Annotated in this window: 63 protein-coding genes, 2 pseudogenes and 1 CRISPR repeat array (1 of these 66 running past the window's edge); of the genes and pseudogenes, 30 read left to right on the top strand and 35 right to left on the bottom strand. The window is 39.9% G+C overall.

All coding sequences use genetic code 11. The features are described 5' to 3' along the window. The 3 genes from ACM2FC_RS19420 to ACM2FC_RS19410 form a co-directional block, all read right to left on the bottom strand. Positions 1-264: the 5' portion of a hypothetical protein gene (locus ACM2FC_RS19420; protein WP_498482680.1), read on the bottom strand. Its footprint begins 87 nt before the window's first position; 264 of the gene's 351 nt are visible here — the first part of the coding sequence; the start codon lies at positions 262-264; its stop codon lies off the left edge, out of view. A gap of 189 nt (positions 265-453) precedes the next feature. Beyond that, the gene (locus ACM2FC_RS19415; RefSeq protein WP_498482679.1) at positions 454-831 is read right to left on the bottom strand and encodes a hypothetical protein; all 378 of its coding nucleotides are present in this window, start codon (positions 829-831) and stop codon (positions 454-456) included. A 99-nt stretch (positions 832-930) separates the two neighbouring features. After that, positions 931-1059 (bottom strand): hypothetical protein, encoded by a 129-nt coding sequence (locus ACM2FC_RS19410; RefSeq protein WP_498482678.1) that lies wholly within the window; start codon positions 1057-1059, stop codon positions 931-933. Between the two features lie 263 nt (positions 1060-1322). Between ACM2FC_RS19410 and ACM2FC_RS19405 the strand changes: the two genes are divergently transcribed. Next, the gene (locus ACM2FC_RS19405) at positions 1323-2342 is read left to right on the top strand and encodes a prefoldin domain-containing protein (protein WP_498482677.1); all 1020 of its coding nucleotides are present in this window, start codon (positions 1323-1325) and stop codon (positions 2340-2342) included. A 739-nt stretch (positions 2343-3081) separates the two neighbouring features. Further along, complete coding sequence (locus ACM2FC_RS19400; protein ID WP_498482676.1) at positions 3082-3600, top strand: hypothetical protein; 519 nt, start codon at positions 3082-3084, stop codon at positions 3598-3600. A gap of 62 nt (positions 3601-3662) precedes the next feature. On the opposite strand, the gene ACM2FC_RS19395 is transcribed toward ACM2FC_RS19400, so the two are convergent. Beyond that, entirely contained in the window at positions 3663-4916 is a 1254-nt protein-coding gene (locus tag ACM2FC_RS19395; protein ID WP_498482675.1) for a Y-family DNA polymerase, read from the bottom strand. A gap of 4 nt (positions 4917-4920) precedes the next feature. After that, complete coding sequence (locus ACM2FC_RS19390) at positions 4921-5322, bottom strand: LexA family protein (protein ID WP_498482674.1); 402 nt, start codon at positions 5320-5322, stop codon at positions 4921-4923. Between the two features lie 173 nt (positions 5323-5495). On the opposite strand from ACM2FC_RS19390, the pseudogene hbs reads away from it, so the two are divergent. Continuing rightward, a pseudogene (hbs, locus tag ACM2FC_RS19385) lies at positions 5496-5771 on the top strand (non-specific DNA-binding protein Hbs); the annotation flags it as partial. A 1000-nt stretch (positions 5772-6771) separates the two neighbouring features. Here the strand turns inward: hbs and ACM2FC_RS19380 are convergent. The 4 genes from ACM2FC_RS19380 to ACM2FC_RS19365 all read right to left on the bottom strand — a co-directional run bounded on the left by ACM2FC_RS19380 (position 6772) and on the right by ACM2FC_RS19365 (position 8573). After that, on the bottom strand, positions 6772-7059 hold the full coding sequence (locus ACM2FC_RS19380) for a hypothetical protein (RefSeq protein ID WP_498482673.1): 288 nt from the start codon (positions 7057-7059) through the stop codon (positions 6772-6774). A 144-nt stretch (positions 7060-7203) separates the two neighbouring features. Continuing rightward, positions 7204-7335, bottom strand: coding sequence for a hypothetical protein (locus tag ACM2FC_RS19375; RefSeq protein WP_498482672.1), 132 nt, complete (start codon positions 7333-7335; stop codon positions 7204-7206). Between the two features lie 58 nt (positions 7336-7393). After that, entirely contained in the window at positions 7394-8233 is an 840-nt protein-coding gene (locus ACM2FC_RS19370) for a DsbA family protein (protein WP_498482671.1), read from the bottom strand. 19 nt (positions 8234-8252) lie between these two features. Further along, the gene (locus ACM2FC_RS19365; protein WP_498482670.1) at positions 8253-8573 is read right to left on the bottom strand and encodes a hypothetical protein; all 321 of its coding nucleotides are present in this window, start codon (positions 8571-8573) and stop codon (positions 8253-8255) included. A gap of 359 nt (positions 8574-8932) precedes the next feature. Here ACM2FC_RS19365 and ACM2FC_RS19360 point away from each other — a divergent pair, with 359 nt between their 5' ends. Next, on the top strand, positions 8933-10594 hold the full coding sequence (locus ACM2FC_RS19360) for a S8 family serine peptidase (protein WP_498482669.1): 1662 nt from the start codon (positions 8933-8935) through the stop codon (positions 10592-10594). Positions 10595-10730: 136 nt separating this feature from the next. Continuing rightward, entirely contained in the window at positions 10731-11069 is a 339-nt protein-coding gene (locus ACM2FC_RS19355; protein WP_498482668.1) for an ATPase, read from the top strand. Between the two features lie 327 nt (positions 11070-11396). Here ACM2FC_RS19355 and ACM2FC_RS19350 read toward each other — a convergent pair whose 3' ends face one another. From ACM2FC_RS19350 to ACM2FC_RS19335, 4 genes are all read right to left on the bottom strand, one after another. Beyond that, positions 11397-12215: a hypothetical protein gene (locus ACM2FC_RS19350; RefSeq protein ID WP_498482667.1), complete on the bottom strand. Its 819-nt coding sequence runs from the start codon at positions 12213-12215 to the stop codon at positions 11397-11399. Positions 12216-13090: 875 nt separating this feature from the next. Then, complete coding sequence (locus tag ACM2FC_RS19345; protein ID WP_498482666.1) at positions 13091-13645, bottom strand: hypothetical protein; 555 nt, start codon at positions 13643-13645, stop codon at positions 13091-13093. Positions 13646-14110: 465 nt separating this feature from the next. Further along, positions 14111-14839, bottom strand: a complete 729-nt coding sequence (locus tag ACM2FC_RS19340) for a tyrosine-type recombinase/integrase (protein WP_498482665.1) — start codon at positions 14837-14839, stop codon at positions 14111-14113. A gap of 38 nt (positions 14840-14877) precedes the next feature. Beyond that, the gene (locus tag ACM2FC_RS19335; RefSeq protein ID WP_498482664.1) at positions 14878-15081 is read right to left on the bottom strand and encodes a hypothetical protein; all 204 of its coding nucleotides are present in this window, start codon (positions 15079-15081) and stop codon (positions 14878-14880) included. Between the two features lie 805 nt (positions 15082-15886). On the opposite strand from ACM2FC_RS19335, the gene ACM2FC_RS19330 reads away from it, so the two are divergent. Beyond that, the gene (locus tag ACM2FC_RS19330) at positions 15887-16060 is read left to right on the top strand and encodes a hypothetical protein (protein ID WP_498482663.1); all 174 of its coding nucleotides are present in this window, start codon (positions 15887-15889) and stop codon (positions 16058-16060) included. A gap of 512 nt (positions 16061-16572) precedes the next feature. Here the strand turns inward: ACM2FC_RS19330 and ACM2FC_RS19325 are convergent. The 6 genes from ACM2FC_RS19325 to ACM2FC_RS19300 form a co-directional block, all read right to left on the bottom strand. Further along, complete coding sequence (locus ACM2FC_RS19325; protein ID WP_498482662.1) at positions 16573-17130, bottom strand: DUF2726 domain-containing protein; 558 nt, start codon at positions 17128-17130, stop codon at positions 16573-16575. 40 nt (positions 17131-17170) lie between these two features. Next, on the bottom strand, positions 17171-17353 hold the full coding sequence (locus ACM2FC_RS19320) for a hypothetical protein (RefSeq protein WP_498482661.1): 183 nt from the start codon (positions 17351-17353) through the stop codon (positions 17171-17173). A 367-nt stretch (positions 17354-17720) separates the two neighbouring features. Continuing rightward, positions 17721-18326, bottom strand: a complete 606-nt coding sequence (locus tag ACM2FC_RS19315; protein WP_498482660.1) for an LPP20 family lipoprotein — start codon at positions 18324-18326, stop codon at positions 17721-17723. 13 nt (positions 18327-18339) lie between these two features. Further along, a complete protein-coding gene (locus ACM2FC_RS19310; protein WP_498482659.1) occupies positions 18340-18702 on the bottom strand; it encodes a hypothetical protein in 363 nt (120 codons plus the stop codon). A 232-nt stretch (positions 18703-18934) separates the two neighbouring features. Next, positions 18935-19909, bottom strand: a complete 975-nt coding sequence (locus ACM2FC_RS19305) for an AAA family ATPase (RefSeq protein WP_498482657.1) — start codon at positions 19907-19909, stop codon at positions 18935-18937. Next, the gene (locus tag ACM2FC_RS19300) at positions 19906-20967 is read right to left on the bottom strand and encodes a DNA mismatch repair protein (RefSeq protein ID WP_498482656.1); all 1062 of its coding nucleotides are present in this window, start codon (positions 20965-20967) and stop codon (positions 19906-19908) included. The genes ACM2FC_RS19305 and ACM2FC_RS19300 overlap by 4 nt, the downstream gene beginning before the upstream one ends. A gap of 1476 nt (positions 20968-22443) precedes the next feature. Here ACM2FC_RS19300 and ACM2FC_RS19295 point away from each other — a divergent pair. Together ACM2FC_RS19295 and ACM2FC_RS19290 are read left to right on the top strand one after the other, a co-directional pair. After that, positions 22444-23367: a helix-turn-helix domain-containing protein gene (locus tag ACM2FC_RS19295; protein WP_498482654.1), complete on the top strand. Its 924-nt coding sequence runs from the start codon at positions 22444-22446 to the stop codon at positions 23365-23367. Positions 23368-23802: 435 nt separating this feature from the next. Further along, positions 23803-24204, top strand: a pseudogene (locus tag ACM2FC_RS19290) (RNA-guided endonuclease InsQ/TnpB family protein); the annotation flags it as partial. Between the two features lie 1751 nt (positions 24205-25955). On the opposite strand, the gene ACM2FC_RS19285 reads toward ACM2FC_RS19290, so the two are convergent. Further along, on the bottom strand, positions 25956-27107 hold the full coding sequence (locus ACM2FC_RS19285; protein WP_498482652.1) for an AraC family transcriptional regulator: 1152 nt from the start codon (positions 27105-27107) through the stop codon (positions 25956-25958). A 748-nt stretch (positions 27108-27855) separates the two neighbouring features. Between ACM2FC_RS19285 and ACM2FC_RS19280 the strand changes: the two genes are divergently transcribed. From ACM2FC_RS19280 to ACM2FC_RS19235, 10 genes are all read left to right on the top strand, one after another. Further along, positions 27856-28056 (top strand): RebB family R body protein, encoded by a 201-nt coding sequence (locus ACM2FC_RS19280; RefSeq protein ID WP_498482651.1) that lies wholly within the window; start codon positions 27856-27858, stop codon positions 28054-28056. A gap of 38 nt (positions 28057-28094) precedes the next feature. Beyond that, the gene (locus ACM2FC_RS19275; protein WP_498482650.1) at positions 28095-28370 is read left to right on the top strand and encodes a RebB family R body protein; all 276 of its coding nucleotides are present in this window, start codon (positions 28095-28097) and stop codon (positions 28368-28370) included. A gap of 20 nt (positions 28371-28390) precedes the next feature. Then, on the top strand, positions 28391-28651 hold the full coding sequence (locus ACM2FC_RS19270) for a RebB family R body protein (protein WP_498482649.1): 261 nt from the start codon (positions 28391-28393) through the stop codon (positions 28649-28651). A 27-nt stretch (positions 28652-28678) separates the two neighbouring features. Beyond that, positions 28679-28939 (top strand): RebB family R body protein, encoded by a 261-nt coding sequence (locus tag ACM2FC_RS19265; protein ID WP_498482647.1) that lies wholly within the window; start codon positions 28679-28681, stop codon positions 28937-28939. A gap of 62 nt (positions 28940-29001) precedes the next feature. Then, complete coding sequence (locus tag ACM2FC_RS19260; RefSeq protein ID WP_498482646.1) at positions 29002-29298, top strand: hypothetical protein; 297 nt, start codon at positions 29002-29004, stop codon at positions 29296-29298. Between the two features lie 56 nt (positions 29299-29354). Then, the gene (locus tag ACM2FC_RS19255; RefSeq protein ID WP_498482644.1) at positions 29355-29780 is read left to right on the top strand and encodes a RebB family R body protein; all 426 of its coding nucleotides are present in this window, start codon (positions 29355-29357) and stop codon (positions 29778-29780) included. Beyond that, entirely contained in the window at positions 29758-30024 is a 267-nt protein-coding gene (locus ACM2FC_RS19250; protein WP_498482642.1) for a hypothetical protein, read from the top strand. Before ACM2FC_RS19255 ends, ACM2FC_RS19250 begins: the two co-directional genes overlap by 23 nt. Before the next feature lie 11 nt (positions 30025-30035). Continuing rightward, the gene (locus ACM2FC_RS19245) at positions 30036-30284 is read left to right on the top strand and encodes a RebB family R body protein (RefSeq protein WP_498482640.1); all 249 of its coding nucleotides are present in this window, start codon (positions 30036-30038) and stop codon (positions 30282-30284) included. Positions 30285-30304: 20 nt separating this feature from the next. Further along, a complete protein-coding gene (locus ACM2FC_RS19240; RefSeq protein ID WP_498482638.1) occupies positions 30305-30496 on the top strand; it encodes a RebB family R body protein in 192 nt (63 codons plus the stop codon). Between the two features lie 13 nt (positions 30497-30509). Then, positions 30510-30776 carry a hypothetical protein gene (locus ACM2FC_RS19235; protein WP_498482637.1) on the top strand — a complete coding sequence of 89 codons (267 nt, stop codon included), beginning with the start codon at positions 30510-30512 and terminating at the stop codon, positions 30774-30776. Positions 30777-31278: 502 nt separating this feature from the next. On the opposite strand, the gene ACM2FC_RS19230 is transcribed toward ACM2FC_RS19235, so the two are convergent. Next, a complete protein-coding gene (locus tag ACM2FC_RS19230) occupies positions 31279-31872 on the bottom strand; it encodes a hypothetical protein (protein WP_498482635.1) in 594 nt (197 codons plus the stop codon). Between the two features lie 221 nt (positions 31873-32093). Here ACM2FC_RS19230 and ACM2FC_RS19225 point away from each other — a divergent pair, with 221 nt between their 5' ends. The 8 genes from ACM2FC_RS19225 (at position 32094) to ACM2FC_RS19190 (ending at position 38100) form a co-directional block, all read left to right on the top strand. Then, positions 32094-32543, top strand: a complete 450-nt coding sequence (locus tag ACM2FC_RS19225; RefSeq protein WP_498482634.1) for a lamin tail domain-containing protein — start codon at positions 32094-32096, stop codon at positions 32541-32543. Positions 32544-32559: 16 nt separating this feature from the next. Continuing rightward, the gene (locus tag ACM2FC_RS19220; protein ID WP_498482632.1) at positions 32560-33507 is read left to right on the top strand and encodes a hypothetical protein; all 948 of its coding nucleotides are present in this window, start codon (positions 32560-32562) and stop codon (positions 33505-33507) included. A gap of 42 nt (positions 33508-33549) precedes the next feature. Then, a complete protein-coding gene (locus ACM2FC_RS19215; protein WP_498482630.1) occupies positions 33550-33972 on the top strand; it encodes a hypothetical protein in 423 nt (140 codons plus the stop codon). 8 nt (positions 33973-33980) lie between these two features. Further along, positions 33981-34280: a hypothetical protein gene (locus ACM2FC_RS19210; RefSeq protein ID WP_498482629.1), complete on the top strand. Its 300-nt coding sequence runs from the start codon at positions 33981-33983 to the stop codon at positions 34278-34280. Between the two features lie 18 nt (positions 34281-34298). Further along, complete coding sequence (locus ACM2FC_RS19205) at positions 34299-34712, top strand: hypothetical protein (protein WP_498482627.1); 414 nt, start codon at positions 34299-34301, stop codon at positions 34710-34712. Between the two features lie 41 nt (positions 34713-34753). After that, on the top strand, positions 34754-35455 hold the full coding sequence (locus ACM2FC_RS19200; RefSeq protein WP_498482626.1) for a hypothetical protein: 702 nt from the start codon (positions 34754-34756) through the stop codon (positions 35453-35455). A 100-nt stretch (positions 35456-35555) separates the two neighbouring features. Continuing rightward, on the top strand, positions 35556-36437 hold the full coding sequence (locus ACM2FC_RS19195; RefSeq protein ID WP_498482624.1) for an N-acetylmuramidase family protein: 882 nt from the start codon (positions 35556-35558) through the stop codon (positions 36435-36437). A 412-nt stretch (positions 36438-36849) separates the two neighbouring features. After that, on the top strand, positions 36850-38100 hold the full coding sequence (locus ACM2FC_RS19190; RefSeq protein WP_498482622.1) for a hypothetical protein: 1251 nt from the start codon (positions 36850-36852) through the stop codon (positions 38098-38100). A gap of 229 nt (positions 38101-38329) precedes the next feature. Here ACM2FC_RS19190 and ACM2FC_RS19185 read toward each other — a convergent pair whose 3' ends face one another. From ACM2FC_RS19185 to ACM2FC_RS19170, 4 genes are all read right to left on the bottom strand, one after another. Then, a complete protein-coding gene (locus ACM2FC_RS19185) occupies positions 38330-39259 on the bottom strand; it encodes a hypothetical protein (RefSeq protein WP_498482621.1) in 930 nt (309 codons plus the stop codon). A gap of 1011 nt (positions 39260-40270) precedes the next feature. Further along, positions 40271-40513 carry a hypothetical protein gene (locus ACM2FC_RS19180; protein ID WP_498482620.1) on the bottom strand — a complete coding sequence of 81 codons (243 nt, stop codon included), beginning with the start codon at positions 40511-40513 and terminating at the stop codon, positions 40271-40273. Positions 40514-40741: 228 nt separating this feature from the next. Then, positions 40742-40915 carry a hypothetical protein gene (locus ACM2FC_RS19175; RefSeq protein WP_498482619.1) on the bottom strand — a complete coding sequence of 58 codons (174 nt, stop codon included), beginning with the start codon at positions 40913-40915 and terminating at the stop codon, positions 40742-40744. Between the two features lie 48 nt (positions 40916-40963). Further along, positions 40964-41167 carry a HipA domain-containing protein gene (locus tag ACM2FC_RS19170; RefSeq protein ID WP_498482617.1) on the bottom strand — a complete coding sequence of 68 codons (204 nt, stop codon included), beginning with the start codon at positions 41165-41167 and terminating at the stop codon, positions 40964-40966. 742 nt (positions 41168-41909) lie between these two features. Between ACM2FC_RS19170 and ACM2FC_RS19165 the strand changes: the two genes are divergently transcribed. The 3 genes from ACM2FC_RS19165 to ACM2FC_RS19155 all read left to right on the top strand — a co-directional run bounded on the left by ACM2FC_RS19165 (position 41910) and on the right by ACM2FC_RS19155 (position 43983). After that, on the top strand, positions 41910-42185 hold the full coding sequence (locus ACM2FC_RS19165) for a helix-turn-helix domain-containing protein (protein WP_498482615.1): 276 nt from the start codon (positions 41910-41912) through the stop codon (positions 42183-42185). Then, positions 42178-43413 (top strand): type II toxin-antitoxin system HipA family toxin, encoded by a 1236-nt coding sequence (locus ACM2FC_RS19160; RefSeq protein WP_498482614.1) that lies wholly within the window; start codon positions 42178-42180, stop codon positions 43411-43413. The genes ACM2FC_RS19165 and ACM2FC_RS19160 overlap by 8 nt, the downstream gene beginning before the upstream one ends. A 123-nt stretch (positions 43414-43536) precedes the next feature. Continuing rightward, a complete protein-coding gene (locus tag ACM2FC_RS19155; RefSeq protein WP_498482612.1) occupies positions 43537-43983 on the top strand; it encodes a hypothetical protein in 447 nt (148 codons plus the stop codon). A gap of 217 nt (positions 43984-44200) precedes the next feature. Here the strand turns inward: ACM2FC_RS19155 and ACM2FC_RS19150 are convergent, their stop codons facing one another. From ACM2FC_RS19150 to ACM2FC_RS19135, 4 genes are all read right to left on the bottom strand, one after another. Further along, complete coding sequence (locus tag ACM2FC_RS19150) at positions 44201-44704, bottom strand: GNAT family N-acetyltransferase (protein ID WP_498482611.1); 504 nt, start codon at positions 44702-44704, stop codon at positions 44201-44203. Then, entirely contained in the window at positions 44701-44973 is a 273-nt protein-coding gene (locus ACM2FC_RS19145; RefSeq protein ID WP_498482610.1) for a type II toxin-antitoxin system TacA family antitoxin, read from the bottom strand. Before ACM2FC_RS19145 ends, ACM2FC_RS19150 begins: the two co-directional genes overlap by 4 nt. Before the next feature lie 312 nt (positions 44974-45285). After that, on the bottom strand, positions 45286-45453 hold the full coding sequence (locus ACM2FC_RS19140; RefSeq protein ID WP_498482609.1) for a hypothetical protein: 168 nt from the start codon (positions 45451-45453) through the stop codon (positions 45286-45288). 12 nt (positions 45454-45465) lie between these two features. After that, positions 45466-45780 carry a helix-turn-helix domain-containing protein gene (locus ACM2FC_RS19135; RefSeq protein ID WP_498482690.1) on the bottom strand — a complete coding sequence of 105 codons (315 nt, stop codon included), beginning with the start codon at positions 45778-45780 and terminating at the stop codon, positions 45466-45468. Positions 45781-46022: 242 nt separating this feature from the next. Here ACM2FC_RS19135 and ACM2FC_RS19130 point away from each other — a divergent pair, with 242 nt between their 5' ends. After that, the gene (locus ACM2FC_RS19130) at positions 46023-46202 is read left to right on the top strand and encodes a hypothetical protein (protein ID WP_498482608.1); all 180 of its coding nucleotides are present in this window, start codon (positions 46023-46025) and stop codon (positions 46200-46202) included. Between the two features lie 130 nt (positions 46203-46332). Here ACM2FC_RS19130 and cas6f read toward each other — a convergent pair whose 3' ends face one another. The 6 genes from cas6f to cas1f are packed head-to-tail and all read right to left on the bottom strand — an operon-like array spanning position 46333 to position 54398. After that, positions 46333-46887, bottom strand: a complete 555-nt coding sequence (cas6f, locus tag ACM2FC_RS19125; protein ID WP_498482607.1) for a type I-F CRISPR-associated endoribonuclease Cas6/Csy4 — start codon at positions 46885-46887, stop codon at positions 46333-46335. Positions 46888-46889: 2 nt separating this feature from the next. Beyond that, complete coding sequence (csy3, locus tag ACM2FC_RS19120) at positions 46890-47876, bottom strand: type I-F CRISPR-associated protein Csy3 (RefSeq protein ID WP_498482606.1); 987 nt, start codon at positions 47874-47876, stop codon at positions 46890-46892. Positions 47877-47895: 19 nt separating this feature from the next. After that, positions 47896-48828 carry a type I-F CRISPR-associated protein Csy2 gene (csy2, locus tag ACM2FC_RS19115; RefSeq protein ID WP_498482605.1) on the bottom strand — a complete coding sequence of 311 codons (933 nt, stop codon included), beginning with the start codon at positions 48826-48828 and terminating at the stop codon, positions 47896-47898. Further along, entirely contained in the window at positions 48828-50111 is a 1284-nt protein-coding gene (gene csy1 / locus ACM2FC_RS19110; RefSeq protein ID WP_498482604.1) for a type I-F CRISPR-associated protein Csy1, read from the bottom strand. The genes csy2 and csy1 overlap by 1 nt, the downstream gene beginning before the upstream one ends. A gap of 34 nt (positions 50112-50145) precedes the next feature. Then, entirely contained in the window at positions 50146-53454 is a 3309-nt protein-coding gene (gene cas3f, locus ACM2FC_RS19105; RefSeq protein ID WP_498482603.1) for a type I-F CRISPR-associated helicase Cas3f, read from the bottom strand. Then, positions 53451-54398 (bottom strand): type I-F CRISPR-associated endonuclease Cas1f, encoded by a 948-nt coding sequence (cas1f, locus tag ACM2FC_RS19100; RefSeq protein ID WP_498482689.1) that lies wholly within the window; start codon positions 54396-54398, stop codon positions 53451-53453. The genes cas3f and cas1f overlap by 4 nt, the downstream gene beginning before the upstream one ends. 306 nt (positions 54399-54704) lie before the next feature. Further along, positions 54705-55634: direct repeats of the CRISPR family, unit length 28 nt; unit sequence TTTCTTAGCTGCCTGTGCGGCAGTTAAC. Positions 55635-55913 lie beyond the last annotated feature (279 nt).

Raw genomic sequence — 55913 nt, 5'->3', positions numbered from 1 at the left:
ATGTTGGGCCATTTTCATTAGCATCGTTGACCATAAAGTTTGACCAGCAGGTGTACTTGTATCGAGATAAAATGCATAGCAACATCCCGTCACAGCTGCATTGAAATCGTTAAGGTTACGCAACCAAACTTTTCCTACACTATCTGCTTGATACTGAAGTTTGCTCATGTCATTTACATATACGTAAGTGGATGTGTCTGCGGCAAATACACTAGTGCTAAAAGTAGTTATAGCAATCAGCGCCAAGAATAAAATACGTTTCATAGAAGGTCTCATTAGCAAATTTATCAAACGCGCACACTCTAAATGCGCTCACTATATTGTTCAAGGTATGAATGAGATGAAATTTTAATGATGGGGCTAACAAGGTGCTGCCCCGAAGCCATTTACAGTAGTAGCTCGACGTTTTGCTGAGCTACTACTTAGCCTTAAATAAACTTATTCGAGATAGAACTAGCTACTCACTAAGCGGATCAAGTCAGTTACATCGAATCCAGCGCACGTACCGTTAGTTTCCACGACAACCTTGCTCTTCTGCGCAAACGCTGCTAACGCAGCACTGTACATCCCCTGACCTCCAGGAGTAGCTGTGTCCCAAATTAACCAGCCACTTTGGGGACATCCGCTTTTAGAGCTCCAACCACCGCAGGGTTGAATGATGGCTGAAGAACTCGATGAATACATTTCTATACTACATATAGTAATAGTGGCTTGAGTTTGAGAAGAATTTACATTGGGAGTCTCAAGGTTTTTTGTTTGAGCTAAAGAACCAGTGCTAAAACATAGTGCAGCTAAGCTAGCTATGAATGTTAATACTGAATGAACTTTCATTTGTGATCCAAGGTAGTTTGTTGATAGTCAGAGCGCGGACTTTAATCGTGTACACCCTATTGTTCAAGCGGTGAATGATGTGAATTTCTGATGTAGGGGCTAACTCAATGTTGCCCCATTCCAAGCTTGCGCAACAGAACACTGATAATCCCCGCCCCAAAATAGCCCGACTTTTACTAATGGCAGACTGTGCTGCACCGATGCGCGGAATCTCCCATTTTCGTTCATGGGAGCTGTATCAAACAGATTTTAGCGTCAGAATGGTTATGCAATACGATGAAAAAGCCCCAACTAGATCGAACCGAATAGGGGGGCTTCGGGCACTATCTTTCCTTCGGATAACTTTTGGTGTCGCATAACAACGAGCTTGATAGGGTGCCATTCATGAACGGGAATGGCTACTATGTGAATTGTGACATTCAGACACGTAGAGTGCCTTTTTTCAATAAGTTATGATTATGCGCTTAGTTTTATACCGTGGGAGCTGTAATTTGGAAAAGTTTACTTCTAAGTTAGTTATTTTCTTCGTACTAGCGATTGTGTTCATTATGGGGGTGATCTTCCCGTATCGAAGTGTTTTTGACGGAAGCCTTTCCACTGTTCCATCTGACTGGGGAGCGTTTGGTAGTTACCTGTCAGGGACATTGGGACCTATTTTTAGCTTTCTCAGTATCTTGGCAGTGGTTTTCGTAGCAGATCATCAAATTAAAAGCTCAAAGAGTGATCTCGAAAATGAGCTAGAAGAATCTAGAAATCAGCTAGAAACTCAGATCCAGGAGCAAAGGAGGCAAGATCACATTAGAAGCCTTGAGTTAAGAGTTCAGTCGATTCTTGATTTGTTAGTAAAAATTCAATTGGAAACAAGAGCACCTTATCATCTACTACCCGATTACATTGAGCTACTTGGCGGAAAGGACAAAATCATAGTTGAAGAGAGAAACAAACATTTTGTTTTTATTGATAAACTTACTAACGTCCGTACATATCTTCCACATGGAACTATTTTCAGTATCTATAATGGTTTTGAAACAGAATTTGGTGTAGATGCAGCACAAAGAATACTGATTGATGAAGATAGGTGCAGCTTCTTATCTAAGTATCGCTCATATGCTGAAACAGGAAATCACCTACTTATAATGATGCAGCAACTGTTGGATGAGGATTATGACTTGAGGTTAGTTCGGCATATGTTATCCCAGCCATTTAACGCATTTGAGTTCTTGTATCAAAAAGGCCTTTTTTCTCAAGTTAATATGAATATGATAAGAACAATCATGTCTTGGCCTGTAGAGCAGCTTGCTACCTTCAAGTTAGGCCCATACCAGGAAACGATTGTATCTATCTTCAACAAAACTTATGGGAAAGAATTGACAGTAGATGACTTTGACTTTGCTGTTATGGCGGAGATTGATGAGCTCAACAAAATTAATGTTTATAAGTTTAAAGATAAAGCGAATAATAACGAGTATAGGTACTCTACAGTACATGGTATAAGTAAAGTCGAGATATAGAATTAGGAGCTTTACTCTAAAACAGAGTCGCTACCAGACCAGTAATGGTATCTCAGCTAGATTTTATATCTTCTTACTTAGAATAGTTATGTGGATGCACCATTAGGTTTGAAATTTAAAATGTGAACGATTCTGTCCATTCTCTTCCATCTCATGCTCTGCGAACTGCGGAGCATGATCGTGTTTTGGGATACCAGAAGTTGTCCGAAGGGTAGATTTCGTCCGAAGCGGCTAAGAAGGTTCTGTCCAAAACCGTGCTAGAAAAGCTGCATTTTGCTTTGTGATCACCAAGCAATTCTGTCGTATTTTTCGACGCTAAAAAGCTCCAATGTAGTTCTTAAATAAAGTGGGTCCAAGCTTCTTGTTCTTGGGTCCATTCTTACAAAGCGTGGGTCCAAATGCGCTGTTCGTGGGTCGAACCCTAGATTAATTCTTATTTATTGTGGGCCCAAAACTCGGATGTAATCGGGTCCGAGTAGTTTTGTTTGTGGGCGGCTACAGCTATCTTGGTGACCCAGAATTCGGGCTTCTAACAACTTATGCACTGAACCTGTGGATTAAAGAGAGAAGAGCACTTAGCAAGGCTGCTTGGCGGTTCTCCTCGCCCTTTTTTGCACTCTAATGTTCTGAACTTTCGCGATCTTTTGTTGAGCAGTAAATTTTACTCACTAAGGTGTACAATATGCACTTAGTTGATATATTGAGGGTAAAATAATATCTATTTGCAGGGTAAATTGACGTGTCTAGTACAATTTGCGAACAGTTAATTGCTGCTGGCATCATTGTCCCAGCAAAACATCGAAAACAAAACTTCGAAGTAAGCAAAAAAAACAAAAAGCCAAAACAATCGAAATCCTCGAACACTAATCACTTAAAAACCGATGGGAAGCAAGCCAACAGGCCACCCAAGAAGCCGCGTTCAAAAGGAAAATTGAGTAAAGTTGATAGAGCAATATTGCAAGCTTCAAGTCTCGGTAGACGAAATCATGATAAGCTATTGAAACCTGAACGAATTCAGCTATTTGTTAGGAGAGGAACAACAGTTAAAGGAAAAGCTTTATGTGATACGTGTGGGTGTCAGCATGGGATTCTTACAAGGTATAGTAATACCAGTGTAGGACCAGTTGTTTTGTGTACTGTATGTAAAGTTAAAGCGTTTGAGGCCAATTACGGGCATGCAGATGCAATGCCTTTAAAAGTAGATCATGCCCAACGCTCAGAGGAACAAGTAAAAAACTCTTCAACAATCCTCTATTGAATAAACAGTTGTTGGAACCCGTCGCTCAAACGAGCTACAAGCATGGCTTCAACGCAAAGCATTTAGCAATGTATTTTCGGTAACTGCTTCCAACAAGTTGTGTAAGCTGGACTGAGAAAACTTCTCTTCATATACCACTCTTGTTTAATGCCCTGATTGGCCAAAAAAAGCGTATTTTTTCCGTAAAAGTTGTTCAGTTTGTCCATGGTATTCATTAGCGTCTGGTTACTTTGGTCCTCGTGAAAAAGTGACATCTGGTACTGTTCTGATGACACTAGCTCTATCAATCCTACGCCCACCTTTTTGTATGAAATGTCTTCTCTATACAGATAGCTGACCACTTCTCGTATCGCTTTGCAGATTACGATTGTATCGTTAGTTGGCTCTACAAAAGTATGAGTGCCTTTAATACCCTGAGCAGTACGCTTAAAATCATTATTGTTTGCGAAGATATAAACCGTCTTAACAAGACTGCTTTGACTGCGTAATTTTTTGGCGGCGATGCTGGCATGCATACTGAGCGATTCGATTAGCTCATCCAATGACACAATTGGTTTTCCCATAGTTCTCGTCGAAAAGATTTGTTTCTTATCTGCTCTTACCTCGTCCCAATGCTGGCAAGGTACACCATTGAGCTCTCTGACGGTTCGTTCAAGTTCAACACTCCATGTGGTCCTTGCTTGGGTAGGCTGAAGTTTAGACAGCTCAAGAGCGGTAGTGATATCAATAAATGAAAGCCTTTTTTCTAGCCTTCGACCGATCCCCCAAACCTCGCCAACGGGTTGATTTAGGCAATGATGCCGAGCTTGCTCACTGTCAATGACGAACACGCCTGAGTCATCAATGGTTTTGTTCTTCGCAGTTCGGTTGGCCAGTTTCGCGAGGGTGAGAGTTGGCCCTACACCAATACACACCGGCAGACGCGTTTCTCGCCAAACGGCCTGTCGTATTTGTTTGCAATACTCTTTCATGTTGGCAATCAAACGAGATTGCCGCCGTAAGTCTAAAAAGGCTTCATCTATCGAATAGATATGACCGTCTCCAAAACGGAAAATAGTGGTCATCATTCTTTCACTTAAATCAGCGTACAGGGTGTAGTTCGAACTGAACACAGACATGCCCTGCTCTTCGATTAACGACTTTTGTTGAAAATAAGGCTTAAACTTCTTAATCCCTGCAGCAATAGCTGGCTTAGAAGCTGCAGCAACGCAGCCATCATTGTTGGTCAATACGACTACTTTCTGGCCTCTTAATTCAGGGCGGAAGACTGTTTCTGCGCTGGCATAAAAAGAGTTGGCATCAATCAGTGCGAACATAGAATTAAGTCAAAATAGAAGCAGGTTTATGCAGTCGAATACTGCGAATAACAATGCCTTCAATCCAAAAAGCATCATCAGGCGAGACATAAATGGGTTCGATTCCCTCTTGTGACGACAGCAATAAACGCTGTTTCAAGTCGATCATTTTGCACATCATCGTGCCATTGAAACTCACCACCACAACATCCATGTGTTCTGGGATTGGGTGACGGTCAATCACCAACAAATCTTGGTCAAAAATCCCGACTCCTTCCATTGAGTCACCTTGAGCTCTGGCAAGAAATGTACTGCTTGGTCTCTCAATCAACGCGTCATCTAGGCTCAATTTTAAATCTGTGTAATCCGTTGCAGGACTTTCCCAAGAAGACAAACCGCACGAAGCTTGAGTTGGAATAACGATCATTTAACACCAAAAAAGCTGTATATATATACAGTATATGATAATCGGTATTTTGAGATTTGAGTAGGAGTTTTGCGATTTTTTGGCGACCTGTTCATGGCTAAGTAACCGGTTCGGCACTACGCTAGCTTTGAAGTGGCCAATAAAAGGCCACAAAACAAAAGCATAAGGAAGAACGAATGAATAAAGCAGATTTGGTCAAAGCGATAGCAAAAAACGCTGAATTGAGTCAAAAAAAAGCCGATGAGGCGCTGTCTTCTATACTTGAAGGCATTTCTCAGACCCTAGCAAGCGGTGACGAGGTGTCTTTTGTTGGATTTGGCACGTTCAAAGTCTCTGAGCGTGCGGCTAGGAAAGGACGCAACCCAAAAACGGGTGAAGAAATTCAAATAGCCGCGAGTAAAGTTCCTGCATTCAAAGCAGGTAAGGCGCTCAAAGAGGCGGTGAATTAAACTGAAGAGACAAAAAGAAACCCCTATAATTTTCGCTATAGGGGTAATTTCTTACTCGCAGCAATCCCGCTACTCATCGATGCTCCCTGCATCGAATCCTTGATAGTTCGGGTTTGAAGTCCAACGGAACAGAAAAGAACGATAATGAGTTTAAGTAACTGAATTGATTAGAATTAAATGGACTTTTACCCATTTAGGGAAAAAGTTCCATAGAATTGCGTAATATTCGGTTATATATGAACTTTTTCTGATATTTCTAGGTTCTGACATTCCTATCAGTATTAAAATTGTTGGCTACTCGAATAATCGTTCTTTTTGAGACATTAGGTAGCAGTACATCTTGTTGACTGTGCTACGCGTTTTCAAGTTTCGTACTCTGAGGTCTTTGTTGGCTTTTGTTTCGATTCCGTGCTCTTATTACTAGCAATGCTGATGATACTTACATTATTGTATCCATTATGTTTTTTATTTTCTTAAATCGAATATCTACTTCTTTTATAGAGTGATAAACATCCATAGCTTTCTTGGTATATATCAGTTCATTGTTGGAATGTTGGTACAAATTGAACTTTAGTTTTCTTTGTAAAGAATTTATCTCTGTTAGATCAGAATCTGGTATCTCATGAATACTGTCCTTACATTCAAAATGTCTTATAAAAGCATCAATCTCTTTAAATGTAATAGTGTTGAAGTTATCCATAGTGGTCCTTTAGTAGTATCAATCAAAATCTAAGCAGGATGCTATTTTTAGTAATATTGCTGATAATAGAAACTGGTTTATTAAAAACTAGTAGCATATCATTATGTATTGATTTATTGCAATTGATTCGCTTTTGTTATTTGTGTGTCTCACACAAAGACTGAAAGGATCCTGTAGCCCTCCCTGTTTTAGTGGTCCCCTTTTTGTCCCTAAGATTGTTTGATGGTGGTCTAACAATCACGAAAAATTCGCAAACTTAATTGTACTCAGACAGCCGTTCAGAAAATTAGACGTAAGCGATCACCAATATGCGCCGATAGAGGGGCAATGCGTTTTTGTTGGTAAACTCTCGTTGCTTTTAGAAGCTGGGAGCAGCTCATACGTATAGTGTTCCCCGCTACTATCGATGACTTTGAGATGTATGGATTCTAGGTAGCCCAGTTCTACGAGGCAGTATACGACTCGATGGAATTGAGCTTCATCCAATCCAGACAATTCCTTTACGTTGTTGAAATATGCGGTATGCTGATAGCGACATATCTCATTGACTGTGCTCAATACTTTTGATGCTGCTCTATTCAGTTTCATTGATAACCTTCCTAGAATTATTCGGAGTAATCGTCATACGAAAATGTCAGAATTAGCTGATATTAAGCACCAATCGTTAGTTTCTATCTATGTCCAATAGATGAACTTTTAGTGAGAATCCATCAATAAATAGTCATGCCCTCATCAAAGGAATTTTCCGCCCCACTCTTTTTCGAATCGCATTTTTTCCTTTAGTTCTTCGATGCGTTTTCGAGTTTCGTGTTCTGAAGTCTTCTCTGGTTTTTGCTTGGGCTCTTTACTCTTTTTGATATCCATACTTATGTTCCTTTTTCTGCTGAAGCTAAAACTTAGCCTATCTTTAAATTTCAACTTGTTAGCCTTGATGGAAGGAGTCGATAAGCTGCTGGGCTGTCCAGCCACCATGCGTTCTTTCGCTAGACCCTAGCTGGAAAATTGTTGGAGTACCCGTAATTTCTAATTGCGCCCCAAGGCTACGAACTTTCTCAATGTGGCTACCCGCTTTATCAATAAATGGTTTTAAATCAGATTGCGACACACCTAAACTATCCACGGCTGAATCGATTCCGACTTTCGTGAGCTTTTTCTCTGAGATGATGGCACTATGATATTTCGAATACAGCTTAGGGTTGTGGTAGAACAGTGCTGTTCCAACAAGTGCCGAATATGCAGAGGTCGGTTGGTTGGTAAATATGGGGTATTCTTTAATGATGACTTTAGCTTCTGGATCTAGCCGAATGAACTCTTCTAGTACTGGTCCCATTCGCTTGCAATAGCCGCAGTTGTAATCCATGAACTCCACAACAACATGTTTCCCATTAGGGTTACCAATAAATGGATCGTCCTTATCTTGGTAAAGTTCTTCTGTGAGAGTCTGTAGCTTTTTAGTTTTCTGCTTTTTGGCCCGCTGCTCTTGCTCAAAGCGGTATTTGGCTAGCGACTTTACGATACTTTCCGGGTTGTCCATTAGGAAACTATTGAACTGCTTGTTTTGAACAACCTGACTCCTTTCTGGTAAGGCTTTTTGTTCGAGTGCAATCATGTTGTCTTTAAGGGCGGTAATATCAGCTTGGGTAACAGTACTACTTTCTAACTCATTAATTTTATGAAACATAACACCATTTGAAATAGCTAAGGCTAGTGCGGCAATGCATAATCCACCAATGGTCATTTTTCTTTTTTTCTCTGCATTCATTACAAATTTCTCCTTGAGGCTAATGTTTGGTATTCGTAACTTGCGGGTTAGATAGAGCAAAAGATTGTGCTTCCTTCAACTCGGCCCTAACATCGATAGCATTGAATTGATTATCAAATGCACTGATCCCCATTATGAATGGAGTCAGTTCGCCTTTAACGGCAACCAGTGCTCTGATGTTATTCATTGGCTTCATTGGTGATAAAATTTTATTGTCAAACCCGACCATTTTTCCTTGTGGTAATGCGATTGCTCCTGTGACAGCGACACCAAATTTGCTCGCCTGATTAAGGAGCTGCTTGCATAGATCTTCGATGATTGCTACTGAGTTTGATTCCATGACGTCCCCTTGTTCTAGCTATCCTGATTCCATGTATTTCTCGCCGCTAAAATCATTACATCATGGGGAGGGGATATTCCTAAATTCTGGCATGTAACGAAACCCTCCAAAGAGTATTCACCCTTGGTTAGACCACACACTTCTAATGATTGATCAAAAATGTTTTGTTTATGTAAATGACATTCATATAGATTGTGTATTTTGATGATTTAATTCAAATAATGGATTTTAATGTGGTCAGACCTGTTGACATGGTAAGGTGTACTGTTTAGCTTTGTTCGTTCGTTTTTCATCTAGAGTAATTGATTTAACTTCATCGCTGGAATGCGAAATTAAAAAGCTCATTAAGGAAAGAGTGAATGAACAAGACAAAAAATAAAATAAAAGGATTGTTGATGCTTTCAACAATCGCAGTGGCTATGACAGGAATGTCAGTTGCGAATGCAGCTCCGACCCTCGGCTCGAATGAAGCACAGATACCGACAAAGTACATCGTCAAATTTAAAGAAAATCTTCCTACTCCGCTAATGCGAACAGTAAATGGTGTATTTGCGACCCAGAGTGAATTGCGTGACTCCTTACTTCAGAAAGTCAAAGCACGGCGCATTGAAAAAGTGGGTAAAGAGGAAATTTACAGTGTTGAGATTGACGAGAGTGAGCTAACCGACTTGGAAAATAGCGGCCAAGTCGATTATGTAGAAGTCGATCCTCCTCGTTATTTGCTTAGTGAAACAACGCCATGGGGGCTATCCAATGTCAGTGCGGTGTTAGTGAGTGATTCTAACGCTGGAAACCGGACGGTATGCATTATTGATTCGGGCTACGACCTTGGCCACACTGACCTACCTTCTAATACCGTTAGCGGAACAAACGATGATGGTACGGGTGATTGGTATAAGCCAGGTAGCGACAATACGCATGGTACACATGTGGCAGGCACCATTGCGGCTTTGGAAAATGGGGCTGGCGTGAAAGGAGTCATGCCAAATGGACAAGCCAACTTGCATATCGTTAAAGTGTTTAACTCTTCAGGTTGGGGATATTCTTCGACATTAGTCAATGCTATTCAAACTTGCGCAGATAATGGTGCGAATGTTGTGAATATGAGTTTGGGGGGCTCTCAAGCTAGCTTTACAGAGCGGTTCGCGATGAATGCGTTGTATAACCAAGGTATATTGCTCGTGGCGGCCGCTGGTAATGACGGTACCACAGGATATAGTTATCCAGCATCGTATAGTTCAGTTATGTCGGTTGCTGCTACAGATAGTAACAATCAGCATGCTAACTTTTCACAGCAAAATAGTGAAGTTGAAGTTTCCGCTCCGGGAGAAGCAATCCTATCTACTGTCACGAGAGGAGAAGGTGTCATATCGGATATTAGTCTAGGTGGAAAGAGCTATTTTGACCGAGGCGTTGTTCCACACAACCGTCTAGTTGTTATTGATAATCAATATGTGGGTGCGCCTATCGATGGTTCAGTTACAGGGCAGCTCGATACTTGTACAGTCACCGATGGTCTCTACAGCTGCCCAGATATGACAGATAAAATTTGCGTGACTGAGCGAGCTGAGAACCAGAGCAGTGGCATTTATCCAGAGAGTGATGCTGTTCAAGCATGCTATAACGCAGGGGCAAAAGCTGCGATAGTGTATAGTAATAGTTCACGCCCAGGTCTACAAAACCCGTTCTTACTCGACGAGTCCGATAGCTATGGCATTGTATCTGTCTCTGTTGACAGAGAGCTAGGACTTGAATTGAAAGGCCTTACAGGGAGCAATGCCACAGTCTCTACCGAAAAAGAGCAAGATTACGCGTATATGAATGGTACTTCTATGGCTTCACCGCATGTAGCTGGCGTGGCGGCGTTGGTTTGGAGCTACAACCCTACGTGTACAGCCGAACAAGTGCGTTCAATTCTGCAGTCTACAGCTTCTAACTATCCGACTCGCAGTACAAGCTTGGGCTACGGTGTTGTAGATGCTTTGGCGGCGAAGGATAGATTGACTTCCGGATGTAACTGAGCAGATACAAAAGCTCACCTTTGATAACTTAATTCGCAGTATAGGGCAAAGCAATGCCGAACCCAGTAGGGATGAAGCCGTGTTTTGCCTAAATAAGCGAGTACTGAGTAATGTGATTTTGTCGTTAGGTGCAAATATGAAGAAACGGTTTTGTTATGGGTTAAGCGTTGCTAGTTTGTTTGCTTACTCTGCTTCGGCTTCCGGTTACGGACAAACTCCGCAACTTCCCCCGTTTAACACTCCTCCTACTCAAGAGCAGGCAGAATCATCTCGTTTTTACGTCAAGTACCACGATGGAAACATGCAGCAAACACGAGTACTGGTTCAGTCTAGAGAACTAACCATCGTCGATAGCATTGAAAATTTACAAGTGTTGGTGGTTTCTGGTCCGAAAGCCGATATAGAAAAGCTTCAGGAGAGCGAGTTAGTCGACTATGTTGAGCCTGAGCCAATAAGGAAGCTATATTCCAAATAGCGAAATTTGATATGGGCGGGAAATCGCAAGTCGAACCCTCAAACTCTTATTGAGCTAATACCGCGAAGATAGCAATACGGACCATAATATTTCACGCTTGACGGGAGTATTATTTCGATAAAAAAAATGGGTATGGGGTTCTTTAGCCGTACCTCATTTGCCACTTGTTAGCTGCGAATGTATCAAATAAAGGATGTAAATTAATTTTCTTAACCAAAGCGTTATCTGTAGAAAGCAATTTCTTGGGCTCAATGTGATCAAGTCAAAATGGCAAAGATTATATCGAAGCTAAAACTGCCCTCTTGCAATTACTCCGGTGCTTACGCTCTACATGGGTGCATACTCCCTAAAACTCTCAAAGTCATCTCGATATTCAACTTTTTCTACACCGCAAATATCTAATTTACTATCGGTCGTCTGAACATAAAAGTCGAAATCTTGACCAGTAAAAACTCCTAACACTTGTAGTCTGTAACCTTTGTTAACCTTTATACTTGAACAAATCGGATAGTACTTATACTGAAGGTTATTTTTTTGAGCATAGTAGTTAAGCTTCTTCAATACAGCGTCTAACTGATACTTCTCTTTATAGTGCCCTACCACATCAACTCCGAGCTTATCACACAAATATTTTAACTTAGGGCTAATTTTAAGCTCTTTAGCTAGTGGTGGTTTGACATGGACTAACGATAATTTATTGTTGCTCCACCATACAATTACTACCAAACAGCCTGTTTGCTTCTCAGTAAGCCAAAACTTAGCCCCAAGTTTTTTTGGATCAAAACATTCGATATGTAACTTTCCAAGTTCTTCAAATTGTGTTGTTGGCGTATACATCATAAAGGTAGGTTGTAATACTTTTTGATTGGAAGAGCCAATACTTCTCATCTTTTCAGACTTATGACAGCGAGAAAGTATCAAACTGTTGTCGTCCGTCATGGTTAAAGAGCCAACATCTTCGTAGTAAGACTTACAACAATAGACTTTTTTAAATTTTTTAGATAAAGAATATAAAAGATGAATCTGCATCTTCTTTGTTTTCATGATAGGCGTTTTTCTGCCAACTATTACCGATAATGAACAGCTCCCTAGAGTACTTAGCGTTATATTTGTTAGGTTTTCTATTATATTATTACCTGATTTCATTTTATCAATCATCCTTAATGTTTAAATTTTCAAGAGGGTTAAAGGGTTTTATTTCCTAAGTTATTCCATAGGTTAAACAGAGTATCAATCTATAATTTCTCGATTTAGTTTGTGAGGTGTAGACTCTTTTAACTATTCTGAATCTTGTCCTAGCGTTACTTCACGTTTTTGGTGTAGAGTTTTCAATTAAAAGTCTGAAAGAAGGCGCTCAAATTCGTGTGCTATTTTTATTCAAGATCTTTTGATTCTCGAGTAGGTTAGATATAGCGCCTCCCATTTTCTTAGGAAAAATTATTTCTTTATAGATTTATTAATCAAGAAAATTTCACTCTTGTTAAATAAAACCATTAACTATCAAACCGTAAAAATCAAGCTATATGTATATAGTAATGATTTATAAGTTGAGTACGCTGAATAATTATTTATGTTGAATATTTAATATAATAAAACTAGCTAAGTATGGATATAGTATTCATTTCATTGATAAGTATTTCAATCATCACAATTGTAGTTAAATGACGATTTTTAGGAAGGGGAATAACGTTTCGTACTAAATCGTAAGCGCGCTTGAGCATATCTGGCTGCAAGTATGATAGGTTTATATTGAGCCAGCATCTTTTGACCTAGCCCTTTCATAGTCTCCAATTCTTACCCAAATAACTGAATCGTTTTATTGAGGGCAAGTCAAAAAAAGAAGGCGTCTAGCTTAGTATGTTATTGATTTATATTTAATAATTAAAGTTGTCGTAATTTTAGTCGATGATTCAGGCAACAGCCGAAAAATTACTGCTCTGACTGTTACACTTCTTCAACAAAACCCTTTGGCATCGTTTCACATGCCTCTACTTTGTGAGATTTATGTCATTGTCAGTTGTTCATACATATTCTATCTTTTTTGAGGATGATTTAACTACTGTCCAATCCTTTATGTTATTTCCAGAATCATAGTTTTTGTAGTCAAGTTTGTTATTGTTTCTAAAAACTGAAAACCATCCAGTGTCATGTATTACTCTAACCTCACTGGTTATTTCGAAGATATTCTTGAGCATTTTTATCGAACCATAGACATTTGGCACCTCCTTAGACATATAGGGGTGCATACTATTCTTTGCCTTTGTGTTCCCTATCACTAGGACATCAATGATTGTTTTATTTGTAGTTGGTGCTAATTTTTTTAACTCAGACAAAGCTTCGCTAAAAGAACTGTCTACATTGCTTGGGTATAAATGCAAGCCAATCAATTTACTATTATAAAGGATAGTTATTGTACTACAGACATCTACATCGGGATATTTAATCTCCCTAATATGGGATCCTATTGATTTTTTTAGCGTTCCATTATGAGAACCATTACTTATTAAAAGAGGGGCATCCATTTTATTTGTTATGTTTTGGCTTTTGCTAAAACTTGAATCTAAAGTTGATGTCATAATATGTCTTCTATAATTTATTAAAAAATATATCAAAGATAAAATCGCACTAACCAATACGAATAGTTAGCTTATGTTTTAAATATTGTTATATGGGTTCCAATTAATTATTCATCGATCGTTGAATAATTATAGTTACTCTGTAATTCAGGTTTAAATGAATTTAGCTAAGTGATTCAGACGAGATTTTTTAAACTATGAAATAAGCCACTGTGTTAAGTGTCACAATGGAGGTAACGCTGGTTAAAGTAGGCAAAGTTGTACTCCCCTTATACTTTGGGCTTGAATAACCTATAAAAGGTTGCCGAAATGGCTGAGAACGAAGAGAGTGATTTATCTATTTTCCAAAAATTAAAACCTAGCGAAAGTGATTAGTTATCTTTTAGAGCTCATAACTAAAACCGAATCAATGACCATCGCAGGGCAGGTGTATCTTTGAAGATACTCTGCGTAGAAGGGTTTGAATTAAATGCCAAGCGACAATTCATTGATATGCTGCTGTAGATCTCCTGCAAACGAATGTAGGTACGCATTAGTACTAATCAAGCTAGATTGCCCTAGCAAATCACGAATTTTTTCTACCGTAGCTCCGTCCTGAACCAATAGCAACGCAAAGAACTTACGCCAAGAATGTGTTCCCAATGTATAGCTAAGCCGCATTTCATTTTTGACTTGTTGGTGATGCCAATCAGCGGACACAACAGACATCGGCCTTTCAATATAAGTCCCATCTTCCAGTTTTTTCCGGCTTCTTGGATTAGAGAACAGAAACCCTCCTCCAGTCGAAAAAAGGCGTGTTTCTTCAACGATATTTTGGATTTCTTTGTTGGTATAAATGGTTACAGAGCTCTTGCGATAGGCTTCAGAATCACTCATGGGATTCTCTTTTCTACCCACTCGCATGCGAAATGTTTTTTGCTGGCAAAGATTAAAAAATGGCTTGAAATTGTCATGTTCGTCGTAGAAATCATCGTAAGTTAGCCACGAGGCATCACTATAGCGCAGACCTGTTAAAGCTGACATTTGGCAACAAAGGGATAATGTTGGACTTCGTTCATAAAGCCTATCTAAGATAAGGTTCGCTTCCTTCTTATCCTTTGGTGGCATCGATGGCTCTTTCCGTTTTTTAATTTTTCCCGTTGCTTTATTGGACTTATAAAACGAGGCATCAATACGTTGATTTATGCGTGACATCATCACTCCTTAGCGTGGCGTTAAAAGTATGAATTGCCTTATTCTTCAAGCTTAACAATACAACGTCCAAATCCTTCAATATTCAGTTCAAACCCATCGACATTCAGATCATTCGTAGCACCTAGTAAGACTCTCGATAAGCCATCTAAAATTTGTTCGGGTTCTAGCTGCAACTCCAAACACTTTTCTGCAATGAAGCTCGAAAGGACTTGGGCATCTTCTTCAGAAATTCTGTTATTCATTATTGCTATCTTCCTATGTCATTAATTTACTACGAATGCGTCTCATTTTATTTACTCCACACTCAGACTAGTTAATTAGAGCGTTACGAGACAAATCAACCGTCTAGTTAGCGATGCTCAGATAACTAGAAAAATAAATTTATAAAATTACGTTAAAACAGTTAGTTACATGATTGTAGCCTATAAAATGTGGTTTGTCTAAATCTTAAAAACTGATAAGTTTTTAAGACAAATAGGTGATATTTTCGTTTTATTGATGTGTTATGTACATAATCTATTCTTTTTATAATGTTACGCCGTAACAAATGAGTTGTATTTGAATCTGAGCCAATGTGCTCTTTTACCAGTGCAAGTTTTCACTTCTTCCTAACGACCCAAAAATGGTCCTGCCTCAAAGTTTCATTAAAAAAAGAGTTTCTTGCAATAAAGTCTATGTTCATTAGAGATGGTTATGCTGTATCGAAAGATATAAATATTCACTTAAAAATTGAATCGAATAAAGATTTCAAGCGAATTTATAATGCTTATTTAATTGAATTAGAATACGTTATAATCGACCAATAAATGAAATTACTGTTATATTATGCTTTTATTAATTCTCACAGATGAGAATGCACTTAAATGATTAATTATTTTCTCTGTAAAATGACAGCATAAGATTTATTCGAATGGTTAATAATATACTTATTTACAAAAATAATTCGCATATAAGTGACTATTCTTCATATTATCAACCTGATGACATTGATAAATAAACTTTTTGGTATAGAGTAATTACTCCAATCCCCAAGGTAGAAGTTCTAGTATGAAAGGAATAATCATTGCTTTAAATATATCACTTATAGCGTTAATCCCACAAATATCTTTTGCACTGGATTCTGATGCTGATGAACCCAACAATATTGGCTATTGCTATTACAAAAATGAAAAATATAGTGTAGGCAGTACGGTTGATGCTTCTGGTGAAATATTAAAATGAGTGGAACAAATAAAGACGAACGATATAGCTCATCCAAATAGCACTTACCCTGTGATATCTAATTACCGTAATGTAGGTAGTACGAGTAAGAAATATGAGTGGATTAAATCATAGCGTTTTTATCTAGAAATTCCCTGGGAAATATCGTCTTATAAGGCTAGGGTTTTGCATGTTTACTAAATTAGACTAGCAACTACTTAGTTGAGCGCAGACCCATGTTAGGAACGACGGAAATACACAGGCATACTACGCCGAAATAAACCTCGGCGTTTTCTTGTTACAAGCCTATACAGTGAACTCTCACATGATATGACATGACTGTTTCGAATTAGCAAAAATTACGTCAATGCTGTTATTTATAATAGTCTGCTTCATTCGCATTACAGCAATCCGTAACAAGGCTTTATTCGCTTCTTCAACCCAACCCAGCGTTTCAAATGCAAAAAATAAAAAAATCAAATTCGTCATATTAGACTTGTTAACTCATTTCTCATAGCGCTGAGTGATAGTGTTTACTCGCGAATTTTTTTTAATAAGCTACTAAACGTTCCTTGGAATTTATTCTTTTGGTAAGGATTAAACTGTATGACAGTGAGTAATTCACTAATGACCTTGCTATAGCTCTTCGCAGTTTGGATTCTAAAGAGTTTAATACCAGCACTAGACAGCGCATAATTTTTTTCTTTGTCACGTTTTATGTTACTGCGCTTTTGATGGCTCTGATCGTCTAGCTCTATGGCCGCGATGATTTTGCTTGATGATTGCTCGATTAAAACAAAGTCTATGTGCTTTCTCGCTATCTTATTAAAGGCAACAATATTTTGGGGATTATCAGGTTTGCAAAGATCGGCTAAGCGAACCTTTGGAGCAATATATATATGCTCTGGCAAATTGTTTTTGAGTTGGGTAAAAAAGTTTTGTTCTGATTTAGTATTAAGAAACCGTATTGGCACAAACTTCCCACTAATTTTTCTCGTTCTCTTGCCAAAAATGAATTTAATGACAACAGAAAATACCAACAAGGCTAATAGAATGATAGTGTAGCTATTTATGTGTTCAAGAAGATTCATCGCGCTTTCCAAATGTTGACTTTATGAACTCTAGAGCAATTCATTTGTTGCTAAATGGTCCGTAGTATTTATTATTAGATTTCCCATTCGCGAATGTCGCTTGTATAAACCAATCGCCAACCCTAGGTTTATTAGGGATGTCTTTGATAATTTGATTAAGGTTTTGGTGAGTAACTTCCATCACTGAGAAATAGATAGCAGTTTGAATCTTTGGTGCTTCCATGCAAACAATCCAATGAAGTTGTGGCCTATCTCGATTGAATCACAACGTGATAAATTTCCAAAACGCTGAATTATTGAAGAAAAATAAAAAAGAAAAGACGCAAAGTTTGCGCCTTTAGGTGAAAAGGTACATACACTAACTACCTGTTATTAACAGGCTATCTATTCATGAATATGACAAAAGTTGATTATGAGACTTTCATCACGTATTTATACTTTTTGGTAATCACTTGCGGGATAATTTTAAAAAAAAGCAGCTAAGCTAGAGCCTAGCTGCGAATGGTGCATTCACACAATACTGGATACAGGAGCCCATGCCGGACAGTATACGTATAAAACCAAAATTTTTAACAACTTACGAAGAATAACTATTTGTTTACGTCGTTTGCATTCATATTTGCCAACCTCTTCTCTAATTGCGCAAATGCTTGTTGTATTTCTACACTCTTAGACTCGGCTTTTTGCTCCTCAAGGACGGAATTGAACTCTTGGTACGGAAGTTTTAGGAGTAAGAAGGCATTGTACTTACCGTCAATCGCGACTACCTCTTGACTTACAATGCTGTAACCATTAACTGGCACTGAATCGACTATATTATCGATGAGCTGAGTGTACTGCTCGCTAACACCTGCATTGTTTTCTTGTGTATAGTTTTGTTCGCTACCCGATAGTTTTTGACCAAAGTTCTTCGCTAGTTCAAATTGCGCGTTAAGGGTTGCTTTTTTTATAGCGATGTCTAGCTTCTTACTCTCACCTTGACCGACACCATACACGCCAGTTTTATCAGGCTTTGGTTGTTTCAGTACCCATTCAGGCACATTGACTATATGCTTTTCAGCTTTCGATTGAGCGGCATCTGCTTTAAGCTGCTTAGCCTTTAGTTGGTCTTTGGTGGTATCTTGAGCCGTCGGAGTGCTAGAGCAACCCGCAAGTACCAAAGCGCTAGCCAGCAATGACATCGTAAGTTTATTCATGATCGTAAATTCCTTATGTAGAAAGTCCTAGTCGAACACAGTATTTCTGTGTGCCGGTGATGTCCTGATACCCTTCTTCAAGCGTTTGGACACCCTTCATCATGTGCTCACTTTTTAGTGTGACGCTCTCTGTCAGTACATCTTTCGACTGTACATCATCCTTGGTTTCGGTTGTCACGGTTTTGAGTTGGCTTTTAGCCGATACAAGCCCGCCTAATTCGTGAGCTAATTGGCCTTTTGCCACCGCCTTTGCAGTGGTTCTGTCCAAAACGGTATTACCAGTACTATCGACACAACCTGTTGCAGTATATTGTTGATTGGCATAAACCAAGCTACTTATCAAAAACATGCCAATCATTATCCACTTGGTTACCATTTCCCCTCCATATATAGAGATATACATCCAGATTACACGAGTTTTAAAATTTCCAAAATCGACAAAATGTTATGTGCTACATAGATTTATATGAGTGGAAATTTGGTCGTTTATACAACGAATCTGGTTATTATTTTTAATTCAATGGAAATTAGTTATAGTGCACTATGATTTAGGCAAAAGCATAGCTGTAAAGAAGATTTTATTATTCTATGGCAACGGTACCGGCCGCTTACAATACATTTCTCATATCATTATCCGTATCTTCAATACCTGACAATTGAATCGTTTGGGGTTCGTCCCTTAGGCTAGCGCGGAGCTTTCTCGGTTTGCGATTCTGAGGCGATTTCCTAATAGTCGCAGGGGGACTCTTTTGAAAGTAGCGAGGTTTTATCGGTTCCTCACTTATTGGCCGTGCTGGTTTGCCAGATATCAGTAGATTCCCACGCCAGTGCAACATCTTCGGCTCTCTATCCTCCTTGGGTAAATAGTTGGCTTTCAAGAATCTTAAGGTTAGGTCATCTTTGTCCGATGTAATAGCGATTAAAAACTTAGTAAGACGCATTAATGAAGTAAGCCCTGCTCCAGACGCCATCGTGATTTTTTGCAAACCATGTATTTCATTTTTGTTGACGTGATGAACCAGTACAATACTCGCTCCAGATTCAATCGCTAGGCGGCTAAATGTATTTTTTATCTTCCTGTCATCCTTCACTTCGTCGCACTCACCGATGGCCTCAGTGACAGTATCAATAATCACGAGGTTGTATTGGCTAAACACTTGCTCTAAGTAGAGCAGAAATTTTTCATGATGAATAGAAACTTGCTCAGGTGACCCTGTAGGAATAACTAAGGGCTCTTTGCACACCATAACGTCAAAGTGCGTATCTAAATCTAATAACGTCGCCTCAGATAAGTCTTCTAACTTTTCTTGTAGGCGGAGCGCGACAATTTCCATGCTGTCTTCGGTGCTTACATACAAGGTTTTCTGAGGAGACTCGCAAGCGGTTAAACCGATATAGGTATCGTGACATGCATGTTCTAGTGCAATGCTAAGCATCAAATGAGACTTCCCAATATCAGGAGCAGCAATCAGCATGCCCACATGTCCTTCGAGCAAGCCATTCAATGAATATTTCGGCCGGTTTAGACTCGGTGTTAAATCTATGTTTTTTAACTCAGCGAATGAAAGCTTTTGAACTGTCATGACTCTCCACCTACATAGAATATTTTAATCTCATCGTTTTCTTTACGAAACTGGATTGAGAAGTCATTTTCAATCTGCAGTGCCATATCTAAGATGCTCTTCTTTAAGTCATTTTTAAACGTTCTAGACGTAGGCGAAGGAATAGATGAGATATAGTTTTTAAGCAGCCAATCGAACTTTTTACCGTGTATAAACTCATATTTATGCGTCCTCATGTACTTCAAAAACGAGCGTACTGACGGCTTGCTATAGTTGCACATAAGATTCTGCTCTAAGCGGTAGAAATACCCTTGGTCTCGAATTGCCTTAAGCAATCGTTTATCAGGCACAATAAACAAGTGATTGGTGTCTTTCTTAGCTTTCCCATTTTTATTTTTGGAGTTGTCGTATAAAAATCGAAAGTCTTGTATAAACCTTAATTGAGAGCGGTACTTTAGGTTGTTCTCTTCATCAAGTTCCCCAATGGTAATGTAAGCCCCCGCTAATTGAGCAATTCGCTTTTCTATCATGTTGTAAGATGAGCGATGAGGCATCACCCCCATTTTTCTTGCTAAGTCATACATACCGATAGAAAGCACAACAGAACCTCCGTCGAGCACATTGAACCTATCTTGTGCCGCAGAACTCAAACTAGCTTCAGGTACCGTCTCTTGAAATATTTCAGACCAGTTGAAATTTTTTCCGCTTTTATACGCCGCCTCATCGAGTGTTATTGTGGTAGAAAAAGCCAACAGAGTATCCAATAAATCCCTATGACCTTGCAGTAGGTAATCCACAAATAAGTCTATTTGGTAGTTCTTTCCATAGACTCCAACCTTCTGGGACTCCAAAGGCGTCGAAAAATCTGTACCACCGTTCTTCGCAACCTCGGATAATCGTTTAATCATATAAGGCGTCGGTCGTTGCGCCGGGTGAAAAATCGTCAATCTAGAGAGTAGCAAAGAGGAAATAAAGTTGTTTTTCCGATCGGTTTCATTTACTACGGTCAACATTGACGATGATTGACTACTCATACTTTTCTCAGTCAAACCGTCATTAATATACTCAGCTGCAGGCATATATTGTTCCAATCAAGTATCTAATGCGAAAATCAACAACTAGCCGAAACCCGAATCCAATTTTCGTGTTCATAGATAAGTACAGAAGCTAAAAGCTAGATAACAAACGTGGATTTGCCACTTCCTGCCTAATTAGAAGCCACACTACTATCATAGATATCAGCAATTTATGAGGGAGTGAAGATAACAGATTTTCACTAATTTTAAATAGTAGAATTCAATTTCCCTTGAACATGAAGCACCAAATAATTAATCAAATGACTAATTATTTTAGTATAAAAGAGAGAAATTTAGAGTTTATTTTATATGCATTCATGGCATAGAAGCCAAGGCGTATATGGCCTTAAAAGATATTGATAAAAAAATCAAAAACATTAATACCTTCTATTGAAAGCCTGAGTCAAAAATTGATAGTCAATAGTCTTTTTTGTTAGTTACTGTAGTGGATATAACTCAATCAATCGCGCAACCTTGCCGTAAATAACTTATATACAAACCTAGGGAAATTAAATTTCTCAACGGAATAATTAAGGATAAAACTGGAATAAATAAATCACTTGATGAATTAAAGACAGAGTAAAAAAGGGGGGTATTAATCGTAAACTCCCTAACTGAAGGAATAGGCAGAAGTAGGCTAGGCTCAGCATATATCCAACTAGCACGCAAACTCCCCTCCCTCATCTAACCTCATTCGAAACCAAGTAATTAATATCGCAAATATAACCCAACACATACATAATGATAATGCGATCTGTAATAAAAAATTCATATGGATTATATTATTTATTTTGGTGTTTGATGTGTCCACAAAAATAAAGATTTGTTTATTGATAGTTATGCAAACAGCTGTACAATAACCCCTTTGAAGTTGTTGGTTTTAAGGTTAACTATGCCACTAAGCTCCCGACAACACTGCAAACGAAGCACAGTGTTAGCTTTAGAAGTAAACCTTATTTTCACCACTATTTCATCGTAAGCAAAGATACGCTTTGGACACTCACCTTACCGACGTATCCATAAATACAAGTTAGGAAAGCACTAAACATAACAGCACTATTTTACAAACGGATGTCACCACAATGATGAAATATTAATGACTGTAATCGGATATCAATAAGTACGCGTTCTTCAGTGTAAACAGCTCCGAATCTCACTGCAGCAAGACGGCGGTTCGCTACTGTTTGAAAAGCAGTGTTACGCAAGAATAGATAAAGCAACATCGATATGCTTAATTTCGACTTTTAGTGAATGTTCACGGCCAACAATAGTCTTCCGACCAGGTCTACTTTTTTTAAACAATTTACTGGAGAGGTTAGTTTAGGTTGTGCCAAGTCAAACCATGGGAAATAGCAAAACAAATCAATACGATTATTTATCAGATAAGTTAGTTTAAGAACATTGAAAAATAATTACGGACAAACCATAGGAAACACTGACGTTCAGACAATAAACACTATAAGTTAAGGGCTATGAGTAATGAATGACGTTTCAAGTATAAATTTAATCGACAGTTTTTCGCAAAAAAACCCAAAACGGGCATTAATAAACACAGAATTCGATTCATCAGTGAATTGCTTTCACAAAGATAAAAAAAACCAAAGAGAGACCCACTATTCTATTAACGAATTAATCATTAAACTAAAGAGTACCAAAATTCCATTCATCGTACGACGCAGTGAAATAGTTGACCACTCAATAGAAAGTTCCAATATATTCAATTGCACTGTCGATATTCATCGTGATGTCGTAGAAGTACATCTCCCTCCTACCGCCCTCAAGAAAGAACGTTTCGACCACATTAACTATACAATTAAGGTCAACAGCTTCCCCGAATGTACACTTTCAGAAGGGGCTCTACTTCGCCTATGCAGGTCCAATTGGCCATTAAGCGTCATTGAGTTACAAGAATTCATACTTTCAGCCGTAACCAGTATGACACCTGAAGTGGCTCTCAACAGCATGAGAAGGCTCAAACCATTTAGCACTGTGAACGTCGTCCGAGAAATATTTCAGAAGAATTGGGCGAGACTCAAGTTTCTTCACCCCTCCCTGATAAAGGCCCTAATGCACCTTAGTGAAAACTATAGAGAGAACATATCGCTGTCGGAGTTATCGGTTGCAGCACACACAAGCAAATCAAATCTCTCACTTCTCTTTAGGAGCCAATTGGACACAACATTCAAAAACATTCTAATTCAACTCAGGCTACTATATGCACGCGAATTCATTGAGTTCTTTCCATCCTCTAAAATCACAGAAGTATGCCTGAAATCCGGTTTTGGAGACCTAAGTCACTTTCAAAGAATGTTTAAAAAGTTTGTCGGTTATACTCCAAGTAAATACCGCTCCTTGTTGAAGGCTTCATATAATTCTCAACTTTCACTTAGAAATATTGCATAAAGAACTTTAAAAACAAATGTCGACCAATGCAGATTAACGAAGCTGAAAATACCGACCTCCTTAACACGAGATTCACTACTAAAACAGCACAATGCTGAAACAATTAGCACCCTCTCCTTTTTATACTGCCGGGTAAAAAGGAGAGGGTGTCTTTCGTATTTAACAGTTACTTGTTACTAAGAAGCAACGTGTATCATATCAATGTTCCTCTAAGAGCAGTAATCCCAAAAGTAGCGGATTGATTAACTAGCGCTTTTCAGTGCCGAATCAGGGTCTCCAATTTAGAGATAACACAAACTAACGCGTGAGGAATTGCCAGTTTTAAAATCGCCATCTGTAATGGCTAGGATACTCTCTGCGAAACAGCAGGGAGGGGAATAGCCAAAGGTGAGATAGCGCCTTAACACTCTTATTGCAAACTGACGCAATGACAACCTACATAAAGCATCACATGAAGTCTTCCAGAACAACGCGATAATAGCGATTGAGGACTTACGTGTACCAAATATGTCTCAGTCAGCAAAAAGCAATGCAGAGAAACACGGCAAAAATGTAAAAGCTAAGTCAAGACTGAATAAGTCAATACTCAACCAAGGTTGGTATGAGTTCAGAAGGCAGCTTGAGTATAAGCAGGTATGGAATGGCGGTTTGGTTGTCGCTGTACCAGCGCAATACACAAGTCAAACCTGTCCTTGCTGTTGTCATGTACCGAAAGATAACCGTCAAACTCAAGTGCACTTTGAGTGCGTGGGGTGTGGTTACACAAACAATGCAGATATTGTTGGTGCTTTAAATGTTTTTGAGCGAGGACAGCGCTTGTTAGCCTGTAGAGAGTAGGCGTTAGCCGCTTGATGAATCAGGAACTTGTACCTAAAGCAATTTAGCGGGAGCCCTAGCAATGGGAATCCCCTGCGACTTAGCTAGGGGAGGATGTCAACATTCCAGTCCACAATTAGAAGCCCAACGAGTTAATTCAATCTCCCATCCAAATATACGCAATCAGCACTTCTGGAAGTATCAACCTTTTCAACAAACCCAGCCCCTAAACTAAGACACACACGCACTGCTATATGCATATAGCAGTGCGTGTGTGTCCGACAAGCGACAGCGCGTCAGTTATTCACGAACAACTACCAACGAGAGAAATATAGCCACTTAACAACAAATTAAAAAAACAAAATCAAACTCTAGACTTTAAGATCCTTTAGGATCTTAAAGTCTTATATTTCTTAGCTATACATGATTTATACCGTAATCTACTCTCACTTTATCGTAATCTACCTGCATTATATCGTAATCTACCTGCATTATATCGTAATCTGCCGACTCATTATCGTAATCTGCCGACCAAATATATCGTAATCTGCTGACTTTGATATTTTAGATATAATTATCTACTGCCTATGAAAATACTACATATAGCAATCTACCGATCTAACTGTTAACTCACTGTATAATCTACTAATGTCAGTAATTTGTTCGGCACTTAAACCGTTAATAATATCAATGATATTTTAAAGATAATTTCATTCACGCGGGTGATATAAATAAGTAATTACTCAATATTAGGTTTTATTGTCAAATATAGTTTTCTACCGATTTCTTCAACTCTATTGACATGAACCCTTCTTAGCGACGAAGTGTCACCCAAATACATTTATCCAAGAGGAAGGGCATCTACGTGCAACTCCTGTCGCTCCTCGGGACTTAAGGAGCCTTCCTCATTACCTTTAGATGGATAACGATATTCAGACTATGGCTACGCTTACTTTGAAAGAAAAACTCTTTAAACATTTTTACTGAGCGTTACGTTAACCACCTTGCATTTAAACACAACGTCAGCTTTTTGATATGGTACTCAATCCGATTTATTTTTATAGATTAAGCGGTGGGTTAACTACTTTGACCATGTCGGTTTTAACACTACATAAGCAATTCTAAGTTATACCAGCGTTAGTGTTGAGTACCCAAAAGGTAAGTATGTCTTAAAGAATGCTTCTGGTACGTTAGCGTTTTAAGTCAGGTTATTCTTTCAGCAAGATAGGGTGCGACCGTTTATAATATGGAATTAATAATTAAGTTGGGACTACACTCCCCTGTATATACAGGGAGTGCAGTAGTCAGTGGAAGTTGAGGCATTGTCTAATTGTTATATACTCGTTTGTTACTTTTAAAACGCATTACATAAGTGTTGTCTTTAGTTTCTCTCAATGAAAGTTGTTTCATCGTAAAAACGACGTTAGGTTAAAGAAGCTTCCTCAGCAGTAATATCGATAGCGCAAGTCAATAAACAACCACTAACGCAGTATTTATATTTAGTTGACCGCTTAACCTATTCGTCAAAACAATCATGACTTGTAACAAAGATAAAAATTTAACGTAGAACCAACTTTGCGTTAGTTCATAACGAACTTTTTGACTTTACATGGAGCACAGAAAACTTAGAGCCCTCAAAATCTAATTCGATATGCAGCGATTTAACAAACGTAATGTTAGACGGAAAAACCTAGGGTAGGTAAGACGTCATATTCACTAATTTAGTGGGCATACGCTATCTTATAGCGTTACCGCGCCTAGTGAATTTAGGATTAATGGAGACGGCGATAGGTCATAGACCTTTGCTTCATTCGATACTGTCCAGGCGTACATCCTACGTATTTCTTAAACATTTTCTCAAAGTGGCTTAAGTCTCCAAACCCCGATCGCATACATGTTTCCGTAATCTTCGACATTGGGTTTATTTCAATAAATTTTTTCGCGTACAGCAGCCTTAGCTGTATCAAGACGTGCTTAAACGATATGGATAGCTGACTTCTAAACAAGTACGAAAGGTGAGAAGCGCTGGTATGGGAGGCTTCCGACAACTCAGATAAGGACACACTTTCTCGATAGTTCTCTCTAAGGTAGGTTAGAGCCTTAACTAAGGAAGGGTGAATGTAGTTTAAATTATCCCAACTCTTATTGAATACATCTTCTATAACAGAGTTATTCGTATTATCCTCGACGCCTTGATTTAAGCTTAAACCAACAACATCGCTCAACGTTATGCCTGCACTGTTGCAAGACACTAACGTAAACAACGTCCTCCTAAGCTGCGTTACGTTACCAGGCCAATCATAGGAAGACAAAAGCATAACTACCTCTTCTGTTAGCTTATTCTCATCGCCAAGTATATGCTCTATGTAGGAGCGGACGTCCGATTTTCTTTTTCGAAGAGGAGGGATGTTAATTTCGATACACGGGCTGTTTTCATCAAAAATCCCACAAAACACACTTCTGTCCTCTTTATCAACTTCGGACTTAGCAGTGCTACTCACGATTAAACGGATGTTGTATTTATCCATGATATGGAAGATGTTTTTGATTGAGAAGTAGCAGATTAGTGCGTCCTTTTGGTCACTGGTAAATTTATCAAAGTCTGATAAATAAATAGTGCCATTTTTGGCGTTTTCAATCGCTGAAGAAAAGTAATCATTGAAGTTATCGATAGAAAAAACATTGCTTTTGATATTTACAAAGTTGCCTTCTTTAGAGATGCCGTGAATCATTCTTGCTATATCAACTTTTTCCGTCCCTTCTTCACCAGATATATAGATAGGAAAGTTATTACCTTTAGAAAAAATTACCTGATTTTTTATTGACTCTATTTCCTTGGAGGTGCCGACTAGATGATACTTATTTTTACTACTCTCTTTAGAATCCAAATCAAACATATTGGTAGAAAAAAGGATGCTTTTCAAAATATACTCCTTTCGGATAAATGACATGTTTATCAAATGGTTAAACTAGAATCATGTTAGTTATTTCTTAAGCATGTTGATTGGGCAATATTATTAAATATGCGGACAAACTTACTAACAAAAGTCCGCTTTTTGTTACAGTTTCTATGGAGGTAGGCGGTCTATCGTCTACAAGTGGTAGGCCCTACTAATGTAATACATACGACTGAGTTGCATGACAGGGCTATGTAAAATCCATAGAGGAGACAATTCAAGAGAGGTGACTACTTCATTTTTTTGTTTTTGACTTCACCACATACGCTCGTTCTATTCGTTATTCAGAAGCTAGAGCAACTGCTTGTGTAAAGACAATAGTATATATGTCATTGTAGGCCTGAGTCGCTGCAACGCGAATTGAATCTCACATACGGACTGAGTTACCGATTAAGAGTACTGAGAAAAGTAACGTCACTACCAATACCTGCTTCCTCTGAAATCAATCTTTCCTCCTTTGTTTAATCATTCGCTCTCGTGTACAAGCTTAAGAAGAAAGAGTTTCCTTTCACAAATGTCTTCACATGAGCCGAACGGTTCCATGTATCACTATAATAAGTTTTGTAACGGGCGTTTAATATATCTGTTCCTTCGCTTTGGTGAATCTTAAAAAATGCACCTTCATAGAATAGAACGTTAATATAATCATTCAGACCAAGTTAGCATCTCTTATTTGAGTCAATATAGCGTCACTTGAAGAGAATTGGATAATTTCGTGACTGAAGATAATGCAGATTACTACAATAAATATATACCGCCTATTTCTAGAAATATGCATTTAAATATGGTTGCAGATTCTTTGGGAAAGTCATCTCAAAATTCCACATTCAGTCAGCAACAAATACAAACGATTGTCGTATCTAGTACATCCCTAGCAACTAACCTTATTTACTCTCTTACGGCTCGTAGTATTTAAATTAATTTTGTTCAATAAAATCAAAGGAGACAAAAATAATGCCAGTAAATGATGCCGTTACAGATTCTGTAACTCAGGTTAACACAAGCGTGCTAGGTGAAGTTCCTGCATCGGCTAGCGGAAACCTACTTGTTTCTACTAGTCACGCGATGAGTACATCAGCACACAACAGTACTCAAGCAAATCAACAAGCAAATTTAGTTCATCAAACTTCAACGATTCAAGGTATCAACTCAATGTTCAACCTAGGCAATGCACTGCTTGGGAGAGAAATTGAGCTTACTTTGGGCGACAGTAAGAAAGAAGAACAATAATCTAACTTAGGAGATAAACAATGCCAGTAAATGAACAAGTAACAGACTCAGTAACACAGGTAAACACTAAAGTAGTTGGTGAAACTCCAGCAATGGCGATGGGCAACCTACTTATGTCTACCAGCCACGCTTTAAGTAATGCCGCTCACAACGCGACAGTTGCTCAACAACAAGCTCAAATCACTATGCAAGCAGCGACTGTTCAAGGTGTTAACTCTTTAATGTCTATCGGTAGCTCTGTCACTGGTCGCAGTGCAGAAAATATCATCGAAGGCAACTAAAAACATTAACATACTAGGAGATAAACAATGCCAGTAAATGAACAAGTAACAGACTCAGTAACACAGGTAAACACTAAAGTAGTTGGTGAAACTCCAGCAATGGCGATGGGCAACCTACTTATGTCAACTACTCAAGCTCTAAGTACTGCAGCTCACAACTCTACTGCAGCGCAGCAACAAGCACAAATCACTATTCAAGCTGCCACTGTTCAAGGTGTCAATTCACTAATGTCTATCGGTAGCTCTGTCACTGGTCGCAGTGCGGAAAACATCATCGAAAAAGGCTAATTAGTATTTTACACCTTTACCCCTAAGTCATCGGGGTAAAGGTGTCTCTTTGGAGAAATTTCATGAAGAATGTAAACGCTCCCTCGAACCCGGAAGAATCAGCTTTCAATAGTGCCAACCAGTCCGTTGCGCAATCCACCGCTATAGCGTTGTCTGATGCTACAGATAACCTGCGAAACATAAATACCATTACCACTACTGCGATAGGTACCGCCTTGAGCCAAGCGCTTGAGACCGGAGATTTTAAGTTTATCGACATGCTAGATAAAGTTCAGCAAATTGTCTCAAATGGCACAGAAAACTTTGGTGCCGTAGGTGAAAAAGTTGCGATGGTATTGAAAGACTCATCGTCTAGTTAATTGTAATTATTTTAGTATCCATATTGCTTAACAAGTTGAAAAATTAAGGACTAACAATGCCTGAAGATACAGTATACAAAGATGAAGTTGGAACTGATGTTAGTGAGACTGCGACGTCAGAGTACACGACGCTGCAATCTTATACTCCTCAATCTACATCATTCTTGGAAGCAACCTTGTCAGATACTTTGGGGTTGTCCATGCACAACGCCGTAAGTAATCAACAAAGCTCTCAAATGACGACAGCGGCGTCGGTAACCAACGCTTGCGCAAGACTCTTAAAGGCATACTCCCCTCGCCCCGTACCTGCAAAAGAAGAGGCGACAGTTATTGAAAGTGAATCGACCGATGCGATTAGTGAGGCTGAATTAGTTCAAACAGAGAAAGAAGTGAAAAATGCATTTAACCTATTGAGATTTCTAAAGAAAAAAGAAACTAGCAGCGAGGATGACAGTGACAATGAGCCAAAACAATCCGATTGATATAGACGAAATTGGCGCAGAGCTCACGAAAATCCAAGATTACGCAAAAGAACAGCAGCAATCAATGCAAGAGTTAATCGAGACTTCATACAGCCAATATGCGCCAGAAGACATTCAACAATCTATGAGTGACATTGAAGTGGAAATCAGCGGGTTGATGTCCAATATCGAGGCGAAGCTCGCAGAGGACATTGAATCGATTAATCAGCAAATCAAGCAACTTATTCCTAATGAATCATCTTGAAGAGGTAAATTATGCCAAGTACGGTAAATGAACAAATCACAGACTCCATAACGCAAACGAATACTCAAGTACTTGGCAGTGTACCTGCAAGTGCAATGGGTAATTTATTTACCGCTGTTGGGCAAGCGATGTCGACGATGGCCGACAACACTGCCTTTGCTCAGCAACAAAGCCAAATCATTATGCAGACGTCAACGGTTCAAGGAATTAATGGCCTCAGTGCACGTACTGCCGCTTTAACAACGAAAATGACTAAGTAGCGCCAAAATAGGATACCAGCATGAGTGATGAGAATAGCAGTGAGGACCTATCACAGGTCACCGAGATTATCGAACAATTAACCGACTCCGCCTTATCCGACAGCATGGGACTTCACATGCAAAATGCTGTGAATATCCAACAAGGTATGCAAACCATAAGCAATGCATCCACTTCAAGCGCATGTACGTTGATTTTAAGTAAAGGGAGCTAACGAAGTATAAGATATGGCTAGTGAAAGCGCGACTGAAAAAGCGAAGCAGTCAGTCGCCCAAACCGTAGCGATTGCAATACAGGATGCTGCTGATAATTTAAGAAATTTAAATACGATTAGTACGACTTCAATCGGGGTAGCGATGTCTGAGTTGTTAGCTACGGGAGACCCTAGATACACAGAGGTCATCGCACAAGCACAAGAGATTATGGCGGTCGGCACCACAAATTTCTCGGAACTTGGCATGGCGGCTGCTGCAATAGCGGCCAAATTTGACTAAATTGCTACTCATCTTCATTTCCCTCTTCGCGCTACCTAGAAAATAAAGACTAGTCGTATTTCCAGCGTAGCGTATTTCAATTCAAACTTACTAAAATAAAACTCAAAAAGAATCCACTTGCTTCTGGTCCAAGATATAATCTCTTTCATACCCATTTAAATTTATTGTTTGATGATTGGCAAACGGCGGAACAGCTCTGATGCATCCCACAAGCAGAGACACCTGATTAGCCTTCACGTTTTGATGTTTGGATTGCTTTGTCACTACGAATCGACCATGACCGTCATTAAATTGCGGTTAACTTTATGTATTGATGCGGCAAAGCAACGTCATATGAATAACATTATAAAGGGAAGTTCGGCTGGACTTTTGAGTTCTGAGTTTTGTAAGTAAAAAAATAAAAGAGCCCTTTTGGAAAGGGGCCTTTTATTTCGTTTATAGCATCGTTCGAGCCGGGCTTAGATATCGCTTATGACAATGAAGTCCTAGTCACAGAAAAATATTAGAAACAACCAAGTAAAAACCTTTCATCTCCACCTTTAGTCATTTGAGTCAACCTGGAAATCTGAGAATTGCCAGAAAGGTTACTGTCAAGGACGTAAGAGCATACGCTATTGTTGTCTAAGAAGTTTAAACGCTCTATTTCTGCGGCAGATAATTGTCCCCAAATACCAAACAACAAGTACACGCTTGAATTACCGACGCGTTTCCGTAATCGCTCTACTCTTTTCATATCCTCTTCGAGGCTTTTGAGGCCATTTTGAATATACGAAGGGTGCCAATAGAGCATATTCACTTCGAACCAAATATGACAACCATCTTTTGACAGTTTTAAATCGGATTTTGATGCATACTTCTTACTGCAAGTTTCTACTTCATTACTGTGCTTATCATACTTTAAAAAGCCATCATATTCGCTGTATGCAGAGCTAAATTCACAACCATCTGCTTCTGTTGATTCAATTAGTGGGTCGCTCAGCTCCATTGATAACCACTTTCTAAAGTATTCTTTCGCTAAATGATCCTTTCCAAACAAATTTGCTTTAGAAAAATCGTAGCTATTTGAAATGTCGGATAAGATATTTTGTTTTTTCATATGTGCTCTTAATAACCTAGTTGATATAGAATTGACTTTCACATACTCATATATAAGGAAATAACATTCAACCTTAAATACCAATAAAGTTAATATTTCTTTAGCTACCGCAATAATATTTTCAATTAGTCATTTCTAAGCAATGATTAATAGAATAGACCAATAAAATTAAGAATAACTGGCTCATTATATAGGCAAGTAAGTCTTGTTAGTTGGTTAAAATGCAAAATCTGACATCTGCTAAAAAACGGAGGTTTCCCATATCATCAGATGAAACTACAATATCCAACTGTAGCAATGACCAAAATAAGAAATATGGCATTATTCTAGGAAAAAGCTCACGAAGAAATATAGTAGCCATCTCAATAAATCGGATTAATGAGGGTGAATCATCTAGTGTAAATGAGTATGTTGAAATAAGGAACATATCGAAAGTCAGTATTAACATAAGCAACTGGAAGTTTACAGCATCAAGAAATAGAGAGAGGTTTAGGTTTCCTGATGGTTATATTATTGAACCAAAGTCAAGTATAAGAATTTATACAGAGAAAAGTGATCTAAGGGATTTCGAGCTTAGTTTTAATAGCAATAGAGCTCTTTGGAATAATAGCTATGGTGGATGCATATTACAAGATTATAGTGGAAGCGTAGTATCGAGCTATTACTACTAAAAGAGTTGAGAAATTTATGCCTAAGAAAGACGATCCAATTGATTCAATTAATAACTACGAGGTTAGAACACTCATAAAAGATGCTGAACGTCTACTCCATTATATTTCGAGACATGGGGATCAGTCGATCGATCCTAAAATTGCCGAAGGGATAACGAACGTTAAGTATAAAATGGGTACGAACAGTTGGTCTGTTGAAGATGAATCTGAATTGTTGACGTATTACAACCAACTATCCAAACAGATATACCCAATTACAGTAGAAAGTATTAAATCGGTAGTGCCGCATATTGAAAAAGGCACGATAACACCACCCACGGCAACAAAAGTCATTAATTGGTACAGACGATACACTGTTGTAACCCTGGTTTTATTGCTGATATTGCAGATGTATTACTTATTTGGATATATGCTGGTATCAACGCTTGTTGAAAACAAAAGTGCGATGACCGCAATGAACGATAAGCAGCTTGTATTAACACCAGAAATGGAAGCCCATTATCATTTGCTTACCAAGTGGAGCCCCTCATGGGTCTTTGGTGAAGATAATTGCGCTCTTAAGCATGATAGTTTTTCTGTTCAATATGCGGAGAATATTGTGTCAGCTCAAGCAATATTGGAAATGCTTCAGCTCTATATATTGCCACTAATGTATGGCTTGCTTGGTGCATTTATATTTGTCTTAAGAAACATACTATTGCAAGTTCGAAATCTCACCTACACATCCAATAAGGAAGTGAGTTATAGACTTCGACTTACATTGGGTTGTCTATCTGGAATCATTACCGGCTGGATATTTCAGACAAACTTTGGCGGTGACTCCCTGTCCCCAATGGCGATCGCATTTGGGGCTGGATACAGTATCGAAGTGTTGTTCTCAGTATTAGATAAAACGATCAGCACCCTTGGTAAGGGAAAAGATTTGGAGAGTCAGCCAGAAAGTAAACTCGGTGAGAAGAAGTAATAAAAAAGTTAAGAAATATCCCACTTTTAAGGAAAAGTAAAAATGAGATTTAAAAGCTTAGCGCCATTTGCCTTCGTTTTTATTTTACTTGGCTGCTCGATTAGATATGTACCTAATTATAGCCCTAGAATTGTAGATCAGCTGTACAAAATCAACTCTGATATACAATACCTCTACATAACAATGAGCGAGAATGGGGCAGATAAGAATGACCGTGTTAATTATTTAGATGATTACATAAAAATCAAGGTTGAAATTCGAGAGCTTCAAATTATGGAAAGCCATCGAAAATCGAACACCGAGTCAATTAAGCAAGCTAATATCTTGTATAAATTGTGGAATCAGGACATAGAGAACTACAAAAAGAAAGGAACCATGTCTGACTTCATAATATCACGAAGAATAACCCAATACAGCCGCCTAATCGGAACGATGCTTGATGGCGAAAACTATAAACCCAAGTAGGAATTACTATGGACGATATATTAAGTGAAGCATGTGAAGTAATAAATAGCAAAGTGTCTGATGTGATAGGAACTGATGTACTTAATTTGATTGATTCAGATATTTTTTCGGATTTCTCAAGTAGCATTAAATATCTCAAATTGGCAAGTGAAAGAGGTGAGATAGATGATGTAGACCTTGCTGAGGAAATCCTCATTGAGAAAGATATCCTAGAGTCAGAAATATTAACTGTTGCTATTGCTTTCAAATCTGAGGTTCAGAAAATCATTGATGATGCCTTCGATGTCATCTTCAACAAGATTATTTGATAAGTATCAAGAGAAATAATGTCTGTTATTAAGTATAGGCTTAGGCTTTCAAATAATGGATCAATTCTTATTAAGAAGACTTCTTGGTGTGAAAAATGTCATAAAGCCGAAGAAGAGAGAAAAAAATCCATTTATCCGGAATATATTTCAGACAACAAATATTTGTACTTGAGTTATGGAAAAACGCATGAAGAGGTTTTTAATTACGATAGCATTTCAAGCCATATTCAGTTTGGGGTTAATAAAATTCGACTTAGTCCTGATACGACAAAAGATCAAACTTCTCTCGTCGGATCTTACTCCAACATAGAAGTATCAGCTCAAAGTTTTTCTAAGAGCAACTGGAATACAAATAAAGTGAACAACAGAAAAAGAAAATACAGGCCATTTGGTTTAGAGCATATAAAAACTTGTTTTCTAGCCAGTGAGTAATGAAATTTTCTTTCGATAAATGAATACCATAGGAGAGTAAAATGAAACAACTAACATTTAGACACTGCAAGGCCGTTGATGGACGAGTGTTCGCAATCTTGACCCACCAAGGTGGCGTTGAAGACCTTTTTGACAATGGCTACAAGGTTGCTTACAAGCATAAGAAAGTTGATACAACAAAGCCACTTCTGGCTAGGTGGAGCGAGTCCTTCACAGTGAAATCCAAAGAGTTCATCGAGCCACAAGGTATTGAATCCATTCCTGACGAGATACAAACTGCATTTGACAGACTAGTGAACCGTCTTATCTCTGGAGTGGATGTTTTCTTCTGTGACTACAACTTAGGTACAGATTTGGCGAAACCTATTTGTGACAACGCCGTAGAAGATTATACGTCAACAGACTTTGTGATCTTTTCTGAAGATGAATTGGTTGGGCAAGATGCTAGAACTCAGCCGTATATTGTTTCATATGGCATTCCAAGATATATGTTCTCTAAGAACTGCGCCCTTCAAAATCGAATCTACTGTAAAACGGATTACATTGCGTTTGAACAAGCTATCAGTGCCGTCGTTTCTCAACGTGAGCGTGATGCCATTAATGGTAACCATATTAAAACTGAGTTGGTCGATTATATTGCTCGAAGCACTATCCACGAAGATGAAGCGCTATCTGCAATCAACGACTATGCAGACAGCATTTCAGCATATAAGTACTCAAGCTCTGCCCCACTTCTAGGATAACGAATTTATTTTCGTCCCTATTAATTTTATTTGTGAATAACGAAATTTTCTTTATTGACTAAGATTATTTCCTTATTTTACTTTTTATTAAGGAGTTATCATGGATAAGCTAGAAATATCTTATTCCGTAGGTGTAGGTGGTGAGAATGCATCCAATGATGTCATTAATATCCAACAAGCACTCAACTCAATTGCAAGTACTATTGGTCTACAAGACGAACTGATATTGGATGGGCTTATCGGGGATGAAAGCTCCTCTAAAACCTGCTTGGCTATTGGTTTAATGCAAGAAAGATTGCTCAATTACAAAGCCCCAGATATGCGAATCGATGTTGGTGGAAAAAGCCACAAGGTGTTAAGCGAAGCGTGTGCGAACGCTAACAGCAACCCTCTTCTGTTTCCAAGCGTCTCGCCAGAAGTAGGTATTAGCGAAGAAGATTTTCAAGCGGCTGCCCGTGAATTAAATTGCGAGGTAGCCGCGATTAAGGCGGTTTCACACGTGGAATCTAATGGTGGTGGTTTTTTCAAATCTGGCGTACCGAAAATCTTATTTGAAGCTCATCATTTTTCTAAGTACACCTATCACTTGTTTGATGAAACCTACCCTGAGATTTCTTCGCGTAGCTGGAATAGAAGCTTATACCTTGGCGGAGAAAAGGAATTTGACCGCTTGCAAAGCGCGATAGTTCTAAATAGAACGGCGGCATTAAAATCGGCGTCCTATGGGCGATATCAGTTGATGGGATTTAACTTCCATGCCTGTGGATATGATGATGTTGAGAACTTTGTATTGGATATGTTCTTGTCTGAAAGTAACCACCTCAAAGCGTTTGTAAACTTCATTCTGAGCAATGAACACTTACTCAGTGCTATTCAGTCTCTGGAATGGGACAAGTTTGCTCGATATTACAATGGCCCTGGCTACGAACAGAACGCATATGATAAAAAACTATCTGATGCGTATAAGAATTATTTGGCTTAGCTTGACCTTACTTTCTTCTCTCCCCTTGCCAAAACTAGACAAGGGGGGGATGCCATTGAAGCTCATCTATCCATTATGAAGCAATAGCACTTTAATAACGTTTTTAGTTATTGATAATTAAAAATAGAAATATTTTATTCATTCTGAAAACTTATTTAAAAACATAATAGTTATTTTTATTTAATCATTACTTAAAGAAGATAATTACTATATAAATCACTTTTTAAAAAATTGCATAAAATAGCCGTAAAAAAAAGCATATAAGCAGCAGAGATTAATAATCAAAACTCTATGCTACTTAAGACCACTTAATAACTTTAAGGTATTTTCAAAACACCAAGTTCAGCCTAAATATCACGAAAGTGCCAGTGAAATGATAATGCCTTTAATTACAATTTAATAAGGAATAGATATGCCTGAAAAAAAACATGTAGTAGAAATTGAAATGACCGAAATGGGCGGACTTGGTGTACCGCTAAGTCCAGAAGAAAAAGCCCTCGCCAACGAGTACAAAGACGCAATGGACGGGTTGGTGTTTGTTTTATCACACCTAAACGTCAGCAAAACTAAAACACCGAGTGTATTTGGTAGCCTATTTGATACATACGTTGGCGCTTCCGATGCCATTGACCTTGCGAAAGATACCGCTACTGAAGCTCTCAAAGTCATGAAAGATGGCGCGGGCAAGCTTATTGCTTCGGGCACCAAAGAAATCAGTGAGCACCCTGAACAAACCAAAGCCAAATCCGAAAGTGAAAATTCTGTATCCACCAGTACGAGCTCCGACCAAAAGCCGGGTATGATAAAGCTAATTAAAGAGTTTATTGACCATTATCTGGCAAAAATTAAAGAGGCTTACCTAGGGAAGTTCAGTGATAACCAACAATATTTTATCGAATGGCTGGCTGAGCTAGGTGAGTATTTTTTAAGTGACCAATTTATTGGTGATTTAACGGACATCATACCCGGTTGGTGTTACGTACAAAATGCTTCCGACCTCTATGACGGAATGAAGACTTTGATTTCTAACCTAAAAGAAGCCGTTACCGAAATGTACTTGAAAAGAGACATTACGATTCTCGACGGCCACCCAACAGTGATTGCGAACGCGATGTTGAGACATGTTGGCGTTCAAACTTTAAAAGGCCTGAAAGATGTGGCTTCGGCAAGTGTCGATATCGTTGTGAATACAGGGTCGGCTCTCACTGGATTCTTAGCAACAGTGCTTCTTAAAGTGCGTGATATCTTAATGCAATGCGTGGCTTTGGCAGACACTATTTTCCAAAGATACAAAGTCAACAAAGTAGTAAAACGTGCGCAAGAAGAGTATGTCGCTAAGCAATCTGACATCTCAACATTTAAAAACAAGCAAGAATTCCAAGATTGGATTAAACAAAGTACGTATTACTGTCCAATCATTGCGTCTGTTGCACTAAGTAGCGGCTATATCGCTCACCCAATGAAGTTTTTTAAGATGTATGAACCTTTGACCGAGTGTACGATTGAATTTACCAAATACACTCAAGGTGTGAATTACATCAACTGTATTAAGAAACAAGCAGCAAAACATATTAAAGAGTTTGCAGAGGCCTATAAAGTGACCTTCTCAAGTGATAGCGGACCGTTGGATAAGATGCTAAAAATTGCTCAGAGCGGCGACTAGACAACCTAAAATCAAACGTAAAGCGCAACGGTGGTGGATACATCTTGTATCCACCATTTTAACCGTGATACCGCGGGGCTCTTTCAGCACGCGCAAGTTTCTGCTCAGACAAGCGCCACCATCACCTATTGAGTTGCTTGATGGCATTTAAACATACAGCAGGAATCAGCGTTAGAAAAAAGCTTGCGTACTCGTTTGCTTAAACTCTCAATTCGCTTTGGCGCTTAGCTTATATGCTGTTTTTCATCTGAATTAATGATGATTCAGATGGCGCTATAAAACGTACAAAATTCTCGTCTTTTTTATGCTTGATGTTTGACTTCTTAGTGATGGCATTCAACCCTTTCTCCGCCACTTTGTCCCACACTTTCACTAGCGTTTTTTCAAGCTCGCTCGGTGTCCAGCGAATCGATTTGGCTTTGTATTCATTTAATGCTTGGTGAAGGAAAAACAGAGTTTCATTCTCTTTGAGGCCGACTCCACTGATGGCTTTTTTCAAAAACTTCAGTGTGTACTCTTCATCCCAACGGCAACCAATGTGGTAAAGATACAAAATTGTCGAACGAGTCAGGTTCGCCCGGCTATTAAACTGAGTTTTTACGGTTTCTAACTGCTCGAGGATTTCGCGATTGCGGTGTACGTATTCGATGATTTTGTTTGCGGAAAACTTACTAGCAAACTTACCATCTTTCCCCCCTGTGGTTGTCTGCGATAATTCATGCTTGTATTTCAAAACACGAGTTACTGCCGCACTTAGAGTTTGGGCATCACTGGATTTCAAATCGCCTATATCTCTGGCCAGTAAGTGCCCTTTTTGACGCACTCGCCCTTGGTCAATGGTATTAAATACCTTCTCATCTAGACCAACGACCAAATCACAAGTCAAATTCATCTTTGCTTTTTGAGCTGCAAATAACCGGTTTTGTCCGTCAAGCAAGACCCCACTTTTACTGACTCGAATGGAGTCTCCGTTGTAAAGCCATTGACCGCTAATCATATGGTCAGCGTACAAGTTAATTTTGGTTGGAACAGGAGGAATGTTATTGGTATTTATATCAAGTAATTTTTGGATGTGAATTGAGTTTAACTGCACTTCCGGCAAACACATCTGTTTGTTGCTTTTAAAGGATTGAGAGAGAAGTTCGTCGAGTAATGACATAAGCAATCAGGTTTTATTTTTAGTTTCCGAATTCTACTCAAAAAACTCAAGAAAAGACAATGGTATTGATAACATAGAATTTTAAGACTATTGATTTAATTTATTAAAATCAAAGACAATTGATCGAATTGCATTCAAAAAACACCAAAGTCGAGTCAATCAACTAGTTTTTTGTATAATTACACTCCTATATCATATTGATTAATTTACCCAAAATTGTCATTTTTTTAGCTTTTAATCATAAAGGGTTGGTCATTTTAGGTACCCAATACAATGTGAAAAAGGCCTGCTACAATCGAGGCGTAAGCAGGCTAAAAGATGTCCATATTCATTCCAACCTGAATTGGTGAACATAACCTAACGCAAGAAAGGTTATACTAAACTCATGGATAAAACAGGCGTATAATGAACAAGTTGCAAGCAATACAACAATAATGACTCAACGCGTAGTTACCCGTCATTGCTATATGTTTTTTCATTCTTACTTTTCATGTCAGGATTATTCCTGAAAGGTAATAATGATAGGCATATAGGGCAAAATGGAAAAACCGGACTCTATCTAGCTTTTACACATGACTCATGCCAGCCCTCAGCTAGCAACTCATTTCCGATTTGTCATACCAGCGGGGTGAGAATTACGCGCAACCGTTATTTAGCTGCGCGCTATTATGCGTAAACAGGTTTGAGTCTCGTCTCTAGCGGTTACAGATAGGTAAATTTCTTGGCAGTCTTGGGCTTCACTTTCTTAAAGTCACTATCATACATTTTGTAATCAAGGGTGTTTTTGCTTCGAAATGCGGCGATGTACCCTATCTCATGCGCGACTTTCACTTTGCCTACTATTTTAAATGTTTGTTTGAAAAGCGAGACACTATCATTAAAATTTTTGTACTTTGACATCATCCCGAACATGTTCTTTGACTCAGTATTCCCCACCACTAAAACATCTAAAATCTTTCCATTGGTGCCTAACGACAGTTTTTTTAGTGCCTCGAAAGCCCCTTCAAAAGCTTAACCTTGGTTGTTGGGAAACAAGTGGAGGCCAATCAATTTACTGCTATAGAGTAGAGTGATTGAAGTACAAATAGAAACGTCTGGGTACCATATTTCCTTTGGGTGAGAGCCTACCGCGGAATCCAAGCAACTGTTTAACATTCCATTCGAGAGTAACTGAGGTGGGGAGTTTGACTCTTTTTTCTTGGAGCTATTCGAGTCACTATTTTCATCGTACATTGCTTCTATACTTGCTGTCATGCGTTCTCCTAACCATTTAATAAGATTAATTTGAAGCTTTTTGCAAGAATAAAGGTAGCGCTTACTTTCCTCTAAATACGTTATCTCAATTCCACTCCCGCATGAAGCGTTTACATATTATTAACATGTGTGAAACTGCTCTACTGACGATGAAATAAAATGAAACAAAATACAGCACGTTTCATATTTCCAAAATCAATGGAAATATGACAACTCACTATTATACAGTCAATTGAATTTTTTAACGGTCTTTAAGATACCGTTAAATATCTTATCTCTTACTTTCTCGTTGATATCACTTGGTAGCGAGTTTCCGACAGAGTCAATCACAGCCATTGTTGTTGCTTCAAATTCATCAAGCAATAAACGAACCTTTTCTCGCCTTATGTTCGGGACGTTCATACTGTGAAAGGTATCTTCGAAATGGCGCGGTTGAAGTTGGTGCCACTTCTATTTTCGCCCACTAGTGCCACCTAAACTCATTGCCATTTTGAGCTTACGCTCACTCAAACCACGACCACCTGTAAGCGGATGTGCCGAGATAATGTCATACAGTGGTGTAAGCTGATAGCGACCAGATGCAGCTATACTCACAGAGAAATTCTTTCTATGTCCATCAATGGCAGCTGCGTAAGTCTCGATACTATCGAGCAACGGCTAATGAAATAAGAAACATCGCCCGATTAGGGCGGTGAGAAGTCACATACTGTTGCTTGTCGCAGACCAAGATAAGTTTGCTTTAACCCGTTTTCCTTTCGGGCTTCGCGTAGCGTATTGCCAATGCTTGTCGGTGTGTTGACTAGCATCATAATACCCTCACTTAGCTGATTACTCTTACAAAAAACAAAAGTCCATTTAAATTCACTTTTGAATTTAACCTTAGAAGCAAGTATAGATAGGTGTATTATTTTACCCTTATATATTCATTACAATGAACACAATTAGAGTTGTTAGGATATCGGCACACTTTATTGCGCGTAAAAAAGCAAATTTACACACTTTTATGCGCATAAAAGTGAACAGGTAGAGCCCTATGACCTTATTTGTAACGATTTCGGGTAGTGCTTGTTTAATAGATCTGAGTGGAAGCTTGTCAGTGCCAAAAGATATGAATAAAGGTGTGTGGGATAAAGACTACAGATACTAGCTTCTATTGACATAATTTGAACGCAGCTACCTGTTAAAAATATCTACTATTATAACAAATAGCTTATTAGTAACTCAGAAAATGCTACTATAGTAACAACTAAAATACCCCAATGATATTGATATAACTCATTGCATGGTTCGTTCACTGAAATAATGGTTAGCACAACCAAAAAAATGTTACAGTAGTAGCAATAATCCCATAAAAGGCGCTATAATTACTATTATAGTAGCAATTTAAGGGGCATCTATGTTATCTCTTTATACCGCCCATGATTTACAAATAGAGCTCAAAGAGTTTATCAAGTCAACTCGGAAAAAAGATAAGCTCAGTGTTCAGAAGCTAGCAGAACTCTCCGGGGTGCCTTACGCCACGATCAGAAAGTTTGAATCGACTGGCAATATCTCATTGCGTCAGTTCCTGATGCTTTATGAAACCGTCGGTGACTTGAAAAAAGTGAAAGAGCTGACAAAGCCATCTGAACCTGAGTTTAAATCTATAGAGGATGTACTTCGCCATGCTTAAATCAGCACTAACCGTAAAACGAACGCTAAGTACTGGTGAAAAAATCGTCGTAGGCAAACTCGTTGAGAATAGTAAACAGAGCTTTTTTCAATTCGATGAAGCTTATTTAGATGCTCACCCAACCTCTCTAGCTCCATTCAATTTAAAAGCTGACACAAGCCTACAAGGCGCACCTAGAGCTCCTCATTACGGTATTCATGGCGTATTTGGAGATAGCCTCCCTGATGGCTGGGGGCTTTATCTAATGGATCGTGTATTTAGACAGAACGGTCATAACCCAAGAGAAATTACAGCCCTAGAGCGTTTGGCTTACCTAGGTGACAGATGTATGGGAGCGTTAAGCTATGAGCCTGAATTAGATTTACTTGATGAGTCCAAGGAATCGATTGATATCATTACTCTTGGCCGATCTGCTATTGAAGAATTTGAAGGCACCGAGTCTGCTTTACTTGAGCACTTGATGAATACGGGTGGATCGGGGGGGGCTAGACCCAAAATGAATGTTACTCGTTTATCGAATGGGCAATACTCGACATTAGATAACGCTCCTGGAACAAAGCTCATCGTAAAGCTAACATCTGAAAAATTTGATTTGAAGCACTCTGAATCATTAGTCGAGTACTGCTATATGCAAGTGGCCCGCAACGCCGGTATTAAAGTACCTAATTTCGATTTAATTGATGCGGGCAATGGACGATTTTGGCTAGAGCAAGAACGATTTGATTGCACAGAACAAGGTGGCCGGCTCCATATGATTTCTGCGTGTGGTTTGTTAGATGCACCGTTTCGTGAGCCTTCTTTAGACTATGTGGATTTAATTAAAGCTACGCGCATTATGTGCAGTGTTACTGAGTCTCAGAAGCTCATTAAGCGTTGTATGTTTAATTACCTAACAGTTAACCAAGATGACCACAGTAAGAATTTTAGTTTCCTTGCCAGTGATACTGATAACTGGAAGCTATCACCTTTCTACGACATTGTTTACAGCCCTAGCCCTTCCCAAGAGCATATGACGGCATTTGGTGGTAATGGTCGAACACCAAAGAACGCCCTTGACCACTTAGCGGCGCAATCAGGGTTGTCTTCCCAAAAGGCGATTATGCTTATGGCAGAAGAAATATTTGAAGCAACACGCTCGTTTAGTCATGAGGCCAAAAACCTAGGCTTGTCACCAATTCTAATCAAGGAAATTGATAGGGATATGGTAGAAAGATATAAGGCGCTGTGAGTATATATGTAGTGACCAGCTCAGATTGACCATGAATTTGTGGGTGATGAAAGAGGTGACTTCTCACCGCCCTAATCGGGCGATGCTTCTGATAAAGTTAATTAATTCGGGAAGAAATATTTAATGATAAGCTCTAACTCAAATGCAAACCTACCAACAGACAACGCGTATAAGTTCTTTGCTCTTTTTGGGCTCATATTAATTGTCTCAGGATGCTACCTATTTAACTCATCCTACAATAACTTCAATAATGAATATATTAAAAATGTTGTTGAGCTGTCTAAGTTTGAAAGCATTGAAAAACCTAGTAAGTACGAAATCCGACAAAAACAAGCTCTTGAGAAAGTGATAGAGCTCCTCAAAGCAAATAAACCATTTAATATAAGAATTTCTATGCTCCTTATATTAGTAGGACTGATAACTTCTATGTATGGATTCTATCGATGGCACTACTACTTACAGCCCAGGCTCGATGAGCTATTGGAACTTCAACTCGTAAAATCCCGATTAGAAATTCAGCAGCTAAAACGCAGTGTATCTAAGCCATTAATTCGCAAGCTAAAGAAATAATGACTAGAACTTAGCGCTTGACTCTATAGGATGTTAAAAGTCGACTGTAGACACACAAAACAAAATCATCAACTTTTTTACTACTTGTACGGCAGATAACAAGGACGTGATTTGGTCTGCTTGTTGATAAGTTTTCTTAGCTGCCTGTGCGGCAGACACTTAACCAGCATACCCCACATTTCAGACTTCCAAAATCAAAGATATTTGAGCTTTGTTCTTAAGGAAGAGCTAGGCTTGCTCTCACATCTGCAATAGTAATGAAGAGTTTGTTGTCAGCATCTTGAAATGCCTGAAAGCCATAACGCTCATAGAAATGTTTTGCACCATCTTTGGCATCAACGATAACAACTGGAAACGCAACGCTATCACTAGCCGTTAATAGCTTTCTGAGTGCGTCGATAAGCAACCACTCACCAAATCCTTTCCCTTTGTATCTGTCATCGATAGCAAGACGAGCGATGAGACCGCCAGAAGTCGATGGTTGGTGCTTCTTTTGTAACTTATCGGGTAATGCCTTTAAGTCAATTGGTGTCATTGTTAGCGTGTAAAAGCCGATGATATGTGAGTTGTCGTTATCATCTTCTAAAACAAACATTCTGGTATTGTCTTTTTTTGCTTGCTGACTCGCCATTACTTTTAAGTAATTGTTGAGAGTTTCGATACCACAGTTGAATCGGTTTCTATCGTGTCTAGCTTTATCTAGAAGTACCGTATTCATCATTGAGTTTTGTTCTCATATCGATCAGAGGCAGCTTTAAGTTTTGAGTTCTGCGCTGCAGGACGGTCTAAAGCTTCCATCAGCAACATAGCATCAGCTTGGCTCAGCTTTAAAGCCTGTTCACGTTCGATGACTTGTTTAGCCTTCTCAATTGCAGCACTTAGAACAAATGAGTCAATACTCGGCATACCAGCGATCGCGGCAGCCTTAGCAAGTAAATCTTGTGAATCAACATCAACTTTAGTGGTGATGTGATGCAAAGTAGAAGCCATAATATTATCTCCTGCTGTGTCAAATTGTCACATGAGTATTATGGTCTTAAAGAGTACAACAATCAGCCGCTGTGTCACTTAGGCACACAAACTCACAAACAATTTAGGAGTGATTCCCCTTACTCAGCATTTTTCATTCCATCGTTGGGTCTTGTGTATACGGTCAGTTTCAAACAGCCTATTTGGCCTATGTTTTTCTTGTCTCTCGATTAGTGCTTCCCTGCGCTGCATCAATAGTCCACCCCATTGTTCTGGGCATGAATCAAGAAACGCCTTAAAGTTTCTGTCCTCCTCCGCATGTTGCTCTCCCACTTATAGTTGGAGTGCTGGGTCTATCTGAGTTGCGTATTTGGATGCAAGCCACTTTTCATCATAATTGAAGCTAAAGTGCTTTTTACCACGAATAACCGAAGACCTTAATGTCCCTACGAACATCAGTTCTTCTGTATCCAGCCAATCCGAATATATGTAAATGTCCACTCTACAATGGCCTCATCGTTTTCTTTTCAGTAACTCTATATCTTGTAGCTTCCGGCCAAGCTCATCATCAAGTGCAACCTTACCCAAATCAGCTAGCAAGCCAAGCACAGCCAATACATTAATATAATGGCCAATAGACACAGATGGATCGCCTTTCACTATCTTTCTCAAAGTAGGCTTTGAGATCCCCGTTCTCTTATGCATCATATCTTGGCTTATTCCACGGCGTTTCATCGCTAACATTATATTCTCACCCAAATTCTGTAAGACTTTTAGATTCTTTGGCATAACCACTGCACTACGCCTAGCTTGAGCATCTCTCTCCATCATAATGAAACTATGCTTTCATAAATCAAACCATAATGAAATTATAGTTTCATTTAATTTCTATAGTCAAAAGTATTTTTACAATAGTACAAACAGGGTTAGCATATTGGTGGTGTAACCAAATATGAAACCATATCTTCACATTTAACCGCCTAATGAAACTATAGTTTCACTTTGGTAATGGCAGGATTTAGCATTGCAAAGAAGTGTAGTTTTAAGCTGCCTGTACGGCAGGTAACCACGTGGCGCACGATGTCATCAAAACCAAAGATTTCTTAGCTGCCTGTACGGCAGGTAACGCCCAGTTCTTAGGTGTGGCGGCGTATGCGTTTTTCTTAGCTGCCTGTACGGCAGGTAACTACTTGAAGAATTCTTCATTAAGACAAAGGAATTTCTTAGCTGCCTGTACGGCAGGTAACTGAGCAAAATACTGCACAACACCATAATATTAAAGAGCTTGTGGCGATTTGCTTAATAAAACCCTTTTTTCACATCCATTTATCAACCTTTATAATTCAGATAGTTAGAATGGCACAAAAAAAGGGTTAAAAACTAAAACCAAGGTATAGTGGCAGTTCGGCTTAAACCGTAGCTACTAATCTCACCTTCCATAGACTGTGAACATAGCTCACCGAGTGCAATATGCACGCGCATAACCTGAGCACTTGATAAGCTTTTAATTTGTAAGAAAGGTAACTTCAGGTGTTGCTGAGCCGAGTCCGGAATACGCTGAAAAGCTTCATCTTCGGACAACCATCCCTTTGCTATCGAACGTCTACGTCGGTTGTTTACCGATTTCCTCTGAACCCTATAAACACTTCTATATCCTTTGATATCACTAGGGACCTTACTAATTTCCGTCACTTCAGTGTAATCACGTAGCCCTTTTAACCAAGGTAATGACATCAGCTTGTTAAGACTTACCTCGCGACCATGCAAGCGTAACACATCTCCCAATGACCGATCATACTTAGGGAAACTCACTGCAACCTCACCTAACGTCGCCTGTGCCATAGTGCGGTGAAATTTCGCAAACAGATTACTCATAAGTACAGGAGCACTCACTTCAAGGTCTGGCTGCACTTGTATATCAAGATAATAATCCATACTTATTCTCCAAAGACACCACCACGGATCAGCATAGCTATTACGTAATGCTGCTGCTCTTGCTCTGGTGCATTACCTTTCAATAACCAGTTATCTAGTAGATTGTAAAAATCTGTTTTTTCTTTTGGTTTTCGATAAGCGACACCACGATTAGTTACACTACCATAAGGTTCAATAGCAATTGGGCCGAACTCATCCGCTTGTGGGTACCAAGTATCGATAGTTCTCAGTGCATTCCCGATTTTCTGAGAGTGCATGGCGGCTTGTCCTTCAAGTTGATATAGGTATTTACTTTTGTTACCACTTCCCGAATTCATTACCAATTCTTGGGATGGAAAAACCGTTTGGCCATTACCTAAAAGGCTCAATGCCTCTACGTTAAGTAGTGCCACCTTCTCCCCCATCAAACCCTGCTCGATAATAGAGGCAATGTCTTTCAGGTCTTGATTTTGCTCACTAAATCCCTTGAGGGTCAAAGCGTAAGAATTGAATACCCACTGTTTATCTTCGTGAGAAATACGTACTTCAACGGCTTCTGCACCTACGCGGTTACGCCACAAAAAACGACCATTAGCTAGGTTGGTCGCATACCGTAGCGCTACTTCCTTAAAGCCATTATTTTCAACGTATTCACGAATCACACTAGCCAGTGCCGTTTGATAGTCAGGGCTATTGCAGGTAGATGGCGTCGATAAGTCACCCAGTACGCGCAATGTAAATTGCAGTTTCAGTGTATCAGCATCAAATGGTAGTGCTGCATTGTCTACTGTCTGGAGATTTGCTTTTTCAACTTCTGCGTCAATTTTGCTCGCCTTGGCACCTTTGACGCGGTTAGAAATCGTGCCGCGCACTGCTTTTTCAAACACCGAGATAGCTCGCCATGATTCTACATTATCACGTTGCTCCCAGTTCCCAGCAAACATCAATGCATCAGAGCACGCCAATTTAGATTCGAAAGCCAGAACAGATGGTGTTGTTAATTTAGTCATATTATTTTATCCCTTAACCTTAAAAGTCGAGTTCGAAGTCATCGTGAGACACCAATTGCGCTTCCATCGAAGACGCGGTATGACACACATAAAATGGATCGTTGTAACGGTGTTGCCAAATTATGTCGCTTAGGTTGTTAATGCGACTAGGGCTACCAATCCATTCAGCAATGCTGTAAACAGATTCCACAAAACTGACTGGTGAATGGCTGTCACGCACATTGGACACTTCACCTGCCTCAAATGTGTTAGCTATTTTTTTATAACCGACTTGCACAGGTACTAGATAGCCAGATAACGGTTTAGTAATGCGTTTCCATTGCACATTTTCTTCACCATTTTCATCCTGACTCACTTCGCACGAATGTTTTAGTGCTGAAAAATCAAGCCAGTTTCGCAGTGTATTTTCTGAGTTAGACGCATTAAACTCTGCAAAGTGGTGGCTCGCATCGGCTAATATGAACCCCGGCAACAGCTTACGCAGCCCTTTTTTATAATTGGTTTCATCGAATAAATGACAATCCTCAATATCAGTAATCACCCCACCTGCCAATTTTTGCTGTTGTGCTAATTGATTAATGTAAGCAAGTTGGGAATGTCGTGTTTGCTCACAAGCCGTATTCAAGCCCTCGCATTCAATGATCAACGATACCGTAAGATGCATGCGGCCTTCTTCAACGATCGGGGCCGTTTTTCCTTCTTTCGTTAATGGGTTGCGTGTCAAAGCGAAAGCATACGGGTCATACAAGGTATCTCGGTAGCAGTGGACTTGGTGTTGATGGCAAACAATCGCGCAACCATTTAACGAGACGTTATGACCACTAAATTGCAGCTTTCTTGATAGCGCATGGGTAAAGCCGAGAAAGTGGCTCACTGCTGGAAAGCCCCATGTCATGCCAGAGATAGCATTCGCATTAGAAACTTTGAGCTGCTTTAATACTAGATACGCCATTAACATACCTCCCATAGCAGTTGCTTAAATTGTTGCCGCCATTCGTCAGCTTCACCTGCGCCAATCACAAAATCCCGTTTAGCGGCTTTTACAACACTGTCTTTGAGCCACAAGCCAAATTCGGCACTCAATGGCTCTCGCCAATCATCATTTTCTTGCTGCCATTTAGGGTTGTTAGGATCTAACCATCTCGCAGCGTGAGCAGAAAGCTGCAAATAGCTATCACTCCAACCAGCAGGCAAGGCTTGCCAGATTGCAGCAGCATTGAATACAGCTTCCGCAATTTCATCGACCTTTTGCGTTAACTTTTCGCGAAGCTCGAGCGTGCTTTGCTTATCGATATTGGCTTTGATAAATGCCGTAAGGTGATAAATCATGGGGCGGGCAACCCGGCTCAACGTATACTGCTCAAAGATAATGGTCGTTTGACTTAATTTAGGGATCTGCGTTTGCCATTTTGGCGCACGTGCATCGAATAAATAAGCCACACCCCCTCGCCCAGAGTTGAGCTGTGAGATATTCTGAGGTTTAGAGCCTCCTGCCACAGTGATCGCTAAATCAGGATAACTAACCAATACACCATCTGAAGCTTGATTGTCTTTGCGCGCGGTACGAATTGACTTCATTTCTTGGCTAAAGCGACAGTGCTGGACCTCATCGTATACCGCTTGTGACAATGAAGACGATTGTATTGGCGCCAATAAATGGTAACCGGATGAATCCTCGCTAACCGGAAAATACACTTGTTTGCTCAGAGCGTGGCTGCTAGGAGCGCTGTCTTTTAATGCCGCCGACAACCCTTCCAGCCAACTGTAGAGCTGCTCGTTATTGCTGGCTAATGCGGCTAGCGGTGAAGAGTCCCTTTGCTTTAAATATTCAAGCAATGTTTTACCTTCTTCATCGCAGAGTTGCAGTAACTTCGCGACATCCAAAGCTGCAGCATTTCCCACAGCATCCACAGCAGGCTGGGCTAGGCTAAACGTATCGAGGTAGCGATCATCGCTACCCATTTGATCCGCTAAGATATTGCTTCCTTTCGCTGCGCTGTGAGTGAATTTTACTGCATGAGTAGCCATTCTGATTTGCCCTGCGCGTTTTGCTGCGCCATCGAGCCAATTACTCACAGTAAAATCAATATCGAGTTTGGCCTGTTTTTCAGCCAGTTTCTCAAGATCGATAGTATCGTCACCCGCTTTACTCACCTCTTTATCGAGCGCTTCTTGTTTTGTTGACTTACGCTCAGCAATATAGGCAACTATTCGCTCGGTTAAAATTGATGGCATACCACCTCCTGCTTCGAAAATAGAATTCCTTGATTCATAATGAGAAATACCGCCCCTCAAATACTCCTAATAACGGTGAATAAAGCCACTTTTTACCGCTTGTTAGTTCTCGGAGTTGAATGGTGCTATAGCGACGCTGCGCCTTTTCAAATTCAATGTCTTGTTGGTCTGATAACAACTGCACTTGATCGATTAGACTTTCGTGGCCGATAACATTCACGCGCTCTGAAAGTGTTAACGGTGGTGCAAGTTCGATCTTATCTTGATCAAGTAATGTTTGACCTAAGTCGTCCCACTCTAACAACTTCACTTCTGCGCTTTGTTCATCCACATCAAGCACGTACTCAAAGCTGGGTGCACTCAAGCGAAACTTGGTTTGCCTTTGAACTTCACCAAACAAATGGGCGTAAGGTGATGACCACCACACGCGCCCTTTATCACGCAAGTTGAACTTTAGCGCCAAGTGCTCCAACTCGATGAAACCCGCCGCGCAGTATAAATCTTTACGTACTAGCAGGTTAGGTTCTTGAACGCGCGATGAAGCATTTATAACGTCAAGAGCATTATCAGCTAATAACAAGGGATCGCTGAGATCGTGACTTGGTAACAATAGCCATGTCTTCTCAATGTACGGTTGAGTACTTTTGGCGCGATAGCGATCTTTTGATTCAAAGCCCGGCTTACAGTAAGCAGGTGAGCGGTTTTCTTCCGCTCTGAAGTTCTTATTGAATACCAAAATATTAGGCAATGAAGGTGCTAGGCGGCGATGGCGTTGCACTCGCCCTGCTAGTTGGATAATCGAGCGCATTGAGCTCGGTTCAGCGATCGCCCAGTCATAATCATGATCGCGCCCTACCTCTGCTACTGGCGTCGCCAACACCACAAAGATGTGATGCTTTTCAGGGTAGTTAGTCAATAATTTCTGCACTGTCGGGTGTTGCGTGATCGGTACCGTGGGATCGCGCTTTAGTAAGCTATCCAGTGCATTTTCTATCGACGATCGTACAACTAAAGCCTGTTGACTATGGTATACGCAGTAGTGAATGCGGGTATCTAATTCAGGAGAACGGGTAAAGAGCTGATTAGCCACAGCGAGCATGGGCTCGATATTGGCCATCCGTACTAGGCCCGCAGAGAAGGTTTTCCCTTGCTCTACCATGCAATGTTGACGCGATAATCGTTGCGCATGATGCAAAATTGCTGACGCAAAGGCATCAACAGGTTGAGTCTGTCCCTCCTCAAGAGGAATTAGCGCCCCTCGATGCAAAGGATTGCTGGCTTTTTCTAGTTGATTAACTCGCCCGGCAACAAACCCTTCGTGGCATTGTCTGAAACTTGCTTTGTCTGCCACAAACTCGGTCGATGCACTGAACTCATCAACCCAAGCTGCGACCACCGAATTGTGTGTGGCATGACCGTTTGCCATATTAAATTGCGTACGCCCATGTTGATAAGCATCAAAAAGCTCTGTGACTAGCGCTGGCGGTAAAGTGGCTGAAGAGAGAATAACCCGCGATCCCAACAGCCCAGCCCAATAAACTAATCGGCATAGCGCTGGTAAATCGGCGACATCAAAATCATCCGGCTCATCAAGAACCAGATCACTCGTCATTAAACGCAGCATCGGTCCAATTTGACGTCCACCACGAACACCTTCTGTCGCTTGAATTAAATGGTCAATAGTGCTCACTGAAACTGGAGCGCTGATGAGTTTATGCAAACTGGCTCGACAATCTTCTTTGAGCCAGCGATTTAGGTAAGTGTTCTCCAATTCGCCATCATATTTTACGTAGTCATCATCAAATATCTGCTGCGATTCGCTACCCGTAAAGGTCGATTCTGGTTCTGGGTTGTTATCTGCCGATTCTTTGTTTTGGTCATAAAGCTCTTTTACTGCCTGAGAGCCAATAGTAACCGCGATATCATCATCGTCGAGATGCAATGTATCTTTCAGCGCATCCCCCGTCTGCAGCGTTAGAGTACGAAGGCCCAGCGCCACACTAAATCGACACCCTTGATGTTGTTCACCCAAAGCGTAAGCCATTTTGGCACTCGCTATTGTTTTTCCTGTCCCTGTGGAACTTGCCAGTACAGCAAATAGCCCTTGTTCTTGAGCTCGATTTTTCTCACCGACCAATACTTCATAGGCGCGGTTCTGCCATCGAAATTTGGGATGGCTCACTCGCTTCTTCAGCATTGGGTGACGTATCAGTGTGGGTAAGGCATTACGCAAACTCGGTAAAATCTTCGCGAGCCGATAAGCGTTGTGAGCAACACCGACACAGTGCTCATCAAGTCTCTGTTTGAGCTTGCGAGTATTGCGGTCAGTATTCGCATAGGCTTTGTAGTTATCATCTTGCCAATGTGCATGTGGTTTATCCGACGAATAAGTATGGTCGGCCAGCATCAATACCATTCGAGCAACATGCATCGGGTATGCACATTCTAGTCGTCCATACTCTGATAAACTTGGCAGCTGCAATGCGCGCTTTGCTAGTGAATTCGCTTTTGCTCTCCATGTAAGGCTTTGCAGTGGTAGACCAAGTGGGAAGTCTCCACATTGCTCTTTTTCCGAAGAATCAAAGTTCTTATGGTTAACGGCATTCCATTCTACTCCAATACCGTTTGCTACCCATTTATCCGCTTCACCAAGATCTCCGCTTAATGCGTTTGACTCTTGCCGCTGAGGTAAACGATGATGCGATACTATAAGCCACGCTATGGCAGCAGCAAGAGGGCTGTAGGCGGCTATTTCACCAAATACAACTCCCTCACTTAGCTTAAAATGCTTTAACACAGCTTCATCGCTATTTTCATCTAGATTACACAAGGCATCGAGCCATGCTTTATCATCTCGCCCAGCGACAAACGCTAAGAATAGCAGCATGGAAACCCATTCATGCCGATACGGCTCAAACCCATCGCCCTTGCCACGCAGTTTATCTTGGAAAAGCGTATTGGCCTTGCCAAAGTCATGAAAGAGACCGGCAATACCCGCCATCAACGCGATGGCTTGATTGCTATGCATACTACTTTCGTCACTGGCTCGAATGATATCGCGCTGAGTGCGGTTAGTTGGCACTGTACCCTCTAAATTGAACTTGCTCCTTTTTCCTACCACCCATAACAACTCAGTGTGGTTTTTGCCATAAATTCGGTAGCAAGCTACTGCAGTGTTTTTTCGCGCGCGCTTTTTAAGTAACACGCGTAGAGTTTTCATTCCTTCATAAGTAATTGGCGTTTGCCAACAGCGCTGGCCTTTACGTTCGCCAAACTGGTCTAATACACGCCTTGTTTCAACCAATGCCTGCTTACTACATTCTGAAATGAGCAAAATGTTCATTGTTTTATTTCCGAGCAGTGTTCTGCAGTCGCTTGTAAGGTCTCTATCATCACGTCTAGCGCATTACCAGAGCGCAGTTGGTTAAGACAACGCTGACGAAACTCTTGCTCATCATCTCCAGCCATAGCTGCAATAAACGCTTGCGGCAGTACTAGTGCATCTTTGGCAATATCTGCAACATCGAATACCAATCCACCTCGACGCGTCTTCCCATGCAAGATAGCCAAACCGTGCGGCAATCCAATAACCCAACATGCTGTAGCACCAAGCCCATAAGCTAAATAATTGCCGTGATCGAGAAACTGGTTCGCGCTGTCGTTGCTACTACCCTTTTCAGAGCGAGTAAATTCCCCATAACTGACTGCTTGGCACGCTAACTTGTATAGGGTCTTAGTGGTAGTTGCTTCTAGCAACAACACATCTTGCGTTGTGTCGCAATCAGTCAATAAACGCTCGAATCTCGTTAAAGCTGAGGTAAGTTGTGATTCAGGAACTGGAAACTCTTTTTGCACACTTACCGAAAGCCAATGCTTTTTAATCATGGTAAGCCGAGATAATTGAAACTGTTTCGCTGCGGCTAAACGCTTGTTATCATCGAACCAGAAACTCACCCACTTCTGTAGATACTCAGTTGGGCGGTATTCAGATTGTGGAGTCAACCAAGAGACATCCACTTCTACTTCATTACTTGCGAAAAGTGGTGTTCCACCGCCGCCACAAAAACCTACCAGTACACCTGCTTTTGCAAACTCTCTCATCGCTGCTTGTGTCACAGATGTCCCTGTACCCAACATTATTGCAGTGGTATTGGCAATTGGGATATTCCAGTAGAGGCTCTCTTTACCTTGGTCAGTAACGTACTCTACTCTTCCACCATTCACTAAAACGCGGCAGTGCTGCAAGTAGTAGAGGTTGGCTCGCTTAGAGTGAAGAATGGTCTTCATATCGCTAGGTGAAAAATCTTTGTTCAATGAATATCCCTTCCATTCCCATACACACTTTTAAGGCTCTTTATTGTATGGCTAAATTTAAAAAAAAGATTGACTCAACAGATAGTTTGATACTTTCCAAAACATTTAATTGGTCGTTTGTATAATATACAGACTACTCCTATTGTATCTGTGAGAAGAGATCTCCAAAATCAAGGTGTTTGACTCAAAAAATTTCCTCTAATTAAGTGGAATGAAACTGGGTTGTACTGCCTGTTCAGCAGTGAACTCATGATGGATAAAGTTGCTGTTGTGCTAACTTTTCTAAGCTGCCTGTGCGGCAGTTAACAATGTGCTGCGTGAATCTGCACGCATTGTTCGTTTTCTTAGCTGCCTGTGCGGCAGTTAACGGCTGAATCGCGAGGATGACCCGACACGTTAATTTCTTAGCTGCCTGTGCGGCAGTTAACCCTAAGAATAAATCGACGTCACTATTTGATATTTTCTTAGCTGCCTGTGCGGCAGTTAACCATGTGACCAACACCGACTGCTGTTACTATTTTTTCTTAGCTGCCTGTGCGGCAGTTAACTTCAGGAACAGGTATTCCTTACCAAGTGCTTACTTTCTTAGCTGCCTGTGCGGCAGTTAACTTGAAAATGTTCAAGTAATGGATGACGGATTCTTTCTTAGCTGCCTGTGCGGCAGTTAACAAAGGAAATTCAGGAACTGGAATCCCATATCATTTCTTAGCTGCCTGTGCGGCAGTTAACGAATCAATTTTTAAAGTTCTTATTGTCATACTTTTCTTAGCTGCCTGTGCGGCAGTTAACCTGTATTTAACTATTTTGAGTCAGGCTCAAAATTTCTTAGCTGCCTGTGCGGCAGTTAACCCGTCCGCCCCATCAGATACATAAAAAGTTATTTTCTTAGCTGCCTGTGCGGCAGTTAACTTAAGTGTATATTAATGATCAACAGCAAAGGATTTCTTAGCTGCCTGTGCGGCAGTTAACCGATCACGATCTGCTTGTTCAGCTTGTCGTTTTTTCTTAGCTGCCTGTGCGGCAGTTAACGCGGTATTTTTAGCAATTTGTTTAATGGTGGTTTTCTTAGCTGCCTGTGCGGCAGTTAACGCGAAAGGAATTCGCGACAAATCGCCCCGCATTTTCTTAGCTGCCTGTGCGGCAGTTAACGCGTATTTTCTGCGCTCTTCCTGTCAAAAGATTTTCTTAGCTGCCTGTGCGGCAGTTAACTGAAGAGTTTAACCTTGAAAGCCTTATTGTAAAAGAGCCAAGCGCAAAATGAGTTCGAAAACCCTTTTTTGAGCTTGTATATTTCGTTACATAAAATCAATAACTTATAACATGGTCAAAAAATAGGGTCTAGTTGGCCAAATAGAAAGAGATAAAATCTGCTTACGCTGTTTTTGAATTTCTAAAATCGGAGAAAGTTGCACCGAGGAAGGTATTTATATGGACTGACCTCTCCCCGCCCTATCGGGCGAGGGTTCTTATATCACTACAAGAACAAAT

The sequence above is a fragment of the Vibrio sp. A37 genome (assembly GCF_059777565.1).
This window is presented reverse-complemented; position numbering and strand designations above follow the sequence as displayed.

What these genes read in the sequence shown, in the direction of transcription:
- ACM2FC_RS19345 (WP_498482666.1), bottom strand. Translation starts at nt 13,645, where the DNA reads ATGACATCAACTTTAGATTCAAGTTTTAGCAAAAGCCAAAACATAACA.
- csy3 (WP_498482606.1), bottom strand. Translation starts at nt 47,876, where the DNA reads ATGACTAAATTAACAACACCATCTGTTCTGGCTTTCGAATCTAAATTG.
- ACM2FC_RS19415 (WP_498482679.1), bottom strand. Translation starts at nt 831, where the DNA reads ATGAAAGTTCATTCAGTATTAACATTCATAGCTAGCTTAGCTGCACTA.
- ACM2FC_RS19335 (WP_498482664.1), bottom strand. Translation starts at nt 15,081, where the DNA reads ATGAATAACAGAATTTCTGAAGAAGATGCCCAAGTCCTTTCGAGCTTC.
- ACM2FC_RS19190 (WP_498482622.1), top strand. Translation starts at nt 36,850, where the DNA reads ATGCCTGAAAAAAAACATGTAGTAGAAATTGAAATGACCGAAATGGGC.
- ACM2FC_RS19370 (WP_498482671.1), bottom strand. Translation starts at nt 8,233, where the DNA reads ATGAATGCAGAGAAAAAAAGAAAAATGACCATTGGTGGATTATGCATT.
- ACM2FC_RS19330 (WP_498482663.1), top strand. Translation starts at nt 15,887, where the DNA reads ATGAAAGGAATAATCATTGCTTTAAATATATCACTTATAGCGTTAATC.
- ACM2FC_RS19180 (WP_498482620.1), bottom strand. Translation starts at nt 40,513, where the DNA reads ATGACAGCAAGTATAGAAGCAATGTACGATGAAAATAGTGACTCGAAT.
- ACM2FC_RS19220 (WP_498482632.1), top strand. Translation starts at nt 32,560, where the DNA reads ATGCCTAAGAAAGACGATCCAATTGATTCAATTAATAACTACGAGGTT.
- ACM2FC_RS19380 (WP_498482673.1), bottom strand. Translation starts at nt 7,059, where the DNA reads ATGAAACTGAATAGAGCAGCATCAAAAGTATTGAGCACAGTCAATGAG.
- csy1 (WP_498482604.1), bottom strand. Translation starts at nt 50,111, where the DNA reads ATGCCATCAATTTTAACCGAGCGAATAGTTGCCTATATTGCTGAGCGT.
- ACM2FC_RS19195 (WP_498482624.1), top strand. Translation starts at nt 35,556, where the DNA reads ATGGATAAGCTAGAAATATCTTATTCCGTAGGTGTAGGTGGTGAGAAT.
- ACM2FC_RS19395 (WP_498482675.1), bottom strand. Translation starts at nt 4,916, where the DNA reads ATGTTCGCACTGATTGATGCCAACTCTTTTTATGCCAGCGCAGAAACA.
- ACM2FC_RS19230 (WP_498482635.1), bottom strand. Translation starts at nt 31,872, where the DNA reads ATGAAAAAACAAAATATCTTATCCGACATTTCAAATAGCTACGATTTT.
- ACM2FC_RS19265 (WP_498482647.1), top strand. Translation starts at nt 28,679, where the DNA reads ATGCCAGTAAATGAACAAGTAACAGACTCAGTAACACAGGTAAACACT.
- ACM2FC_RS19185 (WP_498482621.1), bottom strand. Translation starts at nt 39,259, where the DNA reads ATGTCATTACTCGACGAACTTCTCTCTCAATCCTTTAAAAGCAACAAA.
- ACM2FC_RS19310 (WP_498482659.1), bottom strand. Translation starts at nt 18,702, where the DNA reads ATGGTAACCAAGTGGATAATGATTGGCATGTTTTTGATAAGTAGCTTG.
- ACM2FC_RS19360 (WP_498482669.1), top strand. Translation starts at nt 8,933, where the DNA reads ATGAACAAGACAAAAAATAAAATAAAAGGATTGTTGATGCTTTCAACA.
- ACM2FC_RS19390 (WP_498482674.1), bottom strand. Translation starts at nt 5,322, where the DNA reads ATGATCGTTATTCCAACTCAAGCTTCGTGCGGTTTGTCTTCTTGGGAA.
- ACM2FC_RS19175 (WP_498482619.1), bottom strand. Translation starts at nt 40,915, where the DNA reads ATGAACGTCCCGAACATAAGGCGAGAAAAGGTTCGTTTATTGCTTGAT.
- cas1f (WP_498482689.1), bottom strand. Translation starts at nt 54,398, where the DNA reads ATGAAGACCATTCTTCACTCTAAGCGAGCCAACCTCTACTACTTGCAG.
- ACM2FC_RS19240 (WP_498482638.1), top strand. Translation starts at nt 30,305, where the DNA reads ATGAGTGATGAGAATAGCAGTGAGGACCTATCACAGGTCACCGAGATT.
- ACM2FC_RS19270 (WP_498482649.1), top strand. Translation starts at nt 28,391, where the DNA reads ATGCCAGTAAATGAACAAGTAACAGACTCAGTAACACAGGTAAACACT.
- ACM2FC_RS19305 (WP_498482657.1), bottom strand. Translation starts at nt 19,909, where the DNA reads ATGACAGTTCAAAAGCTTTCATTCGCTGAGTTAAAAAACATAGATTTA.
- ACM2FC_RS19375 (WP_498482672.1), bottom strand. Translation starts at nt 7,335, where the DNA reads ATGGATATCAAAAAGAGTAAAGAGCCCAAGCAAAAACCAGAGAAGACT.
- ACM2FC_RS19260 (WP_498482646.1), top strand. Translation starts at nt 29,002, where the DNA reads ATGAAGAATGTAAACGCTCCCTCGAACCCGGAAGAATCAGCTTTCAAT.
- ACM2FC_RS19365 (WP_498482670.1), bottom strand. Translation starts at nt 8,573, where the DNA reads ATGGAATCAAACTCAGTAGCAATCATCGAAGATCTATGCAAGCAGCTC.
- ACM2FC_RS19145 (WP_498482610.1), bottom strand. Translation starts at nt 44,973, where the DNA reads ATGGCTTCTACTTTGCATCACATCACCACTAAAGTTGATGTTGATTCA.
- cas6f (WP_498482607.1), bottom strand. Translation starts at nt 46,887, where the DNA reads ATGGATTATTATCTTGATATACAAGTGCAGCCAGACCTTGAAGTGAGT.
- ACM2FC_RS19215 (WP_498482630.1), top strand. Translation starts at nt 33,550, where the DNA reads ATGAGATTTAAAAGCTTAGCGCCATTTGCCTTCGTTTTTATTTTACTT.
- ACM2FC_RS19205 (WP_498482627.1), top strand. Translation starts at nt 34,299, where the DNA reads ATGTCTGTTATTAAGTATAGGCTTAGGCTTTCAAATAATGGATCAATT.
- cas3f (WP_498482603.1), bottom strand. Translation starts at nt 53,454, where the DNA reads ATGAACATTTTGCTCATTTCAGAATGTAGTAAGCAGGCATTGGTTGAA.
- ACM2FC_RS19320 (WP_498482661.1), bottom strand. Translation starts at nt 17,353, where the DNA reads ATGGAAGCACCAAAGATTCAAACTGCTATCTATTTCTCAGTGATGGAA.
- ACM2FC_RS19235 (WP_498482637.1), top strand. Translation starts at nt 30,510, where the DNA reads ATGGCTAGTGAAAGCGCGACTGAAAAAGCGAAGCAGTCAGTCGCCCAA.
- ACM2FC_RS19225 (WP_498482634.1), top strand. Translation starts at nt 32,094, where the DNA reads ATGCAAAATCTGACATCTGCTAAAAAACGGAGGTTTCCCATATCATCA.
- ACM2FC_RS19155 (WP_498482612.1), top strand. Translation starts at nt 43,537, where the DNA reads ATGATAAGCTCTAACTCAAATGCAAACCTACCAACAGACAACGCGTAT.
- ACM2FC_RS19165 (WP_498482615.1), top strand. Translation starts at nt 41,910, where the DNA reads ATGTTATCTCTTTATACCGCCCATGATTTACAAATAGAGCTCAAAGAG.
- ACM2FC_RS19200 (WP_498482626.1), top strand. Translation starts at nt 34,754, where the DNA reads ATGAAACAACTAACATTTAGACACTGCAAGGCCGTTGATGGACGAGTG.
- ACM2FC_RS19135 (WP_498482690.1), bottom strand. Translation starts at nt 45,780, where the DNA reads ATGGAGAGAGATGCTCAAGCTAGGCGTAGTGCAGTGGTTATGCCAAAG.
- ACM2FC_RS19325 (WP_498482662.1), bottom strand. Translation starts at nt 17,130, where the DNA reads ATGAATCTTCTTGAACACATAAATAGCTACACTATCATTCTATTAGCC.
- ACM2FC_RS19410 (WP_498482678.1), bottom strand. Translation starts at nt 1,059, where the DNA reads ATGAACGAAAATGGGAGATTCCGCGCATCGGTGCAGCACAGTCTGCCA.
- ACM2FC_RS19150 (WP_498482611.1), bottom strand. Translation starts at nt 44,704, where the DNA reads ATGATGAATACGGTACTTCTAGATAAAGCTAGACACGATAGAAACCGA.
- ACM2FC_RS19350 (WP_498482667.1), bottom strand. Translation starts at nt 12,215, where the DNA reads ATGAAATCAGGTAATAATATAATAGAAAACCTAACAAATATAACGCTA.
- ACM2FC_RS19245 (WP_498482640.1), top strand. Translation starts at nt 30,036, where the DNA reads ATGCCAAGTACGGTAAATGAACAAATCACAGACTCCATAACGCAAACG.
- ACM2FC_RS19295 (WP_498482654.1), top strand. Translation starts at nt 22,444, where the DNA reads ATGAATGACGTTTCAAGTATAAATTTAATCGACAGTTTTTCGCAAAAA.
- ACM2FC_RS19250 (WP_498482642.1), top strand. Translation starts at nt 29,758, where the DNA reads ATGAGCCAAAACAATCCGATTGATATAGACGAAATTGGCGCAGAGCTC.
- ACM2FC_RS19300 (WP_498482656.1), bottom strand. Translation starts at nt 20,967, where the DNA reads ATGCCTGCAGCTGAGTATATTAATGACGGTTTGACTGAGAAAAGTATG.
- ACM2FC_RS19340 (WP_498482665.1), bottom strand. Translation starts at nt 14,839, where the DNA reads ATGTCACGCATAAATCAACGTATTGATGCCTCGTTTTATAAGTCCAAT.
- ACM2FC_RS19275 (WP_498482650.1), top strand. Translation starts at nt 28,095, where the DNA reads ATGCCAGTAAATGATGCCGTTACAGATTCTGTAACTCAGGTTAACACA.
- ACM2FC_RS19210 (WP_498482629.1), top strand. Translation starts at nt 33,981, where the DNA reads ATGGACGATATATTAAGTGAAGCATGTGAAGTAATAAATAGCAAAGTG.
- csy2 (WP_498482605.1), bottom strand. Translation starts at nt 48,828, where the DNA reads ATGGCGTATCTAGTATTAAAGCAGCTCAAAGTTTCTAATGCGAATGCT.
- ACM2FC_RS19255 (WP_498482644.1), top strand. Translation starts at nt 29,355, where the DNA reads ATGCCTGAAGATACAGTATACAAAGATGAAGTTGGAACTGATGTTAGT.
- ACM2FC_RS19315 (WP_498482660.1), bottom strand. Translation starts at nt 18,326, where the DNA reads ATGAATAAACTTACGATGTCATTGCTGGCTAGCGCTTTGGTACTTGCG.
- ACM2FC_RS19160 (WP_498482614.1), top strand. Translation starts at nt 42,178, where the DNA reads ATGCTTAAATCAGCACTAACCGTAAAACGAACGCTAAGTACTGGTGAA.
- ACM2FC_RS19355 (WP_498482668.1), top strand. Translation starts at nt 10,731, where the DNA reads ATGAAGAAACGGTTTTGTTATGGGTTAAGCGTTGCTAGTTTGTTTGCT.